General features: G+C 68.9%; 52 protein-coding genes and 2 pseudogenes (1 of these 54 only partly in view). 27 read left to right on the top strand and 27 right to left on the bottom strand.

The window, feature by feature from the left end:
• Both WT24_RS25875 and murJ read right to left on the bottom strand, forming a co-directional pair.
• On the bottom strand, window positions 1-491 hold the 5' portion of the coding sequence (locus WT24_RS25875) for a SirB1 family protein (RefSeq protein WP_011546044.1). The gene continues 352 nt to the left of window position 1, outside the view; only the first 491 of its 843 coding nucleotides appear in the window; it begins with the start codon at window positions 489-491; the stop codon falls past the left edge of the window.
• Between the two features lie 8 nt (window positions 492-499).
• Entirely contained in the window at window positions 500-2,050 is a 1,551-nt protein-coding gene (gene murJ, locus WT24_RS25870; RefSeq protein ID WP_059504672.1) for a murein biosynthesis integral membrane protein MurJ, read from the bottom strand.
• Window positions 2,051-2,354: 304 nt separating this feature from the next.
• On the opposite strand from murJ, the gene rpsT reads away from it, so the two are divergent.
• Window positions 2,355-2,627 carry a 30S ribosomal protein S20 gene (gene rpsT, locus WT24_RS25865; RefSeq protein WP_006482211.1) on the top strand — a complete coding sequence of 91 codons (273 nt, stop codon included), beginning with the start codon at window positions 2,355-2,357 and terminating at the stop codon, window positions 2,625-2,627.
• Between the two features lie 155 nt (window positions 2,628-2,782).
• On the opposite strand, the gene WT24_RS25860 is transcribed toward rpsT, so the two are convergent.
• Window positions 2,783-3,103, bottom strand: a complete 321-nt coding sequence (locus WT24_RS25860; protein WP_011546046.1) for a DUF3579 domain-containing protein — start codon at window positions 3,101-3,103, stop codon at window positions 2,783-2,785.
• A gap of 412 nt (window positions 3,104-3,515) precedes the next feature.
• Between WT24_RS25860 and argF the strand changes: the two genes are divergently transcribed.
• The gene (gene argF, locus WT24_RS25855) at window positions 3,516-4,445 is read left to right on the top strand and encodes an ornithine carbamoyltransferase (RefSeq protein WP_006482207.1); all 930 of its coding nucleotides are present in this window, start codon (window positions 3,516-3,518) and stop codon (window positions 4,443-4,445) included.
• Window positions 4,446-4,533: 88 nt separating this feature from the next.
• On the opposite strand, the gene murB is transcribed toward argF, so the two are convergent.
• On the bottom strand, window positions 4,534-5,583 hold the full coding sequence (gene murB, locus WT24_RS25850) for a UDP-N-acetylmuramate dehydrogenase (RefSeq protein WP_059504669.1): 1,050 nt from the start codon (window positions 5,581-5,583) through the stop codon (window positions 4,534-4,536).
• Window positions 5,584-5,719: 136 nt separating this feature from the next.
• Between murB and WT24_RS25845 the strand changes: the two genes are divergently transcribed.
• The gene (locus WT24_RS25845; protein WP_034208219.1) at window positions 5,720-6,205 is read left to right on the top strand and encodes a YajQ family cyclic di-GMP-binding protein; all 486 of its coding nucleotides are present in this window, start codon (window positions 5,720-5,722) and stop codon (window positions 6,203-6,205) included.
• A gap of 79 nt (window positions 6,206-6,284) precedes the next feature.
• Here WT24_RS25845 and plsY read toward each other — a convergent pair whose 3' ends face one another.
• Both plsY and ybaK read right to left on the bottom strand, forming a co-directional pair.
• Window positions 6,285-6,926 (bottom strand): glycerol-3-phosphate 1-O-acyltransferase PlsY, encoded by a 642-nt coding sequence (plsY, locus tag WT24_RS25840; protein WP_060036248.1) that lies wholly within the window; start codon window positions 6,924-6,926, stop codon window positions 6,285-6,287.
• A 116-nt stretch (window positions 6,927-7,042) separates the two neighbouring features.
• Window positions 7,043-7,534: a Cys-tRNA(Pro) deacylase gene (gene ybaK, locus WT24_RS25835; RefSeq protein WP_059504665.1), complete on the bottom strand. Its 492-nt coding sequence runs from the start codon at window positions 7,532-7,534 to the stop codon at window positions 7,043-7,045.
• 241 nt (window positions 7,535-7,775) lie between these two features.
• On the opposite strand from ybaK, the gene WT24_RS25830 reads away from it, so the two are divergent.
• Entirely contained in the window at window positions 7,776-9,338 is a 1,563-nt protein-coding gene (locus WT24_RS25830; protein ID WP_060036247.1) for a class I adenylate-forming enzyme family protein, read from the top strand.
• Between the two features lie 63 nt (window positions 9,339-9,401).
• Here WT24_RS25830 and xerD read toward each other — a convergent pair whose 3' ends face one another.
• The 3 genes from xerD to queG form a co-directional block, all read right to left on the bottom strand.
• On the bottom strand, window positions 9,402-10,352 hold the full coding sequence (xerD, locus tag WT24_RS25825; RefSeq protein ID WP_060036246.1) for a site-specific tyrosine recombinase XerD: 951 nt from the start codon (window positions 10,350-10,352) through the stop codon (window positions 9,402-9,404).
• Window positions 10,349-10,819 (bottom strand): methylated-DNA--[protein]-cysteine S-methyltransferase, encoded by a 471-nt coding sequence (locus tag WT24_RS25820; RefSeq protein ID WP_060036245.1) that lies wholly within the window; start codon window positions 10,817-10,819, stop codon window positions 10,349-10,351. Before WT24_RS25820 ends, xerD begins: the two co-directional genes overlap by 4 nt.
• A gap of 65 nt (window positions 10,820-10,884) precedes the next feature.
• On the bottom strand, window positions 10,885-12,120 hold the full coding sequence (gene queG, locus WT24_RS25815; RefSeq protein WP_060036244.1) for a tRNA epoxyqueuosine(34) reductase QueG: 1,236 nt from the start codon (window positions 12,118-12,120) through the stop codon (window positions 10,885-10,887).
• Between the two features lie 17 nt (window positions 12,121-12,137).
• Between queG and tsaE the strand changes: the two genes are divergently transcribed.
• Together tsaE and WT24_RS25805 are read left to right on the top strand one after the other, a co-directional pair.
• Entirely contained in the window at window positions 12,138-12,689 is a 552-nt protein-coding gene (gene tsaE / locus WT24_RS25810; RefSeq protein ID WP_059795734.1) for a tRNA (adenosine(37)-N6)-threonylcarbamoyltransferase complex ATPase subunit type 1 TsaE, read from the top strand.
• A complete protein-coding gene (locus WT24_RS25805; protein WP_059504653.1) occupies window positions 12,671-14,197 on the top strand; it encodes an N-acetylmuramoyl-L-alanine amidase in 1,527 nt (508 codons plus the stop codon). The genes tsaE and WT24_RS25805 overlap by 19 nt, the downstream gene beginning before the upstream one ends.
• 45 nt (window positions 14,198-14,242) lie before the next feature.
• Here the strand turns inward: WT24_RS25805 and WT24_RS25800 are convergent, their stop codons facing one another.
• Window positions 14,243-15,121, bottom strand: a complete 879-nt coding sequence (locus WT24_RS25800; protein ID WP_179949399.1) for an EamA family transporter — start codon at window positions 15,119-15,121, stop codon at window positions 14,243-14,245.
• Between the two features lie 277 nt (window positions 15,122-15,398).
• On the opposite strand from WT24_RS25800, the gene WT24_RS25795 reads away from it, so the two are divergent.
• Window positions 15,399-16,280: a pirin family protein gene (locus WT24_RS25795; RefSeq protein WP_060036242.1), complete on the top strand. Its 882-nt coding sequence runs from the start codon at window positions 15,399-15,401 to the stop codon at window positions 16,278-16,280.
• Window positions 16,281-16,332: 52 nt separating this feature from the next.
• On the top strand, window positions 16,333-17,181 hold the full coding sequence (gene trxA, locus WT24_RS25790; protein ID WP_011694383.1) for a thioredoxin: 849 nt from the start codon (window positions 16,333-16,335) through the stop codon (window positions 17,179-17,181).
• A gap of 107 nt (window positions 17,182-17,288) precedes the next feature.
• On the opposite strand, the gene tcdA is transcribed toward trxA, so the two are convergent.
• Window positions 17,289-18,146, bottom strand: a complete 858-nt coding sequence (gene tcdA / locus WT24_RS25785) for a tRNA cyclic N6-threonylcarbamoyladenosine(37) synthase TcdA (protein ID WP_060036241.1) — start codon at window positions 18,144-18,146, stop codon at window positions 17,289-17,291.
• A 128-nt stretch (window positions 18,147-18,274) separates the two neighbouring features.
• Here tcdA and pdxH point away from each other — a divergent pair, with 128 nt between their 5' ends.
• The 3 genes from pdxH to WT24_RS25770 all read left to right on the top strand — a co-directional run bounded on the left by pdxH (window position 18,275) and on the right by WT24_RS25770 (window position 21,583).
• Window positions 18,275-18,919, top strand: coding sequence for a pyridoxamine 5'-phosphate oxidase (gene pdxH / locus WT24_RS25780; RefSeq protein ID WP_060036240.1), 645 nt, complete (start codon window positions 18,275-18,277; stop codon window positions 18,917-18,919).
• Between the two features lie 121 nt (window positions 18,920-19,040).
• Window positions 19,041-20,261, top strand: coding sequence for a cyclopropane-fatty-acyl-phospholipid synthase family protein (locus WT24_RS25775; protein ID WP_034208233.1), 1,221 nt, complete (start codon window positions 19,041-19,043; stop codon window positions 20,259-20,261).
• A 23-nt stretch (window positions 20,262-20,284) separates the two neighbouring features.
• On the top strand, window positions 20,285-21,583 hold the full coding sequence (locus tag WT24_RS25770) for a DUF72 domain-containing protein (protein WP_060036239.1): 1,299 nt from the start codon (window positions 20,285-20,287) through the stop codon (window positions 21,581-21,583).
• Between the two features lie 18 nt (window positions 21,584-21,601).
• On the opposite strand, the gene msrA is transcribed toward WT24_RS25770, so the two are convergent.
• A complete protein-coding gene (gene msrA / locus WT24_RS25765; RefSeq protein ID WP_059504641.1) occupies window positions 21,602-22,162 on the bottom strand; it encodes a peptide-methionine (S)-S-oxide reductase MsrA in 561 nt (186 codons plus the stop codon).
• Between the two features lie 560 nt (window positions 22,163-22,722).
• On the opposite strand from msrA, the gene WT24_RS25760 reads away from it, so the two are divergent.
• From WT24_RS25760 to WT24_RS25750, 3 genes are all read left to right on the top strand, one after another.
• On the top strand, window positions 22,723-24,129 hold the full coding sequence (locus tag WT24_RS25760; protein WP_059795728.1) for a selenium-binding protein SBP56-related protein: 1,407 nt from the start codon (window positions 22,723-22,725) through the stop codon (window positions 24,127-24,129).
• On the top strand, window positions 24,126-24,791 hold the full coding sequence (locus WT24_RS25755; RefSeq protein ID WP_060036238.1) for a hypothetical protein: 666 nt from the start codon (window positions 24,126-24,128) through the stop codon (window positions 24,789-24,791). The genes WT24_RS25760 and WT24_RS25755 overlap by 4 nt, the downstream gene beginning before the upstream one ends.
• A gap of 282 nt (window positions 24,792-25,073) precedes the next feature.
• Window positions 25,074-25,583, top strand: a complete 510-nt coding sequence (locus WT24_RS25750) for a flavin reductase family protein (protein ID WP_060036237.1) — start codon at window positions 25,074-25,076, stop codon at window positions 25,581-25,583.
• On the opposite strand, the gene WT24_RS25745 is transcribed toward WT24_RS25750, so the two are convergent.
• Window positions 25,570-26,070, bottom strand: a complete 501-nt coding sequence (locus WT24_RS25745; RefSeq protein WP_006477992.1) for an Lrp/AsnC family transcriptional regulator — start codon at window positions 26,068-26,070, stop codon at window positions 25,570-25,572. The two genes, WT24_RS25750 and WT24_RS25745, sit on opposite strands and share 14 nt — an antisense overlap.
• A gap of 129 nt (window positions 26,071-26,199) precedes the next feature.
• Here WT24_RS25745 and kynB point away from each other — a divergent pair, with 129 nt between their 5' ends.
• From kynB to kynA, 3 genes are all read left to right on the top strand, one after another.
• Window positions 26,200-26,853 carry an arylformamidase gene (gene kynB, locus WT24_RS25740; RefSeq protein WP_059504635.1) on the top strand — a complete coding sequence of 218 codons (654 nt, stop codon included), beginning with the start codon at window positions 26,200-26,202 and terminating at the stop codon, window positions 26,851-26,853.
• Window positions 26,854-26,879: 26 nt separating this feature from the next.
• The gene (kynU, locus tag WT24_RS25735) at window positions 26,880-28,133 is read left to right on the top strand and encodes a kynureninase (RefSeq protein ID WP_373557137.1); all 1,254 of its coding nucleotides are present in this window, start codon (window positions 26,880-26,882) and stop codon (window positions 28,131-28,133) included.
• 81 nt (window positions 28,134-28,214) lie between these two features.
• Complete coding sequence (gene kynA, locus WT24_RS25730; RefSeq protein ID WP_059504632.1) at window positions 28,215-29,147, top strand: tryptophan 2,3-dioxygenase; 933 nt, start codon at window positions 28,215-28,217, stop codon at window positions 29,145-29,147.
• Window positions 29,148-29,167: 20 nt separating this feature from the next.
• Here kynA and WT24_RS25725 read toward each other — a convergent pair.
• A pseudogene (locus WT24_RS25725) lies at window positions 29,168-29,629 on the bottom strand (MFS transporter); the annotation flags it as partial.
• On the opposite strand from WT24_RS25725, the pseudogene WT24_RS25720 reads away from it, so the two are divergent.
• The 4 genes and pseudogenes from WT24_RS25720 to WT24_RS25705 form a co-directional block, all read left to right on the top strand.
• Window positions 29,625-29,981 (top strand): annotated as a pseudogene (locus tag WT24_RS25720) (LysR substrate-binding domain-containing protein); the annotation flags it as partial. The pseudogenes WT24_RS25725 and WT24_RS25720 overlap by 5 nt on opposite strands.
• 192 nt (window positions 29,982-30,173) lie before the next feature.
• Window positions 30,174-31,568: a D-arabinitol 4-dehydrogenase gene (gene dalD / locus WT24_RS25715; RefSeq protein WP_060036236.1), complete on the top strand. Its 1,395-nt coding sequence runs from the start codon at window positions 30,174-30,176 to the stop codon at window positions 31,566-31,568.
• A gap of 105 nt (window positions 31,569-31,673) precedes the next feature.
• Entirely contained in the window at window positions 31,674-33,155 is a 1,482-nt protein-coding gene (gene xylB / locus WT24_RS25710) for a xylulokinase (RefSeq protein WP_059504628.1), read from the top strand.
• Window positions 33,156-33,276: 121 nt separating this feature from the next.
• Window positions 33,277-34,233: a sugar-binding transcriptional regulator gene (locus tag WT24_RS25705; RefSeq protein ID WP_059504626.1), complete on the top strand. Its 957-nt coding sequence runs from the start codon at window positions 33,277-33,279 to the stop codon at window positions 34,231-34,233.
• Window positions 34,234-34,255: 22 nt separating this feature from the next.
• Here the strand turns inward: WT24_RS25705 and WT24_RS25700 are convergent, their stop codons facing one another.
• The gene (locus tag WT24_RS25700; RefSeq protein ID WP_060036235.1) at window positions 34,256-35,479 is read right to left on the bottom strand and encodes an MFS transporter; all 1,224 of its coding nucleotides are present in this window, start codon (window positions 35,477-35,479) and stop codon (window positions 34,256-34,258) included.
• Window positions 35,476-36,672, bottom strand: a complete 1,197-nt coding sequence (locus tag WT24_RS25695) for a serine hydrolase (RefSeq protein ID WP_060036234.1) — start codon at window positions 36,670-36,672, stop codon at window positions 35,476-35,478. Before WT24_RS25695 ends, WT24_RS25700 begins: the two co-directional genes overlap by 4 nt.
• 113 nt (window positions 36,673-36,785) lie before the next feature.
• Here WT24_RS25695 and WT24_RS25690 point away from each other — a divergent pair, with 113 nt between their 5' ends.
• Window positions 36,786-37,670: a LysR family transcriptional regulator gene (locus WT24_RS25690; protein ID WP_060036233.1), complete on the top strand. Its 885-nt coding sequence runs from the start codon at window positions 36,786-36,788 to the stop codon at window positions 37,668-37,670.
• Window positions 37,671-37,684: 14 nt separating this feature from the next.
• Here the strand turns inward: WT24_RS25690 and WT24_RS25685 are convergent, their stop codons facing one another.
• The 8 genes from WT24_RS25685 to WT24_RS25650 all read right to left on the bottom strand — a co-directional run bounded on the left by WT24_RS25685 (window position 37,685) and on the right by WT24_RS25650 (window position 45,998).
• On the bottom strand, window positions 37,685-38,794 hold the full coding sequence (locus tag WT24_RS25685) for an ABC transporter ATP-binding protein (RefSeq protein ID WP_034208252.1): 1,110 nt from the start codon (window positions 38,792-38,794) through the stop codon (window positions 37,685-37,687).
• 55 nt (window positions 38,795-38,849) lie between these two features.
• Window positions 38,850-39,548: an HAD family phosphatase gene (locus WT24_RS25680; RefSeq protein ID WP_060036232.1), complete on the bottom strand. Its 699-nt coding sequence runs from the start codon at window positions 39,546-39,548 to the stop codon at window positions 38,850-38,852.
• Entirely contained in the window at window positions 39,545-40,396 is an 852-nt protein-coding gene (locus WT24_RS25675) for a carbohydrate ABC transporter permease (protein ID WP_060036231.1), read from the bottom strand. The genes WT24_RS25680 and WT24_RS25675 overlap by 4 nt, the downstream gene beginning before the upstream one ends.
• Window positions 40,393-41,340 (bottom strand): carbohydrate ABC transporter permease, encoded by a 948-nt coding sequence (locus WT24_RS25670; protein ID WP_059795707.1) that lies wholly within the window; start codon window positions 41,338-41,340, stop codon window positions 40,393-40,395. The genes WT24_RS25675 and WT24_RS25670 overlap by 4 nt, the downstream gene beginning before the upstream one ends.
• 114 nt (window positions 41,341-41,454) lie before the next feature.
• Window positions 41,455-42,780 carry a sugar ABC transporter substrate-binding protein gene (locus WT24_RS25665; RefSeq protein ID WP_059504614.1) on the bottom strand — a complete coding sequence of 442 codons (1,326 nt, stop codon included), beginning with the start codon at window positions 42,778-42,780 and terminating at the stop codon, window positions 41,455-41,457.
• 72 nt (window positions 42,781-42,852) lie between these two features.
• Window positions 42,853-44,205, bottom strand: a complete 1,353-nt coding sequence (locus WT24_RS25660; protein WP_060036230.1) for a D-tagatose-bisphosphate aldolase, class II, non-catalytic subunit — start codon at window positions 44,203-44,205, stop codon at window positions 42,853-42,855.
• Window positions 44,193-45,149: a sugar kinase gene (locus tag WT24_RS25655; protein WP_060036229.1), complete on the bottom strand. Its 957-nt coding sequence runs from the start codon at window positions 45,147-45,149 to the stop codon at window positions 44,193-44,195. The genes WT24_RS25660 and WT24_RS25655 overlap by 13 nt, the downstream gene beginning before the upstream one ends.
• A 72-nt stretch (window positions 45,150-45,221) precedes the next feature.
• Window positions 45,222-45,998 (bottom strand): L-iditol 2-dehydrogenase, encoded by a 777-nt coding sequence (locus WT24_RS25650; protein WP_059506719.1) that lies wholly within the window; start codon window positions 45,996-45,998, stop codon window positions 45,222-45,224.
• Window positions 45,999-46,340: 342 nt separating this feature from the next.
• Here WT24_RS25650 and WT24_RS25645 point away from each other — a divergent pair, with 342 nt between their 5' ends.
• From WT24_RS25645 to WT24_RS25630, 4 genes are read left to right on the top strand one after another with little or no spacing between them, the layout of a single operon-like run.
• Window positions 46,341-46,802: a Fur family transcriptional regulator gene (locus WT24_RS25645; protein WP_027785279.1), complete on the top strand. Its 462-nt coding sequence runs from the start codon at window positions 46,341-46,343 to the stop codon at window positions 46,800-46,802.
• Window positions 46,803-46,848: 46 nt separating this feature from the next.
• Window positions 46,849-47,760 carry a metal ABC transporter solute-binding protein gene (locus WT24_RS25640; protein WP_059506717.1) on the top strand — a complete coding sequence of 304 codons (912 nt, stop codon included), beginning with the start codon at window positions 46,849-46,851 and terminating at the stop codon, window positions 47,758-47,760.
• 17 nt (window positions 47,761-47,777) lie between these two features.
• On the top strand, window positions 47,778-48,665 hold the full coding sequence (locus WT24_RS25635) for an ABC transporter ATP-binding protein (RefSeq protein ID WP_060036228.1): 888 nt from the start codon (window positions 47,778-47,780) through the stop codon (window positions 48,663-48,665).
• Complete coding sequence (locus WT24_RS25630; protein WP_059506725.1) at window positions 48,658-49,440, top strand: metal ABC transporter permease; 783 nt, start codon at window positions 48,658-48,660, stop codon at window positions 49,438-49,440. The genes WT24_RS25635 and WT24_RS25630 overlap by 8 nt, the downstream gene beginning before the upstream one ends.
• A gap of 111 nt (window positions 49,441-49,551) precedes the next feature.
• Here the strand turns inward: WT24_RS25630 and fghA are convergent, their stop codons facing one another.
• From fghA to WT24_RS25615, 3 genes are all read right to left on the bottom strand, one after another.
• Window positions 49,552-50,400, bottom strand: a complete 849-nt coding sequence (fghA, locus tag WT24_RS25625; protein WP_059506713.1) for an S-formylglutathione hydrolase — start codon at window positions 50,398-50,400, stop codon at window positions 49,552-49,554.
• A gap of 16 nt (window positions 50,401-50,416) precedes the next feature.
• Complete coding sequence (locus WT24_RS25620; RefSeq protein ID WP_034208263.1) at window positions 50,417-51,523, bottom strand: S-(hydroxymethyl)glutathione dehydrogenase/class III alcohol dehydrogenase; 1,107 nt, start codon at window positions 51,521-51,523, stop codon at window positions 50,417-50,419.
• A gap of 212 nt (window positions 51,524-51,735) precedes the next feature.
• Window positions 51,736-53,187 carry a xylulokinase gene (locus WT24_RS25615; protein ID WP_060036227.1) on the bottom strand — a complete coding sequence of 484 codons (1,452 nt, stop codon included), beginning with the start codon at window positions 53,185-53,187 and terminating at the stop codon, window positions 51,736-51,738.
• A gap of 440 nt (window positions 53,188-53,627) precedes the next feature.
• On the opposite strand from WT24_RS25615, the gene WT24_RS25610 reads away from it, so the two are divergent.
• On the top strand, window positions 53,628-55,004 hold the full coding sequence (locus WT24_RS25610; protein WP_059506709.1) for a nucleobase:cation symporter-2 family protein: 1,377 nt from the start codon (window positions 53,628-53,630) through the stop codon (window positions 55,002-55,004).
• Window positions 55,005-55,533: the final 529 nt, after the last annotated feature.

Raw genomic sequence — 55,533 nt, 5'->3', positions numbered from 1 at the left:
TACGGTTCGAGCATCTCGACCATCTCGGCTTCGGACAGCGAATGGCCGTTGGTCGGATCGATGATCAGGTCGCCGTCCGGCAGCGTCACGCGCAGCAGGAAATGGCCGGGGAACGACACGCCGCGCGCCGGCACGCCGATCTGCTCGGCGAGCTCCAGGTACAGCACCGACAGCGAGATCGGGATCCCGCGCCGCCGTTTCAGCACGGCGTTCAGGTGGCTGTTATCGGGGTCGTAGTAATCGTTGTGATTGCACGCGAAGCCGAGCTCGCGGAAGAAGAAGTCGTTCAGCGCGGCGACGCGGCCCTTCAGGTCCGTATCGTCGGCGAGCCGCCGGCGCAGCCGCGCCGCCAGCATGTCGAGTTCGGCCAGCGTACCCTGCAGGTCGAGGTCGGGATACGCGTCCTGCGCCAGCGACAGCGCGGCTTCCGTGACGGGCAGACTGTCGTCGTCCGCCACGAGCGTGCTGAAGTAGTCGAGGACGCGGGTCATTGCGGTCGTCACTTGGCGCGCCTTCTGAAGTAAGCGTATTTGAAGCCCATCACCCACAACATACCGAAATATAGTGCAGCAAACAGCACGAGGCACGCCGCCATCAGCGCAATGCGATCGAGCGGCTGCGCGCGCATCCCGGTCCAATCGAAACTGATCGCGCACCAGTGCATCAGGCCCGCGAGCACGAGCGCCGCGCCGACGAGCTGCACGAAGAAGCGCAGCCAGCCCGGCGACGGCTGGTAGATGCCGCGCTTGCGCAGCCCGAGGAACAGCAGCAGCGAGTTCAGGCATGCGCCGACGCCGATGCTCAGCGTGAGGCCGGCATGGCCGATCAGCGGCACGAACACGTAGTTCGACAGCTGCGTGACGATCAGCACGCCGACGGCGATCTTCACGGGCGTCTTGATGTCCTGCTTCGCATAGAAGCCCGGCGCGAGGATCTTGATCAGGATGATGCCGACGAGGCCGATCCCGTAGGTGGCGAGCGCGCGCGCGACCATCGTGACGGTATGCGCGTCGAACTTGCCGTAGTTGAACAGCGTCGCGGTGAGCGGCGTCGCGAAGAAGAACAGCGCGAGCGCGCTCGGCGCCGCGAGCAGGAACGTGACGCGCAGCCCCCAGTCGAGCAGCGCCGAATATTCGTGCGAATCGGCATCGACGTGCGCCTTCGACAGGCTCGGCAGCAGGATCGTGCCGAGCGCGACGCCGAGTAGCGCCGTCGGAAATTCCATCAGGCGGTCGGCGTAATTGATCCACGACACGGCGCCCTGCCCGAGGCGCGACGCGATGTTGGTGTTGATGATCAGCGACAACTGCGCGACGGAGACCGCGAACGTCGCGGGCACCATCTTCGCCAGCACACGCTTCACGCCCGGATGACGCAGCGCACGCAGCGGGTTGAGGCCGATCAGCGGCACCATGTCGATCTTCTTCAGGCCCGGCAACTGCACGAGGAACTGCAGCACGCCGCCGACGATGACTGCCCACGCGAGCGCGTAGACCGGCACCTTCAGGTGCGGCGCGACGAACACGGCCGCGGCGATGAACGCAACGTTGAGCAGCACCGGCGCGAACGCGGGCAGCGAGAAGCTCTTGTACGTGTTCAGCACGCCCGACGCGAGCGTAGTCAGCGAAATGAACACGATGTACGGGAACATGATCCGCGTCATCGTGACCGCGAGCGGAAATGCCTGGCCGTCGCCGTGCAGGCCGGACGCGACCGCGAACACGACCCACGACGCGCCGGCGATCCCGACGACCGACAGCACGGCCAGCGCCCACGCGAGCACGGTGGACATCGCGTCGACGAGCGCCTTCGTCGCATCGTGACCCTGCTGGTTCTTGAACTCGGCGAGGATCGGCACGAATGCCTGCGAGAACGCGCCTTCGGCGGACAGGCGGCGCAGCAGGTTCGGGATACGGAAGGCGACGTAGAACGCGTCGGTGTATTGACTGGCGCCGAACGCACGGGCGATCAGCGTCTCGCGGGCCAGTCCGGTCACGCGCGACAGCAGCGTGAAGCCGCTGACCGTCAGCAGGGCTCGGAATAGATTCATGGGGCGCTTATTATACGGACGTTGCGCGACCCGGCCACCGGCCGATGCCGAAAAGCGCACCCGCCGCCGGCGCCCCGCCCGGCGGGCGTTACGTCGAACTTGCCACTCGCTTGATTTTGTTGCTATAATCGCCGGTTTCTGGGCTCGTACATGCACGGCAACTGCCGTTTTCATGTCCCGGCCTCGGTTAAAATCACCGTTTTTTTATGCGCCCCTGGGCAATCGTTCTCAGGGGACGGATCGAAAAGCAGCGCTTGGCCGTCAGGCTCCAAGCTCTGGAAACAGGACAGGATAAGGAACCGTCATGGCTAACTCCGCACAAGCACGCAAGCGCGCCCGTCAGGCCGCGAAGGCAAACTCGCACAACTCGGCGCTGCGCTCGAAATTCCGTACCGCGATCAAGTCGGTTCGCAAGGCTGTCGAAGCCGGCGACCAGGCAAAGGCTGCCGAGCTGTTCAAGGCTGCCGTGAAGACGATCGACACGATCGCCGACAAGAAGATCGTTCACAAGAACAAGGCCGCTCGCAGCAAGAGCCGCCTGGCCGCAGCCGTCAAGGGTCTGCAGGCAGCAGCGTAAATCCGGTGTGCCCGCTTCGGCGGGTGCTCCTGTTTCCTGCGATCGCAAAAAAGCCCGCCTCGGCGGGCTTTTTGTTGCCTGTCGCCTACGCATCACGCACGGCGGCGGCATTCGTCCGGGCGGGCGCAGCACGCGCCCTCGCCCGTCGACATCACTCACTTCTTCGTGTTGTAGTCGGGCAGCTCGCACGCCTCGGTCACGACGAGGTTGTTGTCCTTCGCGAAGTTCAGCACGAAATCGAAAGCCATCGGCTCGATGTCGCGCAACCGCGAATCGAGGATCACGCATTTCAGGTCGCCGAGCATCGTCGGGCGCACGTACAGCGAATACTTGAGACGCGCATTCGGCCCGCTCGCCCCCGGCCCGAAGCAGGCCATCACACCGGCCAGGCGTTCCGACCAGTCGCTCGGGCGAAACTTTTTCCCGTCTTTCGTGATGCCCTGGATGAAAAATTCGGTCGGAGGGGTTTCAGCCATGTGGTTACCCAAGTGACGGCCCGGCGATGCCCAGGCAACGGCGCCTGGGTACGCGAACACAAAGCTGGAGGGTCGGCGGCACGAGCCGATCGATATCCCGAAAACGGGGCGTCGAGGCGCGCCGCCGGTGGACTGCACCGGATGTGTGCAGCGCACGGCTTGTGTCCGGCAGAGCGCGAAAAGCCTTGCCTGCCGGGCTGGAGAAAACTTTCGAATTATACCGCAGCGCGCCATCGCGCGTCGTCCCGACACCCCCGCTCCCACGCCGCCGGTCGTGCACGGCGATTCAGCGCCGCGTCGCGCCACGGCTCGTCAAAGCACGGAAAATCCTTTATGCTGCTTTGAGTTATCCACACCCGACGGCGGCGCCGTCCGGCCTCGCTGCCGGGTGAGACCCGCCGTATTTCGTTTCATGACCGCCAAAACCATTCGTCACTACCTGCAGTTCAAGGATTTCTCGCTGGAAGACTACGAGTACGTGCTCGAACGCACGGGTATCCTGAAGCGCAAGTTCAAGAACTACGAGACCTACCACCCGCTGCACGACCGCACGCTCGCGATGATCTTCGAGAAGAGCTCGACGCGCACGCGCCTGTCGTTCGAGGCCGGGATCTTCCAGCTCGGCGGCCACGCCGTCTTCATGAGCACGCGCGACACGCAGCTCGGCCGCGGCGAACCCGTCGAGGATTCCGCGCAGGTCATCTCGCGAATGGTCGACATCATCATGATCCGCACGTTCGAGCAGGACGTGATCACACGCTTCGCGCAGAACTCCCGCGTGCCGGTGATCAACGGCCTGACCAACGAATACCACCCGTGCCAGGTGCTCGCCGACATCTTCACGTACTACGAACACCGCGGCCCGATCGCCGGCAAGACCGTCGCGTGGGTCGGCGACGCGAACAACATGCTGTACACGTGGATCGAAGCCGCGCAGATCCTCGGCTTCAAGCTACGCCTGTCGACGCCGCCCGGCTATGCGCTCGACATGAAGCTCGTGTCGCCCGACAGCGCGCCGTTCTACGAAGTGTTCGACGATCCGAACGAGGCGTGCAAGGGCGCCGATCTCGTGACGACCGACGTATGGACGAGCATGGGTTTCGAGGCCGAGAACGAGGCGCGCAAGCAGGCATTCGCCGACTGGTGCGTCGACGAGGAAATGATGGGCCATGCGAATCCGGATGCTCTCTTCATGCACTGCCTGCCCGCGCACCGCGGCGAGGAAGTGACAGCCGGCGTGATCGACGGCCCGCAGAGCGTCGTGTGGGACGAAGCGGAAAACCGCCTGCACGTGCAGAAGGCGCTGATGGAGTTCCTGCTGCTCGGCCGCCTCAAGCACTGACGCGCCGCAACGCACACGCGTAAAAAAAGCGCCGGTCGACGATCGGCGCTTTTCGTTTGGATGCGCCAAAACCGGCGCACGCACTGCGTTACAGGCAGACCGGCTCCGCCTCCAGCTCGACGCCGAACCGCGCGCGCACGTCGGCCTGGATCGCCCGCGCCAGCGCAAGCACGTCGGCGCCGGTCGCGCCGCCGCGATTGACGAGCACGAGCGCCTGGCGGTCGTGCACGGCCGCCGCCCCGAGCGCGCGACCCTTCCAGCCGCAGCGGTCGATCAGCCAGCCGGCAGCGAGCTTCACGTGCCCGTCCGGCTGCGGATACGACACGATCTCCGGCGCGCGAGCGCGCAATGCATCGAACTGCGCGGCGTCGATCACCGGATTCTTGAAGAAACTGCCCGCATTGCCGAGCACCAGCGGGTCGGGCAGCTTCGCGCGGCGGATCGCGACGACCGCGTCGAACACGTCGCGCGGCGTCGCCGCATCGGGCGCGATGCCGCGCGCGTCGAGTTCGCGCGTGACGTCCGCGTAGCCGAGCCGCGGCGCCCATTGCTTCGGCAGCCGGAACGTCACCGCGACGATCGCGAACCGGCCGCGCCCTTCCCGCTTGAAGAAACTGTCGCGATAGCCGAACGCGCAGCGCGCGGCGTCGAAACGCTCGCGACGCCCCGTCGCCAGCTCGACCGCGACCAGGGAATCGAAATACGCCTTCATCTCCAGGCCGTACGCGCCAATGTTCTGGATCGGCGCGGCGCCGACGGTGCCCGGGATCAGCGCGAGATTCTCGAGGCCCGGCATCCCGCGCTCGAGCGTCCACGCGACGAACGCGTGCCAGTTCTCGCCGCCGCCGGCCTCGACGTACCACGCATCGTCGTCCTCGCGCACGACGCCGCGGCCCGCGATCTCGTCGAGCAGCACGACGCCGTCGAAATCGCGCGTGAACACGATATTGCTGCCGCCGCCGAGCACGAGCTGCGGCAGGTTCGCGACCCGCGGGTCGCGATGCAGCGCCTCGAACTGGGCCGCCCGGGTGATGCGCGCGGCGAAACGCGCGCGCGCGGCGATGCCGAACGTGTTGTGCGCGGCGAGCGGATGGTCGGGAAGCAGCGACAGGGCGGAATCGTCAGGAGGCATCGGCATTCGCGGTCACGTCGGCCCGGGCGGCGCATGGCCGGCCTTGGGCAAACGGAGGGGCATCGGTAAAATGGCAAACAGTCCGCAATTATAGCGAGTGCCCGCGCGCGAGCCGGGCGCCCGCATCTCAAGGGAGAATGCCATGCCATCGTTCGACGTCGTTTCCGAAGCGAACATGATCGAAGTGAAGAACGCCATCGAGCAGTCGAACAAGGAAATCTCGACGCGCTTCGACTTCAAGGGCTCCGACGCACGCGTCGAGCAGAAGGAACGCGAGCTGACGCTGTTCGCCGACGACGATTTCAAGCTCGGCCAGGTCAAGGACGTGCTGATCGGCAAGCTGGCCAAGCGCAACGTCGACGTGCGCTTCCTCGACTACGGCAAGGTCGAGAAGATCGGCGGCGACAAGGTCAAGCAGATCGTCACCGTGAAGAAAGGCGTGACGGGCGACCTCGCGAAGAAGATCGTGCGCCTCGTGAAGGACAGCAAGATCAAGGTTCAGGCGAGCATCCAGGGCGACGCGGTGCGCATCTCGGGCGCGAAGCGCGACGACCTGCAAAGCACGATCGCGATGCTGCGCAAGGACGTGACCGACACGCCGCTCGACTTCAACAACTTCCGCGACTGACCGGCCGCCGGCCCGTCACGTCGTCCGGCCGGGCCCCGCATACGCGGCGCGCCCGGCGCGCGGCAAGCGCCGCGCCTTCTCAGGCTTTCCCGCCGTCGTGCGCGCCGCCGTCCGCGGCCGCCTTCTTCTTGTCGCCGATCCGGCTCTCCTGTCCCGCGAGCAGCTTCGAAATGTTGCCGCGGTGGCGCCACACGAGCAGCACGCTCATCGCGAGCACGGCCCAGGCGATCGGGTTGTGGCCCGGCATGCCGAACTGGAACACGTCGAACACCGGCGCGAACACGGCCGCCACCAGTGCCGCGAGCGACGAATAGCGGAAGAAGAACGCGACGATCAGCCAGGTCAACGCGGTCGCGAGCCCGAGCACCGGGTGCACGGCGAGCAGCACGCCGGCCGCGGTCGCGACGCCCTTGCCGCCCTGGAAGCGGAAGAACACCGGGTACAGGTGGCCGAGGAACACGGCAATCGCGACCCACGCGACCGCGACGTCGGGCAGGCCGAAGCGCCGGGCGAGCCAGACGGCGATCCAGCCCTTGAACGCGTCGCCGACGAGCGTCAGGATCGCGGCCTTCTTGTTGCCGCTGCGCAGCACGTTGGTCGCGCCGGGATTCTTCGATCCATACGAACGCGGGTCGGCCAGGCCCATCACGGAACTGACGACGACGGCGAACGACACCGAACCGATCAGGTAGGCAACGAGGGCGGCGAGCAGGGTCTGCATGCGGGGAACTCTTCTTTCAACGTATCGGGAAAGGGACGGCGGTGCACGGCAAGCCGGCAAGCCGAAACGGCGCCCATTCTACCGAACGGGCGCGGACTGCCACGAAGGTGAAACCCTCAGTCGACGCTCGCGCACTGCACGGGCTGCGCACGGAGCAGCGACGTGAGCACCGCCGGCGCGAGGCTGACGAGGTAGCCGCGCCGGCCGCCGTTCAGGTAGATCGTCGGCAATTCGAGGATCGTCGCCTCGACGTAGACGGGCATCGCCTTGCGTGTGCCGAACGGCGACGTGCCGCCGACGAGATAGCCCGAATGGCGGTTCGCGACCTCGGGCTTGCACGGCTCGACCCGCTTCGCGCCGATCTGCCGCGCGAGATTCTTCGTCGACACGGTGCGGTCGCCGTGCATCAGTACGATCAACGGCTTCGCGTGTTCGTCTTCCATCACGAGCGTCTTCACGACGCTATGCTCGTCGACGCCGAGCTGGCGCGCCGATTCGCCGGTGCCGCCGTGCTCGACGTATTCGTACGGATGCTCGCCGAATGCGACGCCGTGGCGGCGCAGCAACTGGGTCGCGGGGGTTTCGGACACGTGTCTGGATTTGCTCATGGCGGCATTTTAATGGCGAATGATCGGCGCGCGCGCAATGGCATGCCCGCGCCGACGGTATACTCGCGGCCCGGTTTTTCCGCCGGGTGGCCCGCCGCCTCTTGACGACGATTGCACGCGTCATCGTTGCGGACATCGCGAAGCGCTATTGCCCGATTGGCCGATTGTGGCGCGCGCGCCGTCGTGGCACGATCGTTCGCAAATATCGTCGGCCGCCGCCTGCCCCTCTTCTGGAGACGTCATGTCCTCGCCTCGCCGTTCATCCGAATCGCTCGACGTCGATGCGCTGCTCGCCGCGCTGCCGCGTCGCATCGCCGACGTGCCCGCCCATCGGGCCGCGCAATCGCCTGCGCATCCGGCGCTGATCGAAGATGCGCGCCGCCTGTCGTACGGCGAGCTGGCACGGGCCATCGAAGCGGCGGCAGCACAGCTGGCGAGCCTGGGCGTGCAAGGTGGCGACCGCGTGATGATCGTCGCGGAAAACTGCGTCGCGCAGATCGTGCTGCTGTTCGCGGCCGCCCGCCTCGACGCCTGGGCGCTCCTGTCGAACGCGCGACTGTCGGCCGCCGAGCTCGACGCGATCGCCGCGCATGCGCACCCGAAGCTGATTGCATTCACGACAGATGTATCCCCCGATGCGCGCACCCATGCCGAGCGGCTCGGCGCAACACCCGCCGGCGCACTGCCGGTCGACATCGGCACGTGGTCGTATCGGGTCGATGCGGGCGCGCCCGCCGAACCGGTGGCCGCCGACGGCGCCGAGCAATGCGCGGCGCTGATCTACACGACGGGCACGACCGGTACGCCGAAGGGCGTGATGCTGTCGCACCGCAACCTGTTGTTCATCGCGGCGACATCGAGCACGCTGCGCCGCGTGTCGCCCGACGACGTCGCCTACACGGTGCTGCCCGTGTCCCACGTGTACGGGCTCGCGTCGGTGTGCCTGGGCAGCCTGTACGCGGGCGCGACGCTGCGGCTCGCGCCGCGCTTCTCGCCGGAAGCCGTCCGCGTCGCGCTCGCCGACGAAGGCGTCACGATCTTCCAGGGCGTGCCCGCGATGCACGCGAAGCTGCTCGAACACCTGCACACGCACGGCCACGCATGGCGCGCGCCGCGGCTGCGCTTCGCGTATTCGGGTGGCTCGCCGCTCGATGCGAACCTGAAGGCGCGCGTCGAGCGCCTGTACGGCGTGCCGCTGCACAACGGCTACGGGATGACCGAAAGCAGCCCGACGATCACGCAGACGCCGCTCGACGCGCCGCGCACGGACAGTTCGGTCGGCGTGCCGATTCCGGGCGTCGACATGCGGATCGTCGCGCCGGACGGCACCGACGTGCCGCCCGGCGAAGTCGGCGAGATCCGCGTGCGCGGGCCGAACGTGATGCTCGGCTACTACCGCGACGCGGACGCGACGCGCGCGGCCGTGTCGCCGGACGGCTGGCTGAGCACCGGCGATCTCGCGCGGCAGGACGCGGACGGCGCGGTGACGATCGCGGGCCGCAGCAAGGAACTGATCATCCGCTCGGGCTTCAACGTGTATCCGGTCGAGGTCGAACAGGTGCTGAACGCGCATCCGGACGTCGTGCAGGCGGCCGTGATCGGCCGCGCGATCGAAGGCAACGAGGAAGTGCTCGCGTTCGTCGAGCTGGTGCCGGGCGCGACGGCGGACGAGGCGGCATTGCACGCGTGGTGCGCGGATCGGCTCGCGGCTTACAAACGCCCTGCGCATATCCGCGTGCTCGCTGCCCTGCCGGCCGCGTCGACCGGCAAGGTGCTCAAGCACCGGCTGCGCGAACTGATCTGACGCGGCCGCCGCACACGCGTGAGCCCGCATCGGCGCGTGCGGCGCCGCATGCTCGGGCGCGCGTCAGCCGCGCGGGTGGTGCTGCGCGTGCAGCGTCTTGAGCCGCTCGCGCGCGACGTGCGTATAGATCTGCGTGGTCGAGATGTCGCTGTGGCCGAGCAGCAGCTGCACGACGCGCAGGTCGGCGCCGTGGTTCAGCAGGTGCGTCGCGAACGCATGCCGCAGCGTGTGCGGCGACAGGTGCGCGCGCACGTCGGCCTGCTGCGCGTGCCGCTTGATGATGTTCCAGAACTGCTGGCGCGTCATCCCGTCGCCGCGAGCGGTCACGAACAGCGCGTCGGCCGCGCGCGCGCCGAGCAGCGCCGGCCGCGCGTCGCGCAGGTAGCGTTCGATCCAGCCGTGCGCGACTTCGCCGAACGGCACGAGCCGCTCCTTCGAACCCTTGCCCATCACGCGCACGACGCCTTCGTTGAGGCCGACCTCGACCGTCTTCAGCGTCACGAGCTCGCTCACGCGCAGCCCGCTCGCATACATCAGCTCGAGCATCGTGCGATCGCGCAGGCCGAGCGGCGTGCCGATGTCGGGCGCGCCGAGCAGCGCCTCGACCTGCGCCTCGGACAGCGTCGACGGAAACCGGGCCGCCTGTTTCGCGGACGTGATCCGCAGCGTCGGGTCGGCGCTCGCGCGATGCTCGCGCACGGCCCAGCCGTAATAGCGGCGGAACACCGACAGTCGCCGGTTCGACGACGTCGCCTTGCCGTCGCTGCGCGCGGCGATGTAGCCCGTCACCATCGCCTCGTCGGCCGAGTCGAGCGGCGCGTCGTGCGTCGCGGCCAGCCATTGGGAAAACAGCGCCAGGTCGCGCCGGTACGCATCGAGCGTGTTGCGCGCGAGCCCGTGTTCGAGCCACAGCGCATCGCAGAACACGTCGATCGACGCGCGGCTCGCGAGCAGCGCGGGCGACACCGCGTCGGCATCGCCGTCGGCTTCGGGGGAAATCGGCGGTTCGCTCATCGGTACGGCACGCCCTCGTGCGTCAGCAGCCAGCGCTTCACTTGCTGGTAATAACCATTGTCGTCGTGGTTCGCGAACCCGCCGAGGCCGCCCGCCGCGACGACGCGATGGCACGGAATCACGAGCGGGAAGTAGTTCGCGCCGCACGCCTGGCCGACCGCGCGCGGCGCGCTGCCGATCCGCTTCGCGACCTGGCCGTAGGTCAGCACCGTACCGGGCGGGATATCGCTGATCACGTCCCACACGCGGTGCTGGAATGCGCTGCCGACGTTGGCGAGCGGCAGGTCGAAGCGGGCGGACGCGCGCTCGAAATAACGTTCGATCTGCTCGACCGCGCGCTTCGCGAGCGCCGAATCCGGCTCGACCGACTTCATCGATTCGGGCAGATAGACGATCTCGCGCACCACCGCGGCATCGGTGCGGATGCCGACCTTGCCGAACGGCGCGTCGATGACTGCGTTGAACATTGCCTTCTCCTGACCGGGGGATGCGCGCGGCCCTGCCCGCGCGCCGACGACACTTTACGCCGCCTTCACGCGGCTCGCAGCGCCCATTCGACATGCTCGCGCACGACCGGCGACGGATCGTCGGCCCGCGCGTGCAGCGCGGCGACGATCGCGTCGCGCGCGGGAGGGTCGAGCCGGCCCGCGCCGGCGCGCAGCGCATTGCCGAGCCCGACCGCGAGATTGCGCAGCCAGCTTTCGTAGCCGATGCGCCGGATCGCGCTGCCCTGCATCCGCGTATCGAACGCGTCGGCGTCCCACGCGAACAGCTCGACGAGCGTCGCGCGGTCGAGGCCGTGCCGCACGTCGAAATCGGCGACGGGCGCGGCCTGCGCGAACTTGTTCCACGGGCACACGAGCTGGCAGTCGTCGCAGCCGTACACGCGATTGCCGATCATCGGCCGCAGCGGCTCGGGGATGCTGCCTTTCAGTTCGATCGTCAGATACGAAATGCAGCGGCGCGCATCGACGCGGTACGGCTCGACGATCGCGCCGGTCGGGCATGCGTCGAGGCAGCGCGTGCAACTGCCGCAATGCGCGCCGGGCGTCTCGGGCGCGATGTCGGGCGACGTGTGCGCATCGGTCGGCAGCGGCAGATCGACGTAGATCTCGCCGAGAAAGAACAGCGAGCCGGCGTCGCGCTGCAACAGCAGCGTATGCTTGCCACGCCAGCCAACCCCGGCCTTCTGCGCAAGCTCGACTTCGAGCACGGGCGCCGAATCGGTGAACACGCGGTGGCCGAACCCGCCGATCTCGTGCTCGATGCGTTCCGCGAGCGTCTGCAGCCGGTTGCGCAGCACCTTGTGATAGTCGCGGCCGCGCGCATAGATCGACACGACGGCCGCCTGCGGATCGTCGAGCCGCGCCCGTTCGCGCGCGCGCCAGTCGTGCGCGACGAGCGCATCGGGCGCGCCGCCGGGTGCACCGTCAGCGAGCGTTTGGGCCGGCAAATAGGCGAGCCGCACGGAGATCACGCGTCGCGTACCGGCCACAAGTTCGGCCGGCCGCGCGCGTTTCATCCCATGTTTCGCCATATAATCCATCTCGCCGTGGTACCCGGCTTCCAGCCAGGCGGCGAGGCCTGCTTCGGCATCCGAGAGATCGGTATCGCTGATGCCGATCGCCCCGAAACCCAATTCGCGCCCCCACGCCCTGATGCGAGCGGCGAGCGCAGTCAACGCCGCATCGTCGAGCGCGCACGGCGCCGCGCCTTCGTCACGAGTCGAAGGCCTGTCGGATGCGGTGCGTTCCGGTAGTCGGTTCATCGCACTATTTTACGAGAATGCCAGCCACGCCCAGCCAACCGCCTCATGCCATGTTGCCCGCCCCGCTCGCGGAGCGCGTGATCGCGCTCGCCGACGAAGCGGCAACCGAGGCCTTCGGCACGCGCTTCGCGCACGCGCTCGACGCAGCGCGCATCGCGCTCGACCGCGCCCATGCGTTCGACGGGCTGCAGATCCAGCTGATCGGCGATCTCGGCGCGGGCAAGACGACCCTCGTGCGCGCGATCCTGCGCGGCCTCGGCCACTCGGGGCGCGTGCGCAGCCCGACCTATACGCTCGTCGAGCCGTACGCGCTCGAACGCAGCGATGGGGAACTCGAGGTCTATCACTTCGATCTGTATCGATTCAACGATCCGGCCGAATGGTCCGACGCAGGCTTTCGCGAATATTTCAATTCCAGCGCGATCTGCCTCGTCGAATGGCCGCAACAGGCGGGCGCCCTGCTCGGCGTGCCCGATCTGGTTTTCTCGCTCGACGTGGACGGCGACGGCCGCGCCCTCACCGTCCGTGCGTACAGCGCTTCAGGAAAGGCATGTCTCGAAAGATGTTGATCAAACCGTTCCGCTCGATCGAATCGGCGGCCACCGCGACGCACAACTGGCGGCGCCGTCAGATTCTGCGCGCGGGGGCGTCGACGCTGGTGCTCGGTCTCGTCGCGCCGCGGCTCGCGCACGCGTCGTCGGTGCTCGGCGTGCGCGTGTGGCCCGCGCGCGATTACACGCGCGTCACGATCGAATCCGATCAGCCGCTGCAGAATAGCCAACAGTTGCTGCAGGGTCCCGACCGGCTCGTCGTCGACCTGAGCGGCCTCGACCTGGACCAGGCGCTGCGCGACCTCGTATCGAAGATCGCGCCGAACGATCCGCAGATCCAATCGGTGCGCGTCGGCCAGTATCAGCCGCACGTCGTGCGGATGGTGTTCGACCTGAAAGGCTCGGTGAAGCCGCAGGTGTTCACGCTGCCGCCCGTCGGCACGTACAAGTACCGGCTCGTGTTCGACCTGTATCCGGCCGTCGCGCCCGATCCGCTGTCCGACCTGATCGCGCAGACGGAACGCAAGGAACAGGCGCTCAACGACACCGCGCGCGCGCAGCAGATGCAGCCGCCGCCCGCGCTGGCCGGCCCGGGCACGCCGCCGCCCGCCGCGGGCGACAACAGCGACGCATTCTTCCAGCGTTTCGCGCAGAACACGCCAGCCGCGCCGCATGCGCCGCCGGCCGCCGGCACGCCGTCGACGCCCGCGAAGCCGGCCGTCAAGCCGCCGCCCGTCATCGCGCGCCGTGACGACAACGACGACGACGGCGACACCTACAAGTTCACCGCGCCGAAATCCGGCAAGGGCGGCACCGTGCGCCTGCTGACGGTCGCGATCGATCCGGGCCACGGCGGCGAGGATCCGGGCGCGATCGGCGGCGCCGGCACGTACGAGAAGCACATCGCGCTCGACATCGCGAAGAAGCTGCGCGCGAAGATCGACGCTGCACCGAACATGCGCGCGATGATGACGCGCGACGCCGATTTCTTCGTGCCGCTGAACGTGCGCGTGCAGAAAGCGCGCCGCGTCGGCGCGGATCTCTTCGTGTCGATCCACGCGGACGCGTTCACGACGCCGTCCGCGCGCGGCTCGTCGGTGTTCGCGCTGTCCGACCACGGCGCGACGAGCGCCGCGGCGCGCTGGATGGCGAACAAGGAGAATTCGTCGGACCTGATCGGCGGCATCAACATCAAGACGGCGGACGCGGCAGTGAACCGCGCGCTGTTCGACATGTCGACGACCGCGCAGATCCGCGACTCGCTGCGCTACGGCAACTACGTGCTGAAGGAAGTGGGCGGGATCAACAAGCTGCACAAGGGCTCGGTCGAGCAGGCCGGGTTCGCGGTGCTGAAGGCGCCCGACATTCCATCGATCCTCGTCGAAACCGCATTCATCAGCAACCCGGACGAAGAGCGCCGGCTCAACGACGACAGCTATCGCGACGAGATGGCCGACGCGATCTTCCGCGGCATCAAGCGTTATTTCGCCGCAAATCCGCCGCTCGCGAAGAACCGGATGGCCTGAGCGCCGCCCGCCCCCTGCCGCCGGCACGCAGCGCGTGCCGGCGCGTCACGACGCCGCGACGCGGCTCAGCAGTTTCCCGCCGAACACGTTCACCGCGAGCCCGCCCATCACGAGCGCGGCACCGATCAGCTGCGCTTGCGTCAGATGCTCGTCGAGCAGCAGCGCCGACGACGCGAGCCCGACGATCGGCACCAGCAGCGAGAACTGCGCGACCTGCGCGGCCGGGTAGCGCGACAGCAGGCGGCTCCACAGCCCGTAACCGAGTAGCGTCGCGACGAACGCGAGATAGACGACCGCGAAGATCGACGCGCCGTCCAGGCCCGCGAGCGCGGTCGCGATCCGCTGCGGCCCTTCGAACCACAGCGACAGCAGGAAGAACGGCACGGGCGGCACGAGGCTTGCCCACACGACGAGCGACACGAGATTCGCCTTCCCGACCTTCTTCGTGACGATATTGCCGACGGCCCACATCGCGGCCGCGCAGATCGTCAGCAGGAAGCCCGCGAGCGTCATCGCGCGGCCACCCTGCGCGGCGATCACGACGAGCCCGCCCGCGGCGATCGCCAGCCCGATCAGGTTCTGCGCACGCAGCCGCTCGCCGAGGAACAGCATCGCGAACACCAGCGTGAAGAACGCCTGCGACTGCAGCACGAGCGATGCGAGGCCGGCCGGCATGCCGACGTACATCCCGGTGAACAGGAACACGAACTGGCCGAGCTGGATCGTCGCGCCGTACAGCACCAGCAGACGCCACGAAATCTGCGGCCGGTGCACGAAGAACACCGCGGGCACGGCCGCGAGCGTGAAGCGCAGCGCGCCGAGCAGCATCGGCGGCATGCCGTGCAGGCCGACCTTGATCACGACGAAGTTCACGCCCCACGCCAGAATCACGACCAGCGCGAGCAGCAAGTCCTTCGGGGCCATCATCGGCGTCTCCTTCGATTGTCGAATCATTGTCGTGAAGCCGGTCAGTCTACCGGGTTTCGCGCCCGGCCCGATACCCGCGCTGCGCGCGTGGAATCGGCCGCGCGCGCCACCGGCGTGCGCAGCGGCTCGTGCAACGCGGGGGATACCGCACGACGCATGCCTGCCGCAGCCGCATCGTGCCGCAGCGCACCGCGCGCTTCGCGTTCCCCGTCACGCGCGCCGCCGCGCCGCCAGTACAATGACCGGCAATCCAGCCGTTCCCACGAGGCCCGCCATGACCGACTCGATCAAAGCCCTGCTGAAGCCGCATGTGCGCGACATCGGCAACCTGCAGGTGCGCCGCACGCTGCCCGCGCTCGCCGCACGCCTCGTCGGCCCGTTCATCTTCTTCGATCACATGGGGCCCGCCATGCTGCCGGCCGGCACGGGGCTCGACGTGCGCCCGCATCCGCACATCGGGCTCGCGACGGTCACCTACCTGTTCGACGGCGCGATCCTGCACCGCGACAGCCTCGGCTCTCGGCAGGAAATCGTGCCGGGCGACGTGAACTGGATGACGGCCGGCCGGGGGATCGTCCACTCGGAGCGCACGCCGGACGCGCAGCGCGCCAGCGGCCATACCGTGCACGGGATCCAGACCTGGGTCGCGCTGCCGCAAGCGCACGAGACGACCGAGCCGTCGTTCGAGCACCACGCGGCCGACACGCTGCCCAAGCGCGACGAACACGGCGTGGCGCTGACGGTGATCGCCGGCGACGCGTTCGGGCTGCGCTCGCCCGTGACGACGTTCTCGCGCACGCTCTACGTCGCGGCCGAATTCGCGGCGGGCGGCCGGCTCGAACTCGATGCGTCGCACGAGGAGCGCGCGGTCTACGTGGTCGACGGCGAGCTCGCGATCGACGGCACGCCGGTGCCGGCCGAACGGATGGCCGTGCTCGCGCCGGGCGCGACGGTCACGCTGACGAGCGGCCGCGGCGCACGCGCGATGCTGCTCGGCGGCGACCGGATCGACGGCGAACGCTTCATCGAATGGAATTTCGTCGCGAGCAGCCGCGACGCGATCGAGCGTGCGAAAGCGGCCTGGACGCGCCAGGAGATGGGCAAGGTGCCGGGCGAAACCGAGTGGATTCCGCTGCCCGAATCGAAGCCGCGTTGAAAAAGCGGCGCGCCACCCCCATCCTGACGATATTCGAACGGAAGAGAACGACATGGACACCACGCTTGCCACATTCGAGAAAGACGTCATCGAGGCGTCGCTGGACACGCCCGTGCTGGTCGACTTCTGGGCGCCGTGGTGCGGCCCCTGCAAGACGCTCGGCCCGCTGCTGGAAAAACTCGAAGCCGACTACGCAGGCCGCTGGAAGCTCGTGAAGGTCAACGTCGACGAGAACCAGGAACTCGCCGCACACTTCCAGACGCGCAGCATCCCGCACGTGATCGCGTTCGCCGACGGGCGCCCGGTCGACCAGTTCGTCGGCGTGCTGCCCGAAGGCCAGTTGCGCGCGTTCCTCGACCGGCTCCTGCCGGCGGCCGAGGAAGCCGAGCGCCGCGCCGCGCAGTATGCGATGGCCGAACAGCGCTTCGACGATGCGCTCGCGCACCTCGAAGCGGCGCTCGCGCTGAACCCCGGCTACGACGACGCGCGTCTCGACCTGATCGAGCTGCTGCTCGCGCGCAACGAGGTCGACGCCGCGCGCGCCGAAACCGAACGCCTGTCGCCGCAAACCGTGCAGAACGGCGACCCGCGCTACCAGGCGATCAAGACCCGTTTCGACGCGCTCGACGCCACGGCCGACCTGCCGCCGACCGACGCGCTCGAAGCGCGTATCGCAGCGAACCCGGCCGATCTCGACGCGCGCTTCGACCTTGCGCAGAGCCTGATCGCGCGGCGCGCGTACGAAGGCGCGCTGGAACAGTTGCTGGAAATCGTGACGCGCGATCGCGCCTACGGCGACGACCTCGGCCGCCGCACGATGATCTCGGTGTTCGAACTGGCCGGCGATCGCCCCGACCTCGTCGCCGCGTGGCGACGCAAGCTGAGCATGGCGCTCAACTGATGCGCGCCCGGCCGGGCCGCGATGGCCCGGCTGCATCGCCGTATCGCTCGCGGCACGTCACCCGCGCCGCGGCATCATCTTGCCCTGCCCGCCCGCGCGCCGCGGGCTCAGCCGGCCGCCCGTGCCGCGATCGCCCGCAGCGCATGCGCGGCGGCCGCGAACCCGAAGCTCGCGGTCACGCACACGCTCGAACCGAAACCCGCGCAGTTGAGCCCCGCGACGTGCGCGGCCGCGGACGGCTCCGCGCCGTCCTCGATGTCGCAGGCCGCCGCTTCCGGATAGATCAGCGGCTCGTCCGAATACACGGCGCTGATCTTGAAACGCGCCTTCGGCCCGCGCGGAAAACCGTGCTGCTTGCGCAACTGCGCGCGCACCTTCGACAACAGCGGATCCTGGATCGTCAGCGCGAGGTCGTCGATGCGGATGCGTGTCGGGTCGAGCTGCCCGCCCGCGCCGCCGACGACGATCAACGGTTGCCGCTTCGCGACGCACCACGCGATCAGCGCGACCTTCGTGCGCACGCTGTCGATCGCGTCGATCACATAATCGAAGCCGCCGCCGAGCAGCACGTCGAAATTGTCGGGCTCGACGAAATCATCGATCCGGTTCACGCGGCACGCGGGATCGATCAGCGCGATCCGCTCGGCCATCGCGTCGACCTTCGGCTTGCCGTAATTGCCGTCGAGCGCATGGACCTGCCGGTTCGTGTTGCTTTCCGCGACGTTGTCGAGATCGATCAGCGTGAGCGTGCCGACTGCGTTGCGCGCGAGTGCCTCGGCCGCCCAAGACCCGACGCCGCCGATTCCGATCACCGCAACGTGCGCCCGCTCGAACGCGGCGGCGGCCGGCGCGCCGTACAGGCGCGCGACGCCGCCGAAACGCCGCGCGCGATCCACGTCAAGCCGGATTTCCGGGGTCGGGGTAAGATCGGAAGAACTGGGCGGGACAGCGTCGGCGGAGGACATGGCAGCAAGGAAAACGTAAGTCGTGCAGCCCTCTATTTTGCCTGAACTCCCCGCTCGCACGCGCCACTGTGCACGCACGATTCTCGCGCGTTCGCTATACTGGCCCCAGATTGAAGCGTTTGCATAACATGACGACTCTCGCCGATCTCCGCATCAACTATTCGCGTGCTTCGCTCGACGAGGCCGATGCCGCCCCCAATCCCTTCGCCCAGTTCGATCGCTGGTTCAAGGAGGCGCTCGCCGCCAAGCTGCCCGAGCCGAACACGATGACGCTCGCGACCGTCGGCGCCGACGGCCGGCCGTCGGCCCGGATCGTGCTCATCAAGGGCGTCGACGAACGCGGGTTCGTCTTCTTCACCAATTACGAAAGCCGCAAGGGCCACGATCTCGCCGTGCATCCGCAAGCCGCGCTGCTGTTCTACTGGATCGAGCTCGAGCGCCAGGTGCGCATCGAAGGCCGGATCGAGAAAACCAGCGCGGAAGAAAGCGACCGCTATTTCGCGTCGCGCCCGCTCGGCTCGCGCATCGGCGCATGGGCGTCGGAGCAGAGCACCGTGATCGACAGCCGCGCGACGCTCGAAGCGCGCGAACGGGCCGTCAGCGAGCGCTACGGCGACGACCCGCCGCGCCCGCCGCACTGGGGCGGCTACCGCCTCGTGCCCGATTCGATCGAGTTCTGGCAGGGGCGCCCGTCGCGGCTGCACGACCGCCTGCTCTATACGCGCGACGCCGCGGCGGCGTCGGGCTGGACGATCTCGCGCCTGTCGCCGTAAGCGCGCCGCCGGCGCGTGCCGGCCGTGTCTCGTGTTGCATCCGGGCGCCCGCGCGGCAAGCGGCGGGCGCCGGTCAAGATACTTGGCTGTATTCGATTCAACGAACAAACGGAGAATCCAAATGTTCTGGGAAAAGAAGCTGGCACAGTGGGCGGACGAAGTACGGGCGAAGGCGAACATACCGGCGCGCCTCGTGCTGTGGAACGGCGAACAACTCGATTTCGGCACCTTCAGCGCGCCGCAGGTCACGCTGAAGGTGAACAGCGCGTCGGCGTTGCCGCTGCTGCTCGAACCGAGCCTCGACAATCTCGGCGAGGCGTACGTGAAGGGCAAGATCGACATCGAAGGCAAGCTGTCGGACATCATCAACATCGGCTACTCGCTCGCTCGCAGCACCGTGACGAGCGCGAGCAAGCTCGCCCGCGTGAAGCGCTACTTCAATCACACGAAGAGCACCGACAAGAAGGCGATCCAGTACCACTACGACGTCTCGAACGAGTTCTACCAGCTGTGGCTCGACGAGAACATGGTGTACTCGTGCGCGTACTTCGAGAACGGCGACGAGGATCTCGCCACCGCGCAGATCAAGAAGATCGACCACATCCTCACGAAGATCCGGCTCGAGCCCGGCCAGCGCCTGCTCGACATCGGCTGCGGCTGGGGCGCACTCGTGCTGCGCGCCGCGCAGAAGTTCGGCGCGACGTGTCTCGGCGTGACGCTGTCGCAGAACCAGTTCGACCTCGCGACCGCGCGCGTGAAGGCGGCGGGGCTCGAAGACCGGATCGAGATTCGTCTGCAGGATTACCGCGAGATCGAAGGCCAGTTCGACCGCATCACGAGCGTCGGGATGTTCGAGCACGTCGGCCGCAAGAACCTGCCGCTCTATTTCTCGCGCATCCGCGAGCTGCTGACCGACGACGGCATCGCGATGAACCACGGGATCACGTCGACCGACGCGGAAAGCGGCGAAACGGCGCTCGGCGGCGGCGAATTCATCGATCGCTACGTGTTCCCGGACGGCGAGCTGCCGCACATCAGCCTTGCGCTCGAAGCGGCGCAGCGCGGCGGACTGGAGGCGGTTGACGTCGAAAGCCTGCGCCGGCACTATGCGCGCACGCTCGATATCTGGACGGAAAACTTCGAAGCGAAAGCCGAAGAAGCGAGAAAGCTCGTCGACGACGAGAAATTCCGGATCTGGCGCGTGTATCTTGCCGGCTGCGCGTATGCGTTCGAGCACGACGACGTGTCGATCTTCCAGATCGTGTGCCGCAAGGCCGGACGCAGCGCGAAAACGCTGCCGTGGTCGCGGCGCTACATGTACGAACACGCGCTGCCGCGCTAGGCGGCGCCTCACGCTGGGCATGCATGGGTGACGGCAGGACGCGGCGCAAGGCGCCGCCGGAACGACAGCAGCACGACGACGCCAACGGGTCGCACGCCGACGGACAATTCGACCTGTTCGGCGTGCCGACGCATGCCCCACGCGCGTCGCCTGCGAACGACGGTCGCTCCGCCAGCCCCGATGAGCACGTGACGCCGGACGCGCAAAAAGACGCGCAGCCGGCGCCGCCCGCCCGTACGACTTCCCGCCCCGCCGCCGACGACGCGCCCGTACCGTCGTCCGGCCTGCTGTGGGACGAACCGCCCCCGCCGGCCGCTGCGCCGAAGAAAGGCCGCCGCAAGCGCGGCGTGCTGCCCGCGCCGATCCCGGCCGACGTGGCCGACGTCGCGGCCGGGCTGCCGCCGAACGTGCGGCTCGGTACGTCGTCGTGGTATTTCCCCGGCTGGAACGGCATCGTCTACGACGGCGATTTCGCGCAGACGAAGCTGTCGCGCGAAGGGCTCGAAGCGTATGGCGCACATCCGCTGCTGAAGAGCGTGAGCCTCGACCGGTCGTTCTACGGCCCGCTGTCGGTGGCCGATTACCTGCGCTACGCGCAACAGGTGCCTGACGATTTCCGCTTCGTCGTGAAGGCGCCGGCCGCGGTGACCGACGCGGTGATCCGCGGCCGGCGCGGCGAGCCGTCCGGGCCGAACCCGACCTTCCTCGATGCGCCGCTCGCGACCCGCGAATTCGTGCAGCCCTGTCTCGATGGGCTCGGCCGCAAAGCCGGCGTGCTCGTGTTCCAGTTCTCGCCGCTGCCCGATCAATTGCTCGCGGAACCGGCCGCGCTGATCGACCGGCTCGCCGCGTTCTTCGCGGCGCTGCCGCCGCTGCCGCCGGACGCCGACGGCACGCGCTACGCGATCGAGATCCGCGACGCGAGCCTGCTCACGCCGCGCTTCATCCGTGCGCTGGCCGCGCTCGGCGTGCGCTACTGCGTCGGCCTGCACGCGCGGATGCCCGACCCGCTGCGCCAGGCCGCCGCGCTCGCACTACTCGACGGCGACGCGCCGGGCCCGCTGATCGTGCGCTGGAGCCTGCACGGCGGCTTCAAGTACGAACAGGCGAAAGCGAAATACGAGCCGTTCGACAAGCTCGTCGACGAGGATCCGGCCACGCGCTCGGCACTCGCCGAACTGGCCGCGCGCTATGCGCTGGCCGGGCAGCCGGTGATCATCACCATCAACAACAAGGCCGAAGGCTCCGCGCCGCTGTCATGCATCGCGCTCGCGCGCGAAATCGCCGCCGCGTGCGCGCAGTGGCGCAACGAGGCGGCGTGACGCCGGTCATGCCCGCGCTTACGCGCCGCGCAGCGACTTCAGCCGATGCGAGAACTTCTGCCGGAATTTCGCGAGCTTCGGCCCGATCACGACCGAGCAATAGCCCTGCCCCGGGTTCCGCGCGTAATAGTTCTGGTGATAGTCCTCCGCCGGCCAGTAGTTGTCGTCGAGCGGCACGACCTGCGTGACGATCGGCTGGCCGAACACCTGTTCGCGCTCGAGTTCGCGGATCACGTCGAGCGCGGTGTCGCGCTGCGCATCCGAATGCGTGAACACGACCGACCGGTACTGCGTGCCGACGTCGTTGCCCTGCCGGTTCAACTGGGTCGGATCGTGCGTCGCGAAGAAGATCTCGAGGATCTCGCGATAGCCGATGCGCGCCGGATCGAACGTCACGTTGACGACTTCCGCGTGGCCCGTGTCGCCCTCGCAGATGTCGCGATAGCCGGGATTGCGCGTATGGCCGCCCGCGTAACCCGACTGGACGGCCGTCACGCCGTCGACGTCGAGAAACACGGCCTCCGTGCACCAGAAACACCCGCCTCCGAGCGTCGCGGTTTCAAGCATCTCGTTCCCCATGAAATCAGTCCCTCGTGGATGACGGCAGCCGGCGCGCGGGCGCCGGCGCCACCGTTTCGCGTCGCCGTGGCCTGCCCGCGACGCGGACGGCAACGGCACTTCGTCAAGTATCTCACTCGCGCGCGAACCTGGCAGATCGGCCAGGCGCCGCACGCGACCCGCCGCGGGTTTCTCGTCTACACTTAGGCACGCGCACGCGACGGCCAACCCGTCGCCCGCACAGCGTCCGATGCATGCCCGCCCCCGATGCCAACGACATCTGCCGGAACATCGATATGTACGCCTTAACAGACATCGCCTGCTTCGCAGGCCCGATCGCCGATACGTCGATCGCACCATCGCGATGGCGCCGGCCCGTTTCGCGGCGGGCGCCGCGCGGCAGCCCTTCGCCTTTTCCCGCTTTCACGACCTGATGCACGGCATCGCGCGCGTCGCCCTCGCGTGCTTGCTCCTGCCGAGCGCTCCGCCCGCATGATGCGCGCCGCGCGGCAACCGCAGCCTGCACGCCCGCCACGAAAGGCCGTGCGTCAGCGATCCGACACCATCGAGAGGACATCACCATGAGCATGCGGCCCGATCCGACGTTTCACGCTTCGCCCGAGCTCGCGATGCAGGCGCCGGCCGAAGCATTCGCGTATACATTGTTGCTGAGCCCCGATTTTTCCAGACCCGACGCGCTCGCCGTGATCGACGTGAAGCCCGGTTCGTCGACGTACGGCAAGATCGTGCATACGGTGACGATGCCGAACACCGGCGACGAGTTTCACCACTTCGGCTGGAATGCGTGTTCGTCGTCGCTGTCGCCGCTCACCGGCCACGCGTTCCTCGAGCGCCGCTTCCTGATCATCCCCGGCCTGCGCTCGTCGCGCATCTACGTGATCGACACGAAGCCGCATCCGACACAGGCACGGATCCACAAGATCATCGAGCCCGAAGAAGTCTTCGCGAAGACCGGCTATTCGCGGCCGCACACCGTGCACTGCGGCCCCGAGGGCATCTACGTGAGCACGCTCGGCGGCGCGGGCAAGGACGGCACCGACGGCGCGCCCGGCATCTTCATCATGGATTGCGAGACCTTCGACGTGCTCGGCCGCTGGGAGATCGACCGCGGCCCGCAGGACAAGCACTACGACTTCTGGTGGAACCTGCCGCGCGACTACATGGTGTCGAGCGAATGGGCGCTGCCGCCGCAATTCGAGAACGGGATCGTTCCCGAGGATCTGCTCGCGAACAAGTACGGGCACCGGCTGCATTTCTGGGACCTGCGCGCGCGACGCAACGTGCAGACGATCGATCTCGGCGCGCAGCACCAGATGGCGCTGGAGGTGCGGCCCGCGCACGACCCGGTGCGCGAATACGGATTCGTCGGCGTCGTGGTCGATACGACCAACCTCGAAGGTTCGATCTGGACCTGGTGGCGCGAAGGCGGCAAGTTCCATGCGAAGAAGACCGCGACGATCCCGGCCGAGCCGGCCGCCGCCGACGCGTTGCCGCCGCTGCTGCAAGGATTCGGCGCGGTGCCGCCGCTCGTGACCGACATCGACCTGTCGCTCGACGACCGGTTCCTGTACGTGTCGTGCTGGGGCACCGGCGAAATGCGCCAGTACGACGTGTCGGATCCGCACAACCCGGTGCTGGCCGGGTCGGTACGCATCGGCGGCATCGCGCGCCGTGCGCCGCACCCGAACGGCCGCACGTTCGCGGGCGGCCCGCAGATGGTCGAGATCAGCCGCGACGGCCGGCGCGTGTACTGGACCAACTCGCTCTATTCGACGTGGGACGATCAGTTCTATCCGGATGGCGTGCCGGCCGCGCAGGTGCTCGCGCACGCGGGGCCGGACGGCGGGCTGACGCTCGCCGACGACTACTGGGTCGAATTCCCCGACGGTTACCGCGCGCACCAGATCCGGCTCGAAGGCGGCGACTGCTCGACCGATTCGTTCTGCTATCCGTCGGTCAAGCGTTGAGCACCGGCCTTCACGTGCCGTTCGCGTGGTGGGCGGCCGTGCTCGCGAGCGGCTTGTATCACGGGCTGAACCCGGCGATGGGCTGGCCGCTCGCGGTGTCGAACGCGCTGATGACGCGCCGCGGCGCCGCGCTCGTCGCCGCGCTCGGCTATCTCGCGCTCGGTCATGCGCTCGCCGTCTTCGCGGTAATGCTGCCGTTCGGGCTGCTTGCAGCGCTGCTCGCCTGGCAGTCGGCGATCCGGATCGGTGCGAGCGCACTCGTGATCGGCTTCGGCGCAGGGCTGCTGATCCGGCGCCGGCATCCGCGGGCGCTGGCGCGGATTCCGCCGGCGCGGCTCGGCCTGTGGTCGTTCGCGGTCGCGCTCGCGCACGGCGCGGGGCTGATGCTCGTGCCGATCTACCTCGGCCTCTGCGGGCTCGACCGGGATGCGGGCCATCGCGCGGCCGCGAGGCTCGTCGATGCGCACCTCGGCATGGCGCTCGTCGTCGCGGCCGTGCACGCGGCCGCGATGATCGCCGCCGGCGGCGGGCTCGCGTGGCTCGTGTACCGCTATCTCGGGCTGAAGTTCGTGTCGCGGAGCTGGTTCAATCTGGATGCGGTATGGGCGTCGAGCCTGATCGTGACGGGCGCGTTGTCGCTCGGGCTGGCGACGGCGCGATAGCACGGGTGGCGATGCCGGGCGGACAGCACGGCGGGCGTCGGCATGAACGGCCGCACCGTCGAAAAACGCGACAGAACGGCGCCGCCGGCCGCGCGCCGCAGTGTTCGCTACGTCACCCTGCCGTCGCGCTGCGCCGCCGGAGCAGGCCCGGCGGCCCCGATTCCGCTAAAATCGGGCCATGCGCACCCCTTCTTCATCGACCGCCTCGTCGCCTTTCGTCCGCCGCGCCCGTCACACCCGTGGCGTGTCGCGCCCGCCCGTTCCGTTCCGGATGGCTGCCCGATGAGCCACGCCAGTCCGCCGGATTTCGACTCGGCCGCCTTCCGGCAGGCGCTCGGCCAGTTCGCGACGGGCGTGACGGTGATCACGACGCAGGCGCCGTCCGGCCAGCTGATCGGCATCACCGCCAGCTCGTTCAATTCGGTGTCGCTCGATCCGCCGCTCGTGCTGTGGAGCCTCGCGCACAAATCGGCGTCGACGCCCGTGTTCCGCGGCAACAGCCATTACGTGGTGAACGTGCTCGCGGCGTCGCAGCTCGACCTGTGCAAACGCTTCTCGACCTACAAGGGCGACCGCTTCGAAGGGATCGCGCACGCGGCCGGCAACTCGGGAATGCCCGTGCTCGACGGCGCGCTCGCGTGGTTCGAATGCCACAACCGCAGCCGCTACGACGAAGGCGACCACGTGATCTTCGTCGGCGAAGTGGAACGGTGCGGCGTGCGCGCGGTATCGGAAACGGCACCGCCGCTCGTGTTCCACGGCGGCGGCTTCCACGGCCTCACACCGCTTTGATCGCCCCCGTGCGCGCCAGGCCGACCGGCGCGCCGGCTTCGTCCTTCAGCGTCTGCAGCACGATGTTCGAACGGATGTCCATCACGCCCGGCGCCTTGTAGAGGCGGTTCAGCACGAAATCCGAATAGTGCTTGAGGTTGTGCGCGAGCACGCGCAGCAGATAGTGGCTCTCGCCCGTCACGACGAACGCGCCGACCACCTCCGGCCATTCGCGCAGCGCTTCCGCGAAGCGCTCGTGCCATTGATTCTCTTCGTTGCGCATCGACACCTGCACGAACGCCTCGAGCTCGAAGCCGAGCTTCTCGCGGCTCAGGCACGCGCGATAGTGCTCGATCACGCCCTGCTCCTCGAGCAGGCGCATGCGGCGCAGGCAGGCGGATGGCGAAAGCGAGATGCGTTCGGCCAGGTCGAGATTGCTGATTCTGCCCTCCTCCTGCAGTACCGCCAGAATCCGGCAGTCGGTGGCATCGAGCGTGATCGCGTGCATTTTTGGTCCCCGTTTTCCCTCTGAGTCGAATTATCTGCCAATCCGGCGGATTGTCCATGTTTATTTCGCAAGCACTTTCTGCGAGCGTCCACCTATCATTCGAAGAATCGACTCACGATTCGTCATGCCATGGACACACTCTGGGACATCTCGCCGCCCGTCAGCCCCGCCACCCCCGTGTGGCCGGGCGATACGCCGGTTTCCGTCGAACGCGTGTGGCGGATGGAGGCCGGTTCGCCGGTCAACGTCGCACGCCTGACGCTGTCGCCGCACACGGGCGCGCACTGCGACGCGCCGCTGCACTACGACGCCGACGGCGCGCCGATCGGCGCGGTGCCGCTCGACACCTATCTCGGCCCGTGCCGCGTGATCCATTGCATCGGCGCATCGCCGGTCGTACAGCCGGCCGACGTCGCGGCCGCGCTCGACGGCGTGCCGCCGCGCGTGCTGCTGCGCACGTACGAGCACGCCAGCGTCGAGCAGTGGGACAGCGATTTCTGCGCGGTCGCGCCCGACACCGTCGACCTGCTCGCCGCGCACGGCGTGAAGCTGATCGGCATCGATACACCGTCGCTCGATCCGCAGGAATCGAAGACCATGGATGCGCATCGCCGCGTGCGCGCGCACCGGATGGCGATCCTCGAAGGAATCGTGCTCGACGACGTGCCGGCCGGCGACTACGAACTGATCGCGCTGCCGCTGAAATTCGCGACGCTCGACGCGAGCCCCGTGCGCGCGGTGCTGCGCGCACTGCCCGCGCGGGCTTCCTCGCAGGCTTCCTGATTACCCGACCTACGACCCCCATCATGATGATCAAGACCCGTGAAGACGCGCTCGCGCTCGACCGCGACGACCCACTCGCCCCGCTGCGCGACCAGTTCTCGCTGCCCGACGGCGTGATCTACCTCGACGGCAACTCGCTCGGCGCGCAGCCGCGCGCGTCGGCTGCCCGCGCGCAGCAGGCGATCGGCGCCGAATGGGGCGAAGGCCTGATCCGCAGCTGGAACACGGCCGGCTGGTTCGCGCTGCCGCGCCGCCTCGGCGACAAGCTCGCGACGCTGATCGGCGGCGCGCCCGGCGAGACGGTCGTCACCGACACCATCTCGATCAACCTGTTCAAGCTGCTGTCGGCGATGCTGCGCCACCAGGCCGAGCGTGCGCCCGAGCGCCGCGTGATCGTGTCGGAACGCTCGAACTTCCCGACCGACCTGTACATCGCGCAAGGGCTGATCGAGCAGCTCGGCGGCCACTACGAGCTGCGCCTGATCGACGATCCGGCCGACCTGCCCGACGCGCTCGGCGCGGACACGGCCGTCGCGATGATCACCCACGTGAACTACCGCACCGGCTACATGCACGACATGCCGGCCGTCACGCAGCTCGTGCACGACGCGGGCGCGCTGATGCTGTGGGATCTCGCGCACTCGGCCGGCGCGGTGCCGGTCGACCTGAACGGCGCACGCGCGGACGGCGCGGTCGGCTGCACGTACAAGTACCTGAACGGCGGCCCCGGCTCGCCCGCGTTCGTGTGGGTGCCGCAACGCCATCTCGCGCATTTCTCGCAGCCGCTGTCGGGCTGGTGGGGCCACCGTGCACCGTTCGCGATGCAGCCGGGCTTCGCGCCCGATCCGGGCATCGCGCGCTTCCTGTGCGGCACGCAGCCGATCGTGTCGATGTCGATGGTCGAATGCGGGCTCGACGTATTCCTGCAGACCGACATGCAGACGATCCGCCGCAAGTCGCTCGCGCTGACCGACGCGTTCATCGCGCTCGTCGAGGAACGCTGCGCGGGCCTGTCGCTGAAGCTCGTCACGCCGCGCGCGCATCACCAGCGCGGCTCGCAGGCGAGCTTCGAGCATCCGCACGGCTACGAAGTGATGCAGGCGCTGATCGCGCGCGGCGTGATCGGCGACTACCGCGAGCCGTACGTGCTGCGCTTCGGCTTCACGCCGCTCTATACGCGCTTCGCCGACGTATGGGACGCGGTCGAGACGCTGCGCGACATCCTCGCCACCGACGCGTGGAAGGCGCCCGAGTTCGCCGAACGCGGCGCGGTGACCTGAGCGGTTTTGCGCGGCGCGCCGCCGGTGCATACGCCGCGCGTTCGTCATTCAAATCTGGAGAAAGTCGTGAATTCTGGTCATATGCAGCCCCCCGGCGGCGACGCGCCGGCAGGCTGTCCGTTCTCGGGCGCACGTGCGGCCCAGCCGGCGCAAGCCGCGCACGAAGCGCCGCACGTGCCGGGCGATGCCGCCGAAGGCGGCTGGCACGACGCGCAGCTCGATTTCTCGAAGTCGATGAGCTACGGCGACTACCTGTCGCTGAATGCGATCCTCGACGCGCAGCATCCGCTGTCGCCCGATCACAACGAGATGCTGTTCATCATCCAGCATCAGACGAGCGAGCTGTGGATGAAGCTCGCGCTGTTCGAGCTGCGCGGCGCGCTCGATGCGGTGCGCGCCGACGCGCTGCCGCCCGCGTTCAAGATGCTCGCGCGCGTGTCGCGCATCCTCGAGCAACTGGTGCAGGCGTGGAACGTGCTGTCGACGATGACGCCGTCCGAGTATTCGGCGATGCGGCCGTATCTCGGCCAGTCGTCGGGCTTCCAGTCGTATCAGTATCGCCAGCTCGAATTCCTGCTCGGCAACAAGAACGCGCGGATGCTGCAGCCGCATGCGCACCGGCCCGACATCCTCGAACAGGTGCGCGCGACGCTCGAGGCGCCGTCGTTCTACGACGAGGTCGTGCGCCTGCTCGCGCGGCGCGGGTTCCCCATCGCGCCCGAGCGGCTCGATCGCGACTGGACGCAGCCGACGCGTCACGACGAAACGGTCGAGGCCGCGTGGCTCGAGGTCTATCGTCATCCGCAGCAGCACTGGGAGCTGTACGAGATGGCCGAGGAACTGGTCGATCTCGAGGACGCGTTCCGCCAGTGGCGCTTCCGTCACGTGACGACGGTGGAACGCATCATCGGCTTCAAGCAGGGCACCGGCGGAACGAGCGGCGCGCCGTACCTGCGCAAGATGCTCGACGTCGTGCTGTTTCCCGAACTCTGGCACGTGCGCACCACGCTGTAACGCACGTCGCTCGGGCGCCGTCACGACGACGTCCGAGCGAGCTCCTCCCCTTCGCGCGGCGGCGCATGCGCGCGCGACAGCCGCGGAATGTGCCGCCGCACCGCGAGCAGCGCGACGCAGACCACGCCCATCGCAACGGCCAGCATCGTCAGGTAGGCACCCGCGCCGCCCGCCGTGATCACGATCGCGCCCGCGAATGCGCTGAGGATCGCGCCGAGCCGGCCGAACGCGAGCGCACTCGCGGTGCCCGTCGCGCGCACGGCCGTGGGGTAGATGTACGCACACAGCGCATACATCGTCGACTGCACCGCATTGACGAACAGCCCGTGCAAGCCGAGCCCGACGATCAGCCAGCCCGTATGGCGGCTCGCATCGACGCCCATCAGCCACACCGCGCTCGCCGCGCCGCCGATGCTGCACAGCACGAGCGGCCAGCGCGACCCCGCATGCGCGATCGCCCACGCGCACAGCAGCGCGCCGACGCTCGCCGATACGCTGCATGCGCGCTGGGCGATTCCGCCGCGCGGCACCGCGCCCTTCGACCATATGCGTGCGACCTTCGACGCACACGGCCTCCCGCTGCCCGACATCGCGGTCGAGACGCGCTCGGTCACGACGCTGAAAAGCTTGGTCGCGCATGCGGGATTCCTCTGCTGGATGGCCGAGCCAATGTACGGCGCCGAACGGCGCGCCGGCACGATCGACACGCTGCCGGTGCGCGAAGTGGTCGCGGTGCGCACGCTCACCGCATTCAGGCGCCGCCACGGGATCCTGCCGGGGCCGGCCGGCAAGCTGCTCGACGAACTCGTCGCGCTCACCCGCGAAGGGCGCTGACGCTTTTTCCGCCGGCTGCGTCGCGCCTGCCCGCATGCCCGCCCGCGTGCCCGCCCCACCCGCGCCGCAGCGCACCATCGAAATGCCGTGTCCCCGCCTTGACTTTCGTTCGCCCGAATACGATCATTCGCTCACATAAAGAGCAAATGATCGTATTCGACAGGATAGACAGGCAGGAACAGGAGACACCGCATGAGCGACTCGCCCTCCGCCCGCACGCCCGTGCTGCTGCACATCGGCGCGGGCTCGTTTCACCGCGCGCACCAGGCGTGGTATCTGCATCGCGTGAACGCGGCCGTGCCGGCCGACGAACGCTGGTCGCTGACCGTCGGCAACATCCGCGACGACATGCGCGCGACGATGGACGCGCTCGCCGCGCAACATGGCGCGTACACGCTCGAAACCGTCACGCCGCAAGGCGAGCGCGCCTACGAGACGATCCGCTCGATCACGCGCGTGCTGCCGTGGTCGATCGATCTCGCCGCGCTGATCGACGCCGGCGCCGATCCGGCTTGCCGGATCGTGTCGTTCACCGTCACCGAAGGCGGCTACTACCTCGACGAACACGACCGGCTCGACCTCGCGAACGCCGATGTCGCCGCCGACCTGCAGGGCGCGCGCACCACGCTGTACGGTGCGCTCGCGGCGCTGCTCGCCGAACGCGTGCGGCGCGGCGCCGGCCCGCTCACGCTGCAAAGCTGCGACAACCTGCGCAACAACGGCGCACGCTTTCGCGCGGGGATGCGCGAATTCCTCGAACGGCGCGGCGAAACGGCTCTCGTCGCGTGGTTCGATGCGAACGTCGCGACGCCCAGCGCGATGGTCGATCGCATCACGCCGCGCCCGACCGCCGACGTGCGCGAGCGCGTGCGCGCGGCCACCGGCGTCGACGACGCGTGCCCGGTGATGGGCGAATCGTTCATCCAGTGGGTGATCGAGGATCGTTTCGCGGCCGGCCGGCCGCGCTGGGAGCTAGCCGGCGCGGAACTCGTCGACGACGTGCATCCGTACGAGGAAGCGAAGATCCGCATCCTCAACGCGACCCACAGCTGCATTGCATGGGCCGGCACGCTGGCGGGCCATACGTATATCCACGAAGGCACGCACGACGCGGCGATCCGCCGCTTCGCGCACGACTACGTGACGCAGGACGTGATCCCGTGCCTGACGCCGAGCCCGCTCGATCTCGCGCGCTACCGCGACGTCGTGCTCGAGCGCTTCGGCAACCCGTACGTGCTCGACACGAACCAGCGCGTCGCGGCCGACGGCTTCTCGAAGATCCCCGGCTTCATCGCGCCGACGCTCGTCGAATCGTTCGCGCGCGGCGCCGCGCCGGTCGCCACCGCCGTGCTGCCCGCGCTGTTCCTGCGCTTTCTCGAGCGCTGGGCACGCGGCACGCTGCCGTATGCGTACCAGGACGGCGTAATGGACGAAAGCGCCGCGCGTGCGATCGTCGACGCCGACGACCCGGTCGTCGCGCTGTGCACCGACCGCGCGCTGTGGGGGTCGCTGGCCGGCAACGCCGCGCTGCTCGACGCGTTGCGCGCCGGGCTCGCGCGCGTCGACGCATGGCTCGCCGCGCGCTGACGACGCGCGCGCCGGCGCCCGGCCGCGCAGCCGGGCGAACCCGCTTGGCACATGCCGCGCGGCACGGCTAAAGTAGCGGCTCCTCTCTGACGGAACGGATCGCACATGTATCTCGGCATCGACCTCGGCACCTCGGAAGTGAAGGTGCTGCTGCTCGCCCCGGACGGCGCGGTCGTCGGCACCGCCGGCTCGCCGTTCACGGTGTCGCGACCGCATCCGCGCTGGGCCGAACAGCATCCGGACGACTGGTGGCAAGGCACGCTCGCCGCGCTCGCGACACTGCGCGAGCGGCACCCCCAGGCGTTCGCGCAGGTGCGCGGCATCGGCCTGTCGGGCCAGATGCACGGCGCGGTGCTGCTCGGCCGCGACGATCGCGTGCTGCGCCCCGCGATCCTGTGGAACGACATGCGCAGCGCCGACGAATGCGCGCTGCTCACGGAGCGCGCACCCGATCTCCATGCGCTGGCCGGCAACCTCGCGATGCCCGGCTTCACCGCGCCGAAACTGCTGTGGGTCGCGAAGCACGAACCCGACGTGTTCGCGGCAACCGCATGCGTGCTGATGCCGAAGGACTACCTGCGATTCCGGCTGACCGGCGCGAAAGTGTCGGACCCGTCGGACGCGGCCGGCACGCTGTGGCTCGACGTTGCACGCCGCGACTGGTCCGATGCGCTGCTCGCCGCGTGCGGGATGACCCGCGAGCAGATGCCGCGCATCGTCGAGGGCAACGCACCGTCCGGCACGCTGCGTGCGGACGTCGCACGCGAGCTCGGGCTGTCGGAAGCCGTCCCGGTCGCGGGCGGCGGAGGCGACAACGCGACGAGCGCGCTCGGCATCGGTGCGATCCACGCGGGCGACGGCTTCGTGTCGCTCGGCACGTCCGGCGTGCTGAGCGTGGTCGGCGACCGCTTCATGCCGAATCCCGCCTCGGCCGTGCATGCGTTCTGCCATGCGATTCCCGATCGCTGGCAATTGATGAGCGTCGTGCTGTCGGCCGCGAGCTGCCTGCGCTGGGTCTGCAAGCTGACCGGCACCGACGAGCCCGCGCTGCTCGCCGAAGTCGCGGCGCTCGACGCCGACGCGCTCGCCGCGGCGCCGCTGTTCCTGCCCTACCTGTCGGGCGAACGCACGCCGCACAACGATCCGTACGCGCAGGGCGCGTTCTTCGGGATGACCCACGCGACCGAGCGTGCGCACCTCGGCTATGCGGTGCTCGAAGGCGTGACGCTCGGCCTCGCCGACGGCCTCGACGCGCTGCATGCGGCCGGCGTCGAAACCGACCAGTTGTCGCTGATCGGCGGCGGCGCGCGCAGCGCGTTCTGGGCGCAACTGATCGCGGACGCGCTGAACGTGCGCACGCGCCAGATCGGCGGTGGCGAAACGGGCGCGGCGCTCGGCGCGGCACGGCTCGGCTGGCTGGCCGTCGGCGGCGATCCGCAGACGGTGCTGACCAAGCCGCCGGTGCGCGCCGAATACGCACCGGACGCCGCCCGCCATGCGCGGCTGCGCGAGCGCCTCGATGCGTTCCGCACGCTGTACCGTCACGTGCGGCCGTTGTACGAACCGTCGCGCGCACGGCTCGCGTAGGCGCCGCGCACGCACGGCCGCCCGCCGGCCGTGCGTGCGACATGCGGTACAGTGGATGCCGTCATGCGGCCCGCCGGCCGGCCCACGGGGCGCCCCCCCAGATCCGAACCGAATCGCTATCGTGTCCAAGTCCTCAGAAAAACTCGATCTCGCCACGCGCGCCGCGTGGCTCTATTACGTCGCGGGCGACACGCAGAACGAAATCGCCGAAAAGCTGCAGGTGTCGCGCCCCGTCGCGCAGCGCCTCGTCGCGTTCGCGGTCGAGAAGAACCTGATCCGCGTGCGCGTCGACCATCGGCTCGCCGACTGTCTCGATCTCGGCGCGCAGTTGTCGAAACGCTACGGCCTCGCGATGTGCGAAGTCGTGCCCGTCGACGCCGATGCGCCCGACGCGATCGACCGCAAGCTCGCGGTCGCCGGCGCGCAGGTGATGGAGCGCTACCTGAACGAAACGCGGCCGATGGTGATCGCGGTCAGCAGCGGCCGGACGCTGAAGGCCGCGGTCGCGCAGATCGCGCAGATCGACCGCCCGCAGCACCGGCTCGTGTCGATGGTCGGCGCGATCGCGGCCGACGGCTCGTCGAACCGCTACGACGTCGCGCAGTACATCTCCGAGAAAACCGGCAGCAAGCATTTCCTGCTGCCCGCGCCGCTGTTCGCCGACAGCGACGCCGAGCGCGCGCAGTGGTGCAATCACCGGCTGTACCGGATCGTCGAGGCGCTGTCGGGCGAGGCGGACGTCGCGTTCGTCGGGATCGGCAACATCGGTCCGCACTGCCCGCTCTACGAAGACGGCTTCATCACCGAACAGGAGCGCGACGAGATGACCGCGCTCGGCGCGGTGGCCGAACTGCTCGGTGTACCGATCGACGCGCACGGCACGCAGATCACCGTGTCGACGAGCGCACGCGTGACGAGCGTCGCGCTCGCGACGCCGCCGAAACGGCCGACGATCGCGTTCGCCGGCGGCCCGAAGAAACACGACGCGGTGATTGCCGCGCTGCGCGGCGGCTGGCTGTCGGGGCTCGTCACCGACGAAACCTGCGCGCGCGCTGCGCTCGCCGCGAAGGCGGCCTGACGCCGCCGTCGCATGCGCCGGCTCAGGCCCCGCCCGGCGCCGGAAACGCATGCCGGCGTGCACGCCACGCGCCGACCCATGCCAGCGCCAGCAGCGCGACGAGCACCCACGGAATCGCGCCGGCGCCCGTCGCGCCGAGCAGCATCCCGCCCGCGATGCCGCCGCCGGCGATCGCCAGATTCCACACCGTCACGAGCATTGACTGCGCGACGTCGGCCGATTCGCCCGCCGCGTTCGCGGTGGCCGTCTGGAACAGCGTCGGCGCGCCGCCGAACGCGAGCCCCCACAGCACGACGCCCGCATAGACGGTCGTCATCCCGGAACCGGCGCCGAGCATCGCCGCCGCCAGCACGAACAGCGCGATGCTCGCGAGCGTGAGGCGTCGCTGCGCGGCGCCGATCCATGCGCCCGTCAGCGCGATGCCGACGAGCGACGCGACGCCGAACACGAACAGCACCACATCGACCTGCGTACCCATCCGCACGCCCGCGAGGAACGGCGCGACGTACGTGTACAGCATGTTGTGCGCGAGCACGTACGCGAACATCACCGTCAGCACCGGGCGCACGCCGGGCAGCGTCATCACGCCGAGCACCGGCTCGCGCGCGGCGGCCTGCTGGCCCGGATAGTCGGGTACGCGCATGCGGATCCAGCCGATCAGCGCGAGCGCCGCGGCCGAAATACCGGCGAACGCGACGCGCCAGCCGAACGTCGCGCCGAGCGCGGTGCCGGCCGGAATGCCGATCGACATCGCCGCCGGTATGCCGAGCATCGCGACCGCGATCGCGCGGCCGCGCAGCGACGGGTCGACCATCCGGCTCGCATAGCCGGCCAGCAGCGCCCACAGCAGCCCGGCCGACATCCCCGCGACGAACCGGGCCGCAAGCGTGAGCGCGTAATACGGCGACGCGGCCGTCAGCGCGTTCGACACGACGAAGCCTGCCAGCGCCGCGAGCAGCAGGCGGCGCCGGCGCATCGCGCGCGTCGCGGCGACGAGCGGAATCGCCGCGACGATCGAGCCGAGCGCGTAGGCGGTCACCAGTTGGCCGATCAGCGCCTCGGTCACGCGCAGGTCGGCGCTCATCGGCGGCAGCAGGCCGGCCGGCAGCGCTTCGGTGAGCACCGTGATGAAGCCGGCGGTGGCGAGCGCGAGCAGGTTCGCGACGGGCAGGTGAGCACGGGCCGGCGTGGACGGATCGGCAGCCCGATCGACGGCTCGGCTGGAGACGGATACGCACTCGCTCATTGCGCACTCCGGTCGTCGACGCCATACACCGCATCGCGCACGTCGGTGACGATGCGCCCGTGCATCCCTTCGTACAACGTATTGGTCAGCGCCACCACCGTCAGCCCGGCCGCCCGGTCGACGAACCACGCATGCCCGTAGGCGCCGCCCCAGCGCCACGTGCCGACCGATTCCGGCGATTGCGCGGCCACCGGGTCATGCAGCACGGAAAAGCCGAGTCCGAAGCCGAACCCCGGCGCGTCCGGCAGGTCGTGCGCGCCCGGCTGAACGCGCGACATCTCGTCGATCCAGCGGCGCGCGAGCCAACCGTCGCGCCCGGTGCGCAACGTATCGAGCAGCGTCATGCAGTCGGCCGCCGTACCGATCATCCCGGCGCCGCCCGACGGCCACGCGGCCGCATCGAACGCGCGCGCCGGTGCGAAACGGATGCCGACCGTACCCTCGTACACCGGGACGAGATCGTCGTCGGTCATGCGGCGCGGCACGCCGGGCGTACTGACGTAAGGCGTCGCCAGGCGCGCCGCGTCATGCGTGAAAAACGCCGTGTCGGTCATCCCGAGCGGCGTCGTCACGAGCGCCGCCACGGCGTCGGCGAGCGGCCGGCCGTCGACCGCCTCGATCAGCGCACCGACCACGTCGGTCGCGAGCGAGTAGTGCCACGATGTGCCGGGCGCGAACCGCAGCGGCACGCCGCCGATGCGCCGCACGTTCTCCGCGAGCGACGGTCCGGCGACGTCCATGCCGTCGGACACGCCCGCGCGCGCATACGGCCCGTCGGCGTCGGCTTCGAGGAAGCGATAGCCGAGCCCGGCCGTGTGTGACAGCAGATGGCGCAGCGTGATGTCGGCAGGCGCGCCGCCCGCGAGCGTCGGCGTGAATGCGGGCAGCCAGCGCGCAACCGGTTCGTCGAGCCCGATCTTCGATGCCGCGACCAGCCGCATCGCGGCGGCCGTCACGATCGGCTTGGATACCGACGCGAGCCGGAACAGCGTGTCCTCGCGCATCGGCGTGCCGGCTTCGCGGTCGGCCAGCCCGGCCGCGCGTGCATAACGCAATTCGCCGTCGCGCGCGACCAGCACGACCGCGCCGACCACGCGCGCGTCGGCCAGCGCGCGATCGAGCACGGCGTCGAGCCGCGCGCGCAGCGCGGCGTCCGGTTCCCTGCGGTGCGTGGTGACAGGCAGCGATGACATGGCGTGACCTCGAACAGTGAAGGAACGCCCATCGTAAGGAGCCGACGCCGGAAGAAAAACCGGGTTAGAGTTCCGGACACTCCGGACATCGATGTCCGTAATCGAGGCCCTGCATGGAAAATCTTGGCGGTTTCGTCGTGTTCGTCCAGGTCGCGGAAACGCGCAGCTTCGTCGCGGCCGGCCGCGCGCTCGGATTGTCGGCGTCGGCGATCGGCAAGCGCATCGCGCGCCTCGAGGCGCGCCTGAACGTGCGGCTCTTTCACCGCAGCACGCGCAGCATCACGCTGACGGCCGAAGGCGCGCGCTTTCTCGAACGGTGCCGGCGCGTGATCGCCGAAATCGACGCGGCCGAGCGGGAATTGACGCAGAGCGTCGAGGCGCCGCGCGGGCGGCTGCGCGTGAGCCTGCCGACGATCGGCACGCTGCTGTTGCCGGTGCTCGCCGATTTCATGGCCGCGTATCCGGAGATCGAGCTCGACATCGATTTCAGCGACCGGATCGTCGACGTGATCGACGAAGGCTTCGACGTGGTCCTGCGCACCGGCCGGCCGACCGATTCGCGACTGTCGTCGCGGCTGCTCGGCCACTTCCGCCAGCACCTGGTCGCGTCGCCCGACTATCTCGACCGGCACGGCGCGCCGCGCACGCCGGCCGATCTCGCGCAGCATCGCTGCCTGCATTACCGCTTCCCGAGCAGCGGCAAGCTCGAGATCTGGCCGCTGCGCGCGCCGCGCACCGGCACGCCGCCAGAGGTACCCGTCTCGATGGTCAGCAACAACGCCGAGACGCGCCTGTGCTTCGCGCTGCGCGGGCTCGGCATCGCATGCCTGCCCGAGTTCTTCGTACGCGACACGCTCGCCGACGGCAGGCTGCGCGCGGTGCTCGACGACCACGTCGCGAGCCGCACGCCGTTCCACGTGCTGTGGCCGTCAGGCCGCCATCCGATGCCCAAGCTGCGTGCGTTCGTCGATTACATGGCCGAGCATTTGCGGCTGTAACCGGCGCGCGGCGGTCAAGCCGCCTTCGCGTGCGCGCTCAGCCGCCGGAACGCCTGCCCGTGCTCGTCGAACAGATGGCAGTGCTCGGGCAGCGCATGCACGCGCAGCGCCTCGCCGGTGCGATACGTGTCGAGCGGCGGAATTCGCGCGATCAGCCCGTCCGGCGCGACGGCCGACTCCGCATACAGATACGCGGCGTCGCCGAGCGATTCGACGGCCATCGTCCGCGCGGCGACGCCGGCCGCCGCCGCATCGACCAGCAGGTGCTCCGGCCGCACGCCGACGGTCACGGCCGCACCGCGCTGCAGCCCGGCCGCGTCGACCGCGACACGCTGCGTCTCGCCGCTGTCGAACCGCACGAGCACGCCGGTCGCATCGGCCGATTCGACCGTACCCTTCAGGAAGTTCATCTTCGGCGAGCCGATGAAGCCCGCGACGAACTGGTTCGCCGGCGCGTGATACAGCGTGTTCGGCGTGCCGACCTGCTGCACCGCGCCGCCCGACAGCACGACGATCTTGTCGGCGAGCGTCATCGCCTCGACCTGGTCGTGCGTCACGTAGATCATCGTCGTCTTCAGCTCGTCATGCAGCCGCGCGAATTCCAGCCGCATCTTCACGCGCAGCGCGGCGTCGAGGTTCGACAGCGGTTCGTCGAACAGGAACACCTTCGGCTTGCGCGTGATCGCGCGGCCGATCGCGACGCGCTGCCGCTGCCCGCCGGACAACTGCTTCGGCTTGCGGTCGAGCAGGTGATCGATGTGCAGGATCTTCGCGGCCTGCTTCACGGCCTGGTCGATCTCGGGCTTCTTCGCGCCCGCGAGCTTGAGGCCGAACGCCATGTTGTCGTACAGCGTCATGTGCGGGTACAGCGCATACGACTGGAACACCATCGCGATGCCGCGCTTCGCGCTCGGCACGTCGTTGACCTTCGCGCCGTCGATCAGCAGGTCGCCACTCGAAATGTCTTCGAGGCCGGCGATCATCCGCATCAGCGTGGATTTGCCGCAGCCGCTCGGCCCGACGAATACGACGAATTCGCCGTCGGCGATGTCGAGGTTCACGTTGCGCAGCACTTCGGTGTCGTCGTAGCGCTTCGCGATGTTGCGCAGGAGCACGCTTGCCATGATCTGTCTCCGTTCGTTCGTGATGCACCGCCTGGCCGGCGGCGCGTGATCGTTACTAGTTCGGCAGCACCGCGCCCGTCGCCTGCCAGCGCGCGACGTAGCCGGGCAGCTCGTGCATGTCGTCGAATACGTGGCGCGCGCCGATGCCGCGCAGCGCGTCGATCTGCGCGGCCGACGCGTGCCCGCCGCCGACGAAGCCGAGCACGGTCATGCCGGCCGCGGCCGCCGCGGTGATGCCGGTCACACTGTCCTCGACGACGAGGCAGTTCGCGGGCGCCGCGCCGAGCGTGCGCGCGGCCGCCAGATACACGTCCGGCGCCGGCTTCGGCCGCGCGACCGAATCCGCGCAGAACAGCCGGTCGCCGAAAAAGCGCGCGAGCCCGGTGCGCGCGAGCGCCGCTTCGACGTACGCGCGATAGCTGTTGCTCGCGCAGGCGGTCGTCAGCTCGATCGCCTCGAGTGCCGCATCGATGCCGTCGACCATCGGCGCGTTGACGGCGGCCGCCTCGACCGCGCGGCGGATCGCGTCGACGTCGTCGGCCGACAGCGTGCGCCCCACCGCATCGCTCGCGCCTGCCAGCACGCGCTCGATGCGCAGCCCGAGCAGCGGCATCACGGCCGGCCGCGCATCGACGCCCGGCCAGCGCGCATCGAGTTCGCGCACGATCACGTCGGCGGCCACGGCCTCGCTGTCGATCAGCACGCCGTCGCAATCGCAGATCAGCACGTTCGTCCCTGCGCTTGGCCCCCTCATTTGACCGCCCCGAACGTGAGCCCCCGCACGAGCTGCTTCTGCGACAGCCAGCCGACGATCAGGATCGGCGCGACCGCGAGCAGCGAAGCGGCGGACAGCTTCGCCCAGAACAGCCCTTCGGGGCTCGAGTACGACGCGATGAACACGGTCAGCGGCGCGGCGTTCGAGCTCGACAGGTTGATGCTCCAGAACGCCTCGTTCCACGACAGGATCACGAGCAGCAGCGCAGTGGACGCGAGCCCCGGCAGCGCCATCGGCATCAGCAGGTAGACGATCTCCTGCCACGTCGACGCGCCGTCGATGCGCCCGGCCTCGAGGATGTCCTTCGGGATCTCGTTGAAGTACGTGAAGGTCATCCATACCGCGATCGGCAGATTGATCAGCGTGTAGACGATCACGAGCCCCAACACCGTGTCGAGCAGCCCGGAGTTCTTCCACAGCAGGTAGATCGGCACCAGCACGCCGACCGACGGCATCATCTTCGTCGACAGCATCCACAGCAGCACCTTCTGCGTGCGGTGGTTCGGGAAGAACGCCATCGCGTACGCGGCCGGCACCGCGAACAGCAGCGAGATCACCGTGACGCCGGCCGAGATCAGCACCGAATTCCATGCAAACGCGAAGTAGTTGCTGCGCGCGAACACCTCGCGGAAGCTGTCGAGCGTCGGCATGAACAACAGCGTCGACGCGTACGCCTGCTGCTCGGTCTTGAACGCGGTGATCGCCATCCAGAAGATCGGGAAGAACAGCAGCAGCGCGATCAGCCATGCGAGCGTGCCGGGCAGCGCGCGCCGCACGAGGTCGAACACGGCCGGCGTGCGCCGGCCTTCGAAGGTCAGGTCGCTCATTTCTCGTACTCCCCCTTCAGGTTGCGCGCGAGCATCCGCACGAGGAAGAACGACACGACGTTCGCGACCACGACGGCGATGATGCCGCCCGCGGACGCGAGGCCGACGTCGAACTGCTGCAGGCCGAGCGCGTAGATCAGGTAAGACAGGTTGGTCGTCGCGTCGCCGGGGCCGCCGCCCGTCGTCGTATAGATTTCCGCGAAGATCGACAGCAGGAAGATCGTCTCCATCATCACGACCACGGCGATCGCGCGCTTGAGGTGCGGCAGCGTGATGTAGAAGAACATCGCGACCGGGCCGGCGCCGTCGATGCGCGCGGCTTCCTTCTGCTCCTGGTCAAGCGACTGGATCGCGGTGAACAGGATCAGGAACGCGAACGGCAGCCACTGCCACGCGACGATGATGATCACCGCGGTCAACGGGTAATCGGCGAACCAGTCGATCGGCGTCATCCCGAGCGCGCGCATCGCGTTCGCGACGAGCCCGTACACCGGATGCAGGATCATGTTCTTCCAGATCAGCGCGGACACCGTCGGCATCACGAAGAACGGCGCGATCGCGAGCAGGCGCGCGATGCCCTGCCCGTAGAACTTGCGGTCGAACAGCACGGCCATCAGCACGCCGCCGACCACGGTGATCGCGAGCACCGCGCCGATCAGCACGAGCGTGTGCCAGATCGCGGGCAGGAACGACGGATCGGTCGCGAGGAAACGGTAGTTGTCGAGCCCGGCGAAGCCCTTCACGTCCGGGTTCAGCAGGTTGTAGCGCGAGAACGAATACCAGATCGTCATCGCGAGCGGAATCGACATCCACAGCAGCAGCACCGCGACGGACGGCGACACGAGCCAGCTCGCGCCGGCGCGCGCACGGCGCGGCGCACCGGGCGGCGACGACGCGTCGCCGACCGACGGCGCGTGACTCAGGGGAAGACGCAGGTGACGCATGATCGGAGTCCCTCCGGTTGATGCGCGGGCGCGAACGGCCTGCCCGCCTGTCGGCTTCGCCGGCTCGCGCCGTGCGCCACGGCGCACGATGCGAGCCGCGCGACGGCTTGCGCGTTACTTCTTGTAGCCGGCCTGCCGCACCGCGCGGTCGGCGGCCGCCTGCCCGGCGGCGAGCGCCTGGTCGACCGACATCTGGCCCGCGACCGCGCCCGCGATCGACTGGCCGACCACCGTGCCGAACGACTGGAATTCAGGAATCCCGACGTACTGCACGCCCGTGTACGGCACCTTCTTCAGCGACGGATCGTTCGGGTCGGCCGTCTCGATCGCCTTCAGCACGAAATCCGAGAACGGCGCGGCGGCCTTGTACTCGGCGCGCTGATACGTCGACGTGCGCGTGCCCGGCGGCACCGAGGCCCAGCCCTCGTCCTTGCCGACCATCTCGATGTACTGCTTCGACGTCGCCCACGCGACGAACTTGCGCGCGGCATCCTGCTGCTTCGACGTCTTCGGCACGGCCAGCGCCCACGCCCACAGCCAATGCGAGCCCTTCGGCGTGACGGCAACCGGCGCGGCAGCGAAGCCGATCTTGTCGGCCACCTGCGACTGCTGCTTGTTGTAGAGCATCCCGGCCGCGACCGTCGCGTCGATCCACATCGCGCACTTGCCGGACGCGGTCAGCGTCAGGTTCTCGTTGAAGCCGTTCGAGCTCGCTCCCGGCGGGCCGTTCTTCTTCAGCAGGTTCACGTAGAAATTGATCGCCTTCTTCCATTCGGGCGACGTCAGCTGCGCGTTCCAGTTCTCGTCGAACCAGCGCCCGCCGAACGTGTTCACGACCGTCGACACGTACGCCATGTTCTCGCCCCAGCCGGCCTTGCCGCGCAGGCAGATCCCGTAGGTGCCCTTCGACTTGTCGGTGAGCTTGTCCGCGAATTCGGCGATCTGGTCGTAGGTCGGCTGGTCCGGCATCTTCAGCCCCTTCGCCGCGAACAGGTCCTTGCGGTAGAACGTCATCGAGCTTTCCACGTAGAACGGCAGCGCGTAGAGCTGGCCGTTGTACGACAGGCTGTCGCGCGCGGTCTTCACGATGTCGTTCAGGTCGTAGTCGGCAGGCAGCCCCGTGATCGGCGCGAGCCAGCCGCGCTTGCCCCACTGCGGCGTTTCATAGGTGCCAATCGCCATCACGTCGAACTGGCCGCTGCCGGTCGTGATGTCGGTCGTCGCGCGCTGGCGCAGCACGTTCTCCTCGAGGATCACCCAGTTCAGCTTGATGTCGGGGTTCGCCTTCTCGAACGCCGGCGACAGCTTCTTCAACTCGATCATGTCGGGGTTGTTCAGCGTCGCGATCGTCAGCGTGCCGGCGGACGCCGCGCAGGCCGCCGTCGCGAGCGCGGCTCCGGCGAAACAGCGTGCGGCGGCGTCGAGCATCTTTCGTTGCATGGCATGTCTCCTGTGATTGTTCGAAATGTCGTCGGTCTTGCGTCGGTGTTGCATCGTTTCCTTCGCGGCCCGTCATGCCGGCCGCTGCATGCCGCACGCGCGCGCATAGTGCGCGATCACGTCGCGTATCCGGTGGCGCACCCATGCGCGCGGCGCCTTCGCGAGGCCGCCCGCGCGGCATGCCGCATAAACGTCCGGCAGCCACTGCGCGACGAGCGTCTCCGGCACCGGCTGCCGCGCGAGGTTGTCGAACAGTTGCTCGACCGCGGCCGCGACGGCCGGCTGCAGCCAGTAATAGCGGATACGGTCGCTGTAGCTGAACTGGCGCGCGAGCCGCTGCGCGGTCTCGTCGCCGCGGTAGTACGGCGCCCAGTGCTCGGGCTGCGCGCGCATCGCCGCATCGACGACGTCGCGCAACCGCGAGCGCTGCGCGACGTCGTCGATCAGCGCGTCCTCGATGAACGTCAGCGCGAACAGCGCCTCGCGCAGCGCGAACGTCAGCGCGGGGCCGACCTTCAGCACCGCGAAGTGGTCGCGCACCAGCGCGGCGAGCGCGGCTTCGGTCTGGTAATCGGTCGAATGCGCTTCGAACACGAGGCGCGGCGTCTGCAGGATACTCGCGCCCAATGACGCTGCCTTGGCGCTGTCGTAGTCGAGCACGTGGCGATCGTCGAAGTCCACGCCCGGCTGCGCGACGATCGCGACGACGCGCGTCCACGCGTCGTCGAGCCCGGCCGCCGAGAACGCGCGGCGGTGCGCGTCGAGCGTCGCCGCGACGCTGTCGCTGCGCGTGACCGCGATCCGCGCGATCGCGTCGTCGCTCGCCTCGTCGCTCACCTCGCCGCCCGGCGTCGGCACCTCGGTGCCGATCACGTAGACGGGCGCGACGCCGGCGCGCGCCGCCGCGTCTTCCGCGACGCGGCACAGCTCGGCCGCGCGCGCGGCGATCGTGCGATCGTCGAGCCGCGGCGGATCGTCCGCGCACGCCATGCTCGCATCGAGATGGATCTTCTCGAACCCGGCTTCGACATACGCGGCGACCATCGCCCCGGCCTCGCGCATCGCGTCGGCCGCGCGGCGATGCCGCCACGGGTTGGGGCCGAGATGGTCGCCGCCGAGCACGAGCGCCGACGGCGCGAGCCCGCAGCGCGCGGCGATCGCATCGACGTCGCGGCGAAAATCGGCGGGCGTCATGCCCGTATAGCCGCCGAGATGGTTCACTTGATTGCAGGTCGCCTCGATCAGCAGCGGCGAGCCGTCGGTACGCGCGGTTTCGCACGCGGCCTCCAGCACGAGCCGGTGCGCGCTGCAGATCGAATAGATGCCGCGCTGCGCGTCCGCGCGGTTCGCGTCGAAGATCATCCGCAGCACGGTGTCCGCGTGCGCAGTGCGCGTGCGCTCGGCAACGGTCGTCAGGCCGGACATGCGATACCTCGTTCGGTCAGGAAACGGTCGATCTCGGCCGCGCTGCTGTTGCCTTCCATCGGGCCGCGCCGCGTGACCGCGATCGCGCCCGCCGCGTTCGCGCGGCGCAACGCGACATCGATCGGCAGGCCCGCGACGAGGCTCGCGACCAGCGTGCCGCCGAAACAGTCGCCGGCGCCGGTCGGATCGACTTCGTCGACCGCGAACGCCGGCGCCTGCGCCCGGTGCGCGCGATCGAACGCGACGCTGCCTTGCGCGCCGCGTTTGAGCACGACGCGCTCGAGCAGCGGATGCGTCGCGAGCAGGCCCGCGATCGCGCGCTCGGCCGGCTGCGGCCCGCAGAAGAACGGCAGGTCGGCTTCGCTCGGCAGGAACAGGTGGCACGCGGCGAGCATCTCGTCGAGCGCCGCGCGCATCGGCCGAAAACTCAGCATCTCGGGCCGCACGTTCGGATCGAACGACACCTTCGCGCCGGCGCGCGCGGCCTCGATCACGCCGCGCTGCACCGCCGCGATCGCCGATTCGCTCGTCAGCGACGAGCCCATCACGTGGAAATAGCGGCAGCCGTCGAACATCGCGGTGTCGACGTCGGACGCATCCACGCACGCAGCCGCGCTGGTCGACAACGTGAAGACGAAACTGCGCGAGCCGTCGTCGCGATACGCGACGAACGCGGTGCCGGTCGGACGGGCGACGCGGCGGATGCGCGCGACGTCGACGCCGTCGCGTGCGAGCCGCGCGACGATTGCGTCGCCGAACGCGTCGCGTCCGACGCAGCCCGCATACGCGACGCGCGCGCCGAGCCGGGCGGCCTGATCGGCGAAGATCGCCGGCGCGCCGCTCGGGAACGGTCCGGCGAACAGGCCCGGCGTATCGAAGCCCTGGCCGCGCTCGGCGGCGACGAATTCGGCCAGCAGCTCGCCGGCGACGACGATCTCGGCCATCAGGCGTGTCCTCGTGCGGCGGCGGCCGCGTGCCGCGAATCCGCCCGGGTTGCGCATGCGAGCGGCGGCATGTCAGCTCATCCAGTTGCCGCCGTCGACGTTCAACGTCTGGGCGGTGATGTAGTCGGCGTCGGACGACGCGAGGAACAGCGCGGCGCCCGTCAGGTCGCCCGGCACGCCCATGCGGCCGAGCGGCACGGCTTCGCCCACGAGCCGCTTCTTCTCGCCGAGCGGCCGGTTCTCGTAACGCGCGAACAGCGCATCGACCTGCTCCCACATCGGCGTGTCGACGACGCCCGGCGCGATGCCGTTCACGTTGATCCGGTGCGGCGCGAGCGCGAGCGCGGCCGACTGCGTATAGCTGATCACCGCGGCCTTGGTCGCGCAGTAGTGCGACACGAGCGCCTCGCCGCGACGGCCGGCCTGCGACGACATGTTGACGATCTTGCCGCCGCGCCCCTGCTCGACCATTCGCTGCGCGACGGCCTGCATCAGGAAGAACAGCCCTTTCACGTTGACCGAGAACAGCCGGTCGAACACGTCCCACGATTCGTCGAGGATCGGGCGCATGTCGAACAGCGCCGCGTTGTTGAACAGGATGTCGACGCCGCCGAAGCGCTCGACCGCCGTCGCGACGATCCGCGCGATGTCGTCGCGGCGCGTGACGTCGGCCGTGACGGCCACCGCGCGGCCGGGGCTGGCCTCGATCAGCCGTGCGAGCGAGCCGCTCGCAGGCTTCAGGTCCACCAGCACGCAGCGCGCGCCCTCGTCCAGATAGCGTTGTGCGACCGCCTCGCCGATGCCGCTTGCGGCGCCCGTCAGGATCGCGACCTTGTCTGCCAGTCTCACTGGTTGTCTCCGGTTCGTTCTGTTGCACGACGGTCGCGAAGTGAGCGAACGCTCGCGGACCGATCAATTGCTCTGTTGGTGATCGAATGATCGGATACGCGATACGCGCTGTCAAGACGACATGACGGCTTTCTATGACGCGCTGCGGCACGGCCGCGCCCGGCGATGCCCCGCCGCGCCCGCACGGCAAGGGCGCGCGGTGCACGGTGCGGCGCAGTGGCGTTGACGGTGAAAGGGACGCAGCGACGGCGGGAAGCAAGGGCGGGAAACGGAATTCGCGCTGCATGGCGCGGCGATACGTTATATCATCGCTGTACTTTGTTTCAGCGCCTGCTTCATGCCATGGCTACCTCATCGTCCATTGACGCCCGGCTGTCCCGGGCCGACGCATTCGCCGCCGAGCACGGGCTCGCGTGGACGCCGCTGCGCCGCCAGGTCTACGAACGCGTGCTGGCCGCGCAGCGCCCGATCGGCGCGTACGACCTGCTCGCGGAACTCGAACCGCAACGCGGCCGCGTGCCGCCGACGACCGTCTATCGCGCGCTGGATTTCCTCGTCGAGCACGGCTTCATCCATCGGATCGAATCGAAGAACGCGTTCTTCGCATGCTGCGAGATCGGCGTGCCGCACGAAGGCCAGTTCCTGATCTGCGATGCGTGCGGCGACACCGTCGAGATTCCCGGCGGCGACCTCGCGAAGCAGTTGTCCGCGAGCGGGCCCGCGCACGGTTTCGAAGTCCACCACCAAGTCGTCGAGCTGAGCGGCCTGTGCGGGCACTGCAAGCGCAAGCCCGCACAACGCTGACGCCGACTCGCGCGGCGCACGCGCCGCCCTTCCAACGAGGAGTTCCATGTCCATTGCCCTGAAGCGCGCGCCGCGGCGCGCCCTGTCGCCTGTCCGCTGGCTGGCCGCCGCCGTCGCCGCGCTGTCGTTCGCCGCGCCCGTGCTTGCGCAGGCCGCGACCGTCAACGTCGTCGCCGCCGAGAATTTCTACGGCGACGTCGCCTCGCAGATCGGCGGCCATCACGTCGCGGTCACGAGCATCCTCAGCAATCCCGACCAGGATCCGCACCTGTTCGAAGCGAGCCCGAAGACCGCCCGCGCGCTCCAGCACGCGCAGGTCGTGATCTACAACGGCGCGAACTACGATCCGTGGATGGCCAAGCTGCTCGGCGCGTCGAAGCAGGCGAAGCGCGCGACGATCGTCGTCGCCGATCTCGTCGGCAAGAAGGCCGGCGACAACCCGCACCTGTGGTACGACCCGGCGACGATGCCCGTGGCCGCACGCGCGATCGCGGCCGAGCTCGGCCGCGCCGACCCGGCGAACAAGGCCGAGTACGACGCGAACCTGCAGAAGTTCGTCGCGTCGCTGAAGCCCGTCGACGACAAGGTCGCCGCGCTGCGCGCGAAGTACAAGGGCGTGCCCGTGACGGCCACCGAGCCCGTGTTCGGCTACATGTCGGACGCGATCGGCCTCGACATGCGCAACCAGCGCTTCCAGCTCGCGACGATGAACGACACCGAGGCGAGCGCGCAGGACGTCGCCGCGTTCGAGGGCGACCTGCGCAAGAAGCAGGTGCGCGTGCTGATCTACAACAGCCAGGCCGAAGAGCCGATGACCAAGCGCATGCTGAAAGTCGCGCGCGACGGCGGCGTGCCGACCGTCAGCGTCACCGAGACGCTGCCGGCCGGCAAGACCTTCCAGCAATGGATGGCCGGCCAGCTCGACGCGCTCGGCAACGCGCTTTCGGCCGGCAAGTAACGGACGACCGTAACGACATGACCGTCACTCCCCACGCCCTCGCCGTCGATCGCGTCACGCTCGAACTGGGCGGCCGCACGATCCTGCGCGACGTGAGCTTCTCGATCGAGCCCGGCGAATTCGTCGGCGTGCTCGGGCCGAACGGTGCGGGCAAGACGACGCTGATGCGCGCGGTGCTCGGCCTCATCCCCGTGTCGGCCGGCACGCTGTCGGTCGGCGGCGTGCCGGTCGTGCGCGGCAACGCGTCGATCGGCTACATGCCGCAGATCAGGAGCGGCCTCGCGAACCGCCGGATGCGCGGCTACGACTTCGTCGCGATGGCCGCCGACGGCCACCGCTGGGGCCTGCCGCACACGAACGCGGCCACGCGCCGCGACGTCGATCGCGTGCTCGACCTCGTCGGCGGCTCGTCGCTCGCGCGCCGGCCGCTGTCCGAACTGTCGGGCGGCGAACGGCAGCGGCTGCTGCTCGCGCAATGCCTGCTCGGCAACCCGAAGCTGCTGCTGCTCGACGAGCCGCTGATCAGCCTCGATCCGAACCACCAGCGCGGCGTCGTCGAACTCGTGCGCAACGTGCAGCGAGAGCTCGGCATCACCGTGCTGTTCTCCGCGCACGAACTGAATCCGCTGCTGAACGCGCTCGACCGCGTGCTGTATCTCGGCAACGGCGTCGCGGCGCTCGGCACCGTCGACGAGGTGATCACGAAGCCCGTGCTGTCGCGGCTCTACGGATCGCCGATCGACGTGATGCACGTGAACGGCAAGATCTTCGTGATGTCGGGCGACGTCGAGATCGAGAAGCACGATCACGAACACGAGGACGACGATCATTCGCACGGCGGTGGCGGCGGACACAGCCATCATCACCATGGACACGCCCATCCCGGGCATTCGCACGATGTTTGAATACGACTTCATGATCAACGCCTTCGCGGCGTCGGGAATCGTCGCGGTGCTCGCGGGCATCGTCGGCTATTTCCTGGTGCTGCGCGGGCAGACCTTCGCCGGCCACGCGCTGTCGCACGTCGGCTTCACCGGCGCGACGGGCGCGGTGCTGCTCGGCCTCTCACCGATCTGGGGGATGGTCGGCTTCACGCTCGCGGCCGGGATCGGGATGGGCGCGCTCGGCGAGCGGCTCGCGGGCCGCGACGTCGCGATCGGCGTGATCCTGTCCGGCGCGCTCGGCTTCGGCCTGCTGTTCCTGCACTTCTACACGTCGTTCGCGACGCAGGTCACCGCGCTGCTGTTCGGCAACGTGCTCGCGGTCAGCCGCGACACCCTCGCGGTGCTCGCGGGCATCGGCGCGGTGAGCCTCGCCGCGCTCGCGCTGATCGCGCGGCCGCTGTTGTTCGCGTCGCTGCAGCCCGAGCTGGCCGAAGCCAAGGGCGTGTCGCTGCGCACGGTGTCGATGCTGTTCCTCGCGGTGTGCGCGCTCGCGGTGGCCGCGGCGACGCAGATCGTCGGCGTGCTGCTCGTGTTCACGCTGCTGGTCGGGCCGGCGGCGGCCGCGCAGAACCTGTCGACGCGCCTGTCGACGGGCGTGCTGCTCGCCGCGCTGTTCGCGCTGTTCGAAGCGTGGGCCGGCATCGTCCTCGCCTATCACACCGACTGGCCGACGAGCTTCTGGATCACCGCGCTGTCGGCGCTCGTGTACGGCGCGAGCCTGTTGCGGCGCAACTGATCGCGGCCCGGCGGTCGCCGCCCGATGCCAGTGAAAACGCCGGCGTGCCCGAAGGGGCAGCGCCGGCGTTCTTTCATGCGAACCGGATGCGTGACCTGCTTGCGCCGATACTCACCGCACCAGCACGCGCGCGTGATGCGCGAGATGATCCGCGATGAACGTCGAGATGAAGTAGTAACCGTGGTCGTAGCCCGGATGGCGGCGCAGCGTCAGCGGCTGGCCGGCCTTCGCGCACGCGGCTTCGAACACGTCGGGGTTCAGCTGGTTCGCGAGGAACTGATCGGCCAGCCCCTGATCGACCAGGATACCTTCCGCGAACTTCGGCGCATCGGCGCGCGCGACCAGCTCGCTCGCGTCGTGCGCCTTCCACGCTTCGCGATCGGCGCCGAGATAGCCGGAGAACGCCTTCTCGCCCCACGGGCAGCGCGTCGGCGCGGCGATCGGCGCGAACGCCGACACCGACCGGTACAGGCCCGGATGACGCAACGCGAGCGTCAGCGCACCGTGGCCGCCCATCGAGTGGCCGAAGATCCCGAGCCGCGCGCCGTCGATCGGCAGCTCGGCCGCGACGAGCTCGCGCAGCTCGCCCGTCACGTACGACTCCATCCGGTAATGCGTCGACCACGGCGCTTCGGTCGCATCGACGTAGAAGCCCGCGCCGACACCGAAGTCCCATGCATCGGTCTCGCCCGGCACGCCCGCGCCGCGCGGGCTCGTGTCGGGCATCACGAGCGCGATGCCGTGCTGCGCCGCGTATTGCTGCGCGCCGGCCTTGATCGCGAACGTCTCGTCGGTGCACGTGAGCCCCGCGAGATAGAACAGCGCCGGCACGCGCCCGTGCGTGGCCTGCGGCGGCAGGTACACCGAGAACTTCATCGGCAGGCCGACGGCCGCCGAATCGTGACGGTAGAAACGCTGCTCGCCGCCGTGGCACGCATGCGAGGAAACGAGTTCGAGCATGGCGGTATGCCCCCGGTCAGTACAGCACGACCGAGCGGATCGACTCGCCGGCCTTCATCAGGTCGAAGCCTTCGTTGATCCGCTCGAGCGGCAGCGTGTGCGTGATCAGGTCGTCGATGTTGATCTTGCCTTCCATGTACCAGTCGACGATCTTCGGCACGTCGGTACGACCGCGCGCGCCGCCGAACGCCGAGCCCTTCCATTCGCGGCCCGTCACCAGCTGGAACGGACGCGTGCCGATTTCCTCGCCAGCCGCGGCCACGCCGATGATGAACGACTGGCCCCAGCCCTTGTGCGTGCACTCGAGCGCCTGGCGCATCAGCTTCACGTTGCCGACGCATTCGAACGAGTAGTCGGCGCCGCCGTCGGTCAGCTGCACGATGTGGTCGACGACGTTCTCGACTTCGTTCGGGTTGATGAAGTGCGTCATCCCGAACTTCTTCGCGAGCTCGACGCGCTTCGGGTTGATGTCGACGCCGATGATCTTGTCCGCACCGACCATCTTCGCGCCCTGGATCACGTTGAGGCCGATCCCGCCGAGGCCGAACACGACGACGTTCGCGCCGGCCTCGACCTTCGCCGAGTACACGACTGCGCCGACGCCCGTCGTCACGCCGCAGCCGATGTAGCAGATCTTGTCGAACGGCGCGTCCTCGCGCACCTTCGCGACCGCGATCTCCGGCACGACGATGTAGTTCGAGAACGTCGACGTACCCATGTAGTGGAACAGCGGCTTGCCGTCGAGCGAGAAGCGCGACGTCGCGTCCGGCATCAGGCCTTTGCCCTGCGTCGCGCGGATCTTCTGGCACAGGTTGGTCTTGCGCGACAGGCAGAACTTGCACTCGCGGCATTCGGGCGTGTAGAGCGGAATCACGTGGTCGCCCTTTCTCACGGTGCCGACGCCGGGGCCGACGTCGACCACCACGCCCGCGCCTTCATGGCCGAGGATCGCCGGGAAAATCCCTTCCGGATCGGCGCCCGACAGCGTGTAGTAATCGGTGTGGCAGATGCCCGTCGCCTTCACTTCGATCAGCACTTCGCCGGCGCGCGGCCCTTCGAGATCGACTTCCTCGATCGTCAGCGGCGCACCCGCCTTCCATGCAATCGCGGCTTTCGTTTTCATCGTGTCACTCCTGTATGTCTGTGAGATCGGCCCGAGCCGGCGTGCGGCGCCTGCAGGGGTTCGTGCAAATCGGTCGAAGCCGTGCCGCGCGGCACGGCACAAGAATCTCGTGCTCGCCATGATGGCTGCTCCCGCCGCGCATCGCGTGCGGGAAACGGTCGCCGGCTTGCCAGGATGCGTCATCGCTGACGCAAAAGAACAAGTGCCCGAGTTTAAACGCCCGTCGTGAACCATGCATCCGTGCGCGCGTACAGATCGACGAAGCGCGCGTGGCGCGCAGCCAGCAGGCGGTCGTCGTGCGGCGCGGCAACCGGCGACGCGCTCGGCGCCAGCGCGTGCAACGCATCCTCGCGCCAATGCCCGATCGCGACGCCCGCGAGCAGCGCGGCGCCGCGCGTCGCGGCGTTCGGGCAATCGATCGCCTGCAGCGATGCGCCGAGCGCGTCGGCGAGCAACTGGCGCCAGCGCGGATCGACCGAGCCGCCGCCCGCGAGGCGCAGCGTCGTCACCGCGTCGCCGCGATCGGCATCGCGGATCGCATCGAGCCCCGCGCGTAACGCGAACGCGACGCCTTCGAACGCGGCGCGCATCATCGCGCCGCGCGTATCGCCGAGCCCGAGGCCGAGCCAGCCGCCGCGCGCATCGGGGTTCATCCACGGCGAACGCTCGCCGGTCAGGTACGGCAGGAAGCACAGCCGTTCGGACGTCGGCTGCGCGAACGCGTCGTCATACGCATCGGCCCAGCGCGCGTAGCCGAGCCAGCCGCGCACGGCTTCGAGCGCGAGCCCGACGTTCTGCATCGCCGCCATCGTGTAATAGCCGCCGCCCGCCGCCGCACGATAGCGATGCAAGCCGCGCCGCGCGGGCGGCAGCGCATCCGCGAGCACGACGATCTGCCCGCCGCTGCCGGTCGTCAGCAGCGCATCGCCTGCCGCGGCCAGCCCGCTGCCGAGCGCCGCGCACGCGGTGTCGGCCGCGCCCGTCGCCAACGGTACGCCGGCCGGCAGGCCGAGCGCGGCGGCGGCCTGCGCGCCGAGCACGCCGCAGCGCGCGGTGGACGCACGAACCGGCGCGAAGCGGTCGGCCGGCAGGCCGAGCGCGTCGATCAACGCGATATCCCACGCACCGTCGGGCGTCGCGAGCGCGGTGGCGCACGCGTCGCTCGGATCGGCCGCCACGTCGCCGCCGAGTGCGATGCGCAGCCAGTCCTTCGGCTGCACGGCCCAGCGCGCGGCACACAGCGCATCGGGTGCGTGCGTCGCCAGCCAGCGCAACAGCGGGCCCGCCATGCCGGGCGCCACGGGGTTCGGTGCGACGGGCGATCCGGACGCCGGCCAGCCGGCCGCCTCCGCCTCGCGCGCCGCGCGCGTGTCGGGCCACAGCAGCGCGGGTCGCACCGGCTGGCCGGCCGCGTCGATCAGCACGACACCATGCATCTGGCCCGAAAAACCGATCGCCGCCACCTGCGCACGCTCGTCGGCCGGCAGCCGCGCGGCCGCGCGCACGAGTGCCTGCCACCACGTGTCGGGCGCGATTTCCGCCCAGCCGGGCTGCGGCGACGACAACCCATAAGGTTCGCTCGCCACCGCCCGCTCGACGCCGTCGGCATCGAGCGTGACGAGTTTGACGGAGCCGGTGCCGAGGTCGATTCCGAGCAGGCGCATGACGTGAAGGGGGAGTCGTATGAACGGGTATCGATGATAACGGGATCGCGACGCGCGCCCCGTTTTTGGCCGCCGCTTCGGCGCATCGAAAGTGCGGTCGGGTCGCGGCGTTCCACCGGGCTGCACCTTGCACGCGAAAGCGGCCGTTCGCGGGTTAACCCGGCGCGATTTCCCCACCCCGCTTTTTGCCACTATGCGGGCTGCCCGATACACACCATAAAGCGACCCATATTTGACATGGGGGCCGGCGCTATTTTGAAGCGCTATAAAACCGGTACACCTCACTCCCGCGGCAGTTTCCCGATGATCGATCCCCTGCTCCATGCCGAAATGGCATATCGAACCAGCAAAGAGCGGAATAGAACCCAGTGCTCTTGTTGCATGGACACATTCCGAATAACTTCGTATCACCCCGAAAACAAGATCATGGAGTGAGACAGATGCAATCGAACACGGTCCATCCGTGCGATGAGGTGCTGCCGACCGGCAAGCTGGTAACGCTTGGCCTGCAGCACGTCCTCGTCATGTACGCCGGCGCCGTCGCCGTGCCGCTTATCGTCGGCGCCGCGCTCAAGCTGCCGAAAGACCAGATCGCGTTCCTGATCAGCGCCGATCTGTTTTCGTGCGGCATCGCCACGCTGATCCAGACGCTCGGCCTGTGGATCTTCGGCATCCGCCTGCCCGTCATCATGGGCTGCACGTTCGCGGCGGTCGGCCCGATGATCGCGATCGGCACGAACCCCGGCCTCGGCATTCTCGACATCTTCGGCTCGACCATCGCCGCCGGCATCATCGGCATCGTGCTCGCGCCGATGATCGGCAAGCTGTTGCGGTTCTTCCCCCCCGTGGTCGTCGGTACGGTGATCGCCGTGATCGGGCTGTCGCTGATGGAAGTGGGCATCAACTGGGCGGCCGGCGGCGTCGGCAACCCCGAGTACGGCAGCCCGGTCTATCTCGGCCTGTCGCTGCTCGTGCTCACGCTGATCCTGCTGATCAACAAGTTCGGCCGCGGCTTCATCGCGAACATCTCGGTGCTGCTCGGCATCGTCGCCGGCTTCGTGATCGCGTTCGCGATCGGCCGCGTGAACACCGACGGCGTGGCGCATGCGCCGTGGGTCGGCTTCGTGATGCCGTTCCACTTCGGCCTGCCGCACTTCGATCCGCTGTCGATCGTGACGATGGTCACGGTGATGTTCGTCACGTTCATCGAATCGACCGGCATGTTCCTCGCGGTCGGCGACATGGTCGATCGTCCGGTCAACCAGGAGCGCCTCGTGCGCGGCCTGCGCGTCGACGGTCTCGGCACGCTGATCGGCGGCATCTTCAACTCGTTCCCGCATACGTCGTTCTCGCAGAACGTCGGCCTGATCGGCGTGACGGGCGTGAAGAGCCGCTTCGTGTGTGCGACGGGCGGCGTGATCCTCGTGCTGCTCGGCCTGTTCCCGAAGATGGCGCAGGTCGTCGCGTCGGTGCCGCCGTTCGTGCTCGGCGGCGCGGGCATCGTGATGTTCGGGATGGTCGCCGCGAACGGCATCAAGGTGCTGTCGAAGGTCGACTTCGTGAACAACTCGCACAACCTGTTCATCGTCGCCGTGAGCGTCGGCATGGGCCTCGTGCCGGTCGTGTCGCCGCACTTCTTCTCGAAGCTGCCGCCGGCGCTCGCGCCGATCCTGCACAGCGGCATCCTGCTCGCATCGGCCACGGCCGTGATCCTGAACATCGTGTTCAACGGCGTGAAAGGCGAAAAGGATGCACGCTGCGAGATTCGGCGCGCCGGACATGACTTCGACGGGCGTCCCGCCGACGCGCACCACTGATCGCTTCGCGCCGGACGACGGCGCGAAGCGGTAACGACGAACGCCACGGCATGCCGTGGCGTTTTTGTTTCGGGGTGCAGGACCCGACACGGTGCCGGGCGATCGCGCCTCACGCGGGCGGGCGGGTCGCCGGATGCACTATGCGCCACGCCGATTGACGGTGTGATCGACGTGATCGATGCGATCGACGTGATCGGTGTGATGGCGCGATCGGTGTGATTGCACGAACGCAATGCGACGCGACGCGACGCACGCATCGTCACGACATCGACACCCTTCTTTCCGCACGATTCGCCGGCGCAAAAGAAAACGCCGCGGACTTTCGTCCGCGGCGTTTTCGCATACAGCCGCTTCGAAGCGAGGCGCGGCATACCGCGCCCGCCCTTCTCCGTGCTTAGCCGTTCGTCGCCGTTGCCGACGCAGGCGCCGGAGCAGCCGCCTTGTCGTAATCGACCGGCGCATCCGGCGCGCGCGGCGCTTCGCCGGCGCGCTGGATCCAGCCGCCGCCGAGTGCGCGGTACAGGTCGAC

This window comes from Burkholderia sp. MSMB1078WGS (assembly GCF_001528895.1).
Lineage (GTDB): Bacteria > Pseudomonadota > Gammaproteobacteria > Burkholderiales > Burkholderiaceae > Burkholderia.
This window is presented reverse-complemented; position numbering and strand designations above follow the sequence as displayed.

What these genes read in the sequence shown, in the direction of transcription:
- WT24_RS25630 (WP_059506725.1), top strand. Translation starts at nt 48,658, where the DNA reads ATGTTTGAATACGACTTCATGATCAACGCCTTCGCGGCGTCGGGAATC.
- tsaE (WP_059795734.1), top strand. Translation starts at nt 12,138, where the DNA reads ATGCCAGCCACGCCCAGCCAACCGCCTCATGCCATGTTGCCCGCCCCG.
- xerD (WP_060036246.1), bottom strand. Translation starts at nt 10,352, where the DNA reads ATGAGCGAACCGCCGATTTCCCCCGAAGCCGACGGCGATGCCGACGCG.
- WT24_RS25670 (WP_059795707.1), bottom strand. Translation starts at nt 41,340, where the DNA reads ATGCGTCACCTGCGTCTTCCCCTGAGTCACGCGCCGTCGGTCGGCGAC.
- WT24_RS25610 (WP_059506709.1), top strand. Translation starts at nt 53,628, where the DNA reads ATGCAATCGAACACGGTCCATCCGTGCGATGAGGTGCTGCCGACCGGC.
- WT24_RS25770 (WP_060036239.1), top strand. Translation starts at nt 20,285, where the DNA reads ATGGGTGACGGCAGGACGCGGCGCAAGGCGCCGCCGGAACGACAGCAG.
- queG (WP_060036244.1), bottom strand. Translation starts at nt 12,120, where the DNA reads ATGAACCGACTACCGGAACGCACCGCATCCGACAGGCCTTCGACTCGT.
- WT24_RS25690 (WP_060036233.1), top strand. Translation starts at nt 36,786, where the DNA reads ATGGAAAATCTTGGCGGTTTCGTCGTGTTCGTCCAGGTCGCGGAAACG.
- murB (WP_059504669.1), bottom strand. Translation starts at nt 5,583, where the DNA reads ATGCCGATGCCTCCTGACGATTCCGCCCTGTCGCTGCTTCCCGACCAT.
- murJ (WP_059504672.1), bottom strand. Translation starts at nt 2,050, where the DNA reads ATGAATCTATTCCGAGCCCTGCTGACGGTCAGCGGCTTCACGCTGCTG.
- WT24_RS25655 (WP_060036229.1), bottom strand. Translation starts at nt 45,149, where the DNA reads ATGGCCGAGATCGTCGTCGCCGGCGAGCTGCTGGCCGAATTCGTCGCC.
- WT24_RS25615 (WP_060036227.1), bottom strand. Translation starts at nt 53,187, where the DNA reads ATGCGCCTGCTCGGAATCGACCTCGGCACCGGCTCCGTCAAACTCGTC.
- WT24_RS25845 (WP_034208219.1), top strand. Translation starts at nt 5,720, where the DNA reads ATGCCATCGTTCGACGTCGTTTCCGAAGCGAACATGATCGAAGTGAAG.
- WT24_RS25745 (WP_006477992.1), bottom strand. Translation starts at nt 26,070, where the DNA reads ATGCACGCGATCACGCTCGATGCCACCGACTGCCGGATTCTGGCGGTA.
- WT24_RS25675 (WP_060036231.1), bottom strand. Translation starts at nt 40,396, where the DNA reads ATGAGCGACCTGACCTTCGAAGGCCGGCGCACGCCGGCCGTGTTCGAC.
- WT24_RS25645 (WP_027785279.1), top strand. Translation starts at nt 46,341, where the DNA reads ATGGCTACCTCATCGTCCATTGACGCCCGGCTGTCCCGGGCCGACGCA.
- WT24_RS25830 (WP_060036247.1), top strand. Translation starts at nt 7,776, where the DNA reads ATGTCCTCGCCTCGCCGTTCATCCGAATCGCTCGACGTCGATGCGCTG.
- xylB (WP_059504628.1), top strand. Translation starts at nt 31,674, where the DNA reads ATGTATCTCGGCATCGACCTCGGCACCTCGGAAGTGAAGGTGCTGCTG.
- kynB (WP_059504635.1), top strand. Translation starts at nt 26,200, where the DNA reads ATGGACACACTCTGGGACATCTCGCCGCCCGTCAGCCCCGCCACCCCC.
- WT24_RS25820 (WP_060036245.1), bottom strand. Translation starts at nt 10,819, where the DNA reads ATGTTCAACGCAGTCATCGACGCGCCGTTCGGCAAGGTCGGCATCCGC.
- WT24_RS25635 (WP_060036228.1), top strand. Translation starts at nt 47,778, where the DNA reads ATGACCGTCACTCCCCACGCCCTCGCCGTCGATCGCGTCACGCTCGAA.
- WT24_RS25665 (WP_059504614.1), bottom strand. Translation starts at nt 42,780, where the DNA reads ATGCAACGAAAGATGCTCGACGCCGCCGCACGCTGTTTCGCCGGAGCC.
- WT24_RS25680 (WP_060036232.1), bottom strand. Translation starts at nt 39,548, where the DNA reads ATGAGGGGGCCAAGCGCAGGGACGAACGTGCTGATCTGCGATTGCGAC.
- dalD (WP_060036236.1), top strand. Translation starts at nt 30,174, where the DNA reads ATGAGCGACTCGCCCTCCGCCCGCACGCCCGTGCTGCTGCACATCGGC.
- tcdA (WP_060036241.1), bottom strand. Translation starts at nt 18,146, where the DNA reads ATGTCCTCCGCCGACGCTGTCCCGCCCAGTTCTTCCGATCTTACCCCG.
- WT24_RS25620 (WP_034208263.1), bottom strand. Translation starts at nt 51,523, where the DNA reads ATGAAAACGAAAGCCGCGATTGCATGGAAGGCGGGTGCGCCGCTGACG.
- WT24_RS25795 (WP_060036242.1), top strand. Translation starts at nt 15,399, where the DNA reads ATGACCGACTCGATCAAAGCCCTGCTGAAGCCGCATGTGCGCGACATC.
- WT24_RS25775 (WP_034208233.1), top strand. Translation starts at nt 19,041, where the DNA reads ATGTTCTGGGAAAAGAAGCTGGCACAGTGGGCGGACGAAGTACGGGCG.
- plsY (WP_060036248.1), bottom strand. Translation starts at nt 6,926, where the DNA reads ATGCAGACCCTGCTCGCCGCCCTCGTTGCCTACCTGATCGGTTCGGTG.
- pdxH (WP_060036240.1), top strand. Translation starts at nt 18,275, where the DNA reads ATGACGACTCTCGCCGATCTCCGCATCAACTATTCGCGTGCTTCGCTC.
- ybaK (WP_059504665.1), bottom strand. Translation starts at nt 7,534, where the DNA reads ATGAGCAAATCCAGACACGTGTCCGAAACCCCCGCGACCCAGTTGCTG.
- kynA (WP_059504632.1), top strand. Translation starts at nt 28,215, where the DNA reads ATGCAGCCCCCCGGCGGCGACGCGCCGGCAGGCTGTCCGTTCTCGGGC.
- argF (WP_006482207.1), top strand. Translation starts at nt 3,516, where the DNA reads ATGACCGCCAAAACCATTCGTCACTACCTGCAGTTCAAGGATTTCTCG.
- WT24_RS25695 (WP_060036234.1), bottom strand. Translation starts at nt 36,672, where the DNA reads ATGTCATCGCTGCCTGTCACCACGCACCGCAGGGAACCGGACGCCGCG.
- WT24_RS25760 (WP_059795728.1), top strand. Translation starts at nt 22,723, where the DNA reads ATGAGCATGCGGCCCGATCCGACGTTTCACGCTTCGCCCGAGCTCGCG.
- WT24_RS25685 (WP_034208252.1), bottom strand. Translation starts at nt 38,794, where the DNA reads ATGGCAAGCGTGCTCCTGCGCAACATCGCGAAGCGCTACGACGACACC.
- WT24_RS25700 (WP_060036235.1), bottom strand. Translation starts at nt 35,479, where the DNA reads ATGAGCGAGTGCGTATCCGTCTCCAGCCGAGCCGTCGATCGGGCTGCC.
- WT24_RS25860 (WP_011546046.1), bottom strand. Translation starts at nt 3,103, where the DNA reads ATGGCTGAAACCCCTCCGACCGAATTTTTCATCCAGGGCATCACGAAA.
- WT24_RS25660 (WP_060036230.1), bottom strand. Translation starts at nt 44,205, where the DNA reads ATGTCCGGCCTGACGACCGTTGCCGAGCGCACGCGCACTGCGCACGCG.
- fghA (WP_059506713.1), bottom strand. Translation starts at nt 50,400, where the DNA reads ATGCTCGAACTCGTTTCCTCGCATGCGTGCCACGGCGGCGAGCAGCGT.
- trxA (WP_011694383.1), top strand. Translation starts at nt 16,333, where the DNA reads ATGGACACCACGCTTGCCACATTCGAGAAAGACGTCATCGAGGCGTCG.
- msrA (WP_059504641.1), bottom strand. Translation starts at nt 22,162, where the DNA reads ATGGGGAACGAGATGCTTGAAACCGCGACGCTCGGAGGCGGGTGTTTC.
- WT24_RS25640 (WP_059506717.1), top strand. Translation starts at nt 46,849, where the DNA reads ATGTCCATTGCCCTGAAGCGCGCGCCGCGGCGCGCCCTGTCGCCTGTC.
- WT24_RS25805 (WP_059504653.1), top strand. Translation starts at nt 12,671, where the DNA reads ATGTCTCGAAAGATGTTGATCAAACCGTTCCGCTCGATCGAATCGGCG.
- WT24_RS25800 (WP_179949399.1), bottom strand. Translation starts at nt 15,121, where the DNA reads ATGGCCCCGAAGGACTTGCTGCTCGCGCTGGTCGTGATTCTGGCGTGG.
- kynU (WP_373557137.1), top strand. Translation starts at nt 26,880, where the DNA reads ATGATCAAGACCCGTGAAGACGCGCTCGCGCTCGACCGCGACGACCCA.
- rpsT (WP_006482211.1), top strand. Translation starts at nt 2,355, where the DNA reads ATGGCTAACTCCGCACAAGCACGCAAGCGCGCCCGTCAGGCCGCGAAG.
- WT24_RS25750 (WP_060036237.1), top strand. Translation starts at nt 25,074, where the DNA reads ATGAGCCACGCCAGTCCGCCGGATTTCGACTCGGCCGCCTTCCGGCAG.